The following is a 52,956-nucleotide window of genomic DNA, read 5'->3' as shown; positions in this document are numbered from 1 at the left end:
TCCGTGTTGACGTTCAGGGACTGTGTCTCAACATTCCACATGTCAGCAGCTTGCGTGATCTGCTCCATTGACCGCTTCTTGGTCTCCGCGTAGCGCAGTTCAGCTTGGGCCTGTGAAAGTGTGGCGCCGGCGGCTTCTTGCTTCTTGGAGATGTTGGCTTCCAGTGCCGCAGTTTCAGACTCAATGGCGGACTTTGAGCCCTTGGTCTCCCAATTGAGATTCTTCTGGCCTTCAACAGCCTCATTGGTCGCGCCTGAGAACTTGTCGATTCCGTCCAAGGCATCGAGCGCAGCCTTGCCCACGTCCGTGTAGTAGCCAGACCCTCCGTAGCCTGCCGTGCGGTTGGCCTCGGCAATGCCCTTGATCTTGGCCCGCATTACATCGAATGCTGCGCCGCCTTCCAAGATCGCCTTGGTCATCTCGCCTTGAGAAAGCCCAAGCTGCTTCGAGAGCGTGATCATATCGAGCTTCGTATGCTTACCCTTTTCATCAGCAAGCTGCTGAGCAAGGATTTTCTGCACACTGTCATCCATGGCACCGTTGGACGCTTTTAGGGCCTCCGTCAATGACTGCACGGCCGCCTTGTGGCCTTCCGTCTTCGAGGCTGCCTCTGACTGGTACATAGCCAGCCCTCCGAGAGCTAGGCCAATGCCAGCGATAACCATGCCGATTGGGTTGGACATGAATGCCACTTTCATGGCCGTACCAAGAGCTGCGATGCTTGTCCCGGCCATGGCTGAGGTGACAGACATGACCGAGATTGCCCCGCCAGTTTCGGCGGCAACAGCCCTGGATGTCGCCATGGTGGCATTGAGTCCACTGAATGCTGCCCCAGTTGTTGAGAGCATTGCTGAGAGCGGTCCGCGCAAGGCGACGACGGCAGCAAACGCAAGCGCCGCAGCCAGGACAGGGGTGGGCAGTTTTGACACGGCAGAGGCAACGTCAGCCACAACCTGCGCCACTGGAACAAGTGCCCGAATAACCGACACTGCGGCGGTACCGAGGCCCTGGCCAAATTGAACTATTACCGGCGCCACGGCCAGCAGTAGATCGCGCAAGGCTGGGGCCAGCGTGACCAAGATTGCCGTAGCGGTGCTGATGAGCGCTTGTCCCGTTTGCTGCGCGATGGGAAGTAGCGGTGCCAGTGCCGCCGCGAAATCGCCAAAGGCGCTGCGTAGCTCTGGCGACAAGGCAATTAAGGCGACCATTCCGGCCGCCAAGGGGTTCACTGCAAGGCCAAGCTTCTGCAGAATAGGAATCTGGGTACCCATGGCGATAATTGCTGCCGTGATTGCACCCAGCACAGGACCGTTCTGAGCTAGTGCATCCAGTTGCCCATCAACCTTGGACACATCAAAGGAGTTGATTCCGTCTTTCATCCGGTGGATGGCAGGAAGCACCTGATCAAAGGCGGGCTTGAGGCGGTCCATCATGACCGCAACGAGCGGACCAGTCTTCGCCTCAGCGGCGCGCAGAGCATCAGCAAGTGAGTTGGCCCAGTCGAGGGCAAGTCCACCGCCAGCCTTGTGCACGAACGGCTCAGCGATGATGCTGGAAATATCGCGCCAAGCACCCTTGATTCGGTCAGTCGAGCCGACCCAAGTATCTTTCACACCAGCCGCGGCGCCAGCAAATGACTTCGACATCTGAGCTACCAGAACATCAATGGCCTCGCCAGCGTCCAAAGTTCCCTTGGTGACGGAGCTGCGAATCTGGCTTGCAGTCTTACCCATGCCATCACCAATGAGCTTGGCCGCATCGATCCCGCGCAAGCCAAGCTCATTCAAGGTGACAGCCGTGATTTTGCCAGTTGAGGTTACCTTGGCAAGTACGGACACGATCTCATTGATGTCCTGGGACCCGCCGCCAGACGCCGCGACGGCATCCTGAATTGCCGACAGGGTTGGGATGACCTTCTCAGCCTGCATACCAAAGGAAAGAAGCTGCTGCGTTCCCTGAATGAAAGCCTGGCGCGGGAAGGGTGAGGTCTTCGCGAACGCGGCAACCTGCTCCATCATCTGGGCGGCTGCTTCTGCGGATCCAAGAATGGTCTTGTAGCTGATCCGGGCAGTCTGCTCTAGCTGGTTGTAGGCGACACCTGTTTGCATGGCGTTCTTGAGAAGCGCCGCCCCGCCGACAAGAGCAGCCGCAGTGACGGCACCAACAGCCTTAGTGGTTGCGCCCAGGGCTGCGGCAGCGCGTGACCCAGCCTTCTCCCCGGCGTCACCAATCTGAGTTGTAGCCTGCGCGGCCTGCCCGGCCTTGTTCTTGTAGTCGCCAATCAGCAGATCAAGCCGAACCGATAGAGTCCTCTCGCTGGCAGACATTGCACCTCCAAGGGCAGTAAAAAAGCGCCCATGACTGAGCGCTCGACTATCATTCGGTTATGCGTAAATCACTTGCACTTGGGGTAATTGGGGTTCTCTTTTTGGCCGGATGCAGCTCAGCGCCGGAACAGACTGCCGCGGAGAAGAAGGCCAACATTGACTGGGAGGTTGGCGCATCTACGTCGGCGGCACCAGCGCCAGCCGCAACTTCCGCTCCGATAGCAAAGAGTGAGTCCGCTGGATTGCCAGCCCTGGGCGCCAAGGCAGCCATGGAGCTCGGAATGAACGCCGATTGGGCATGGCCTACTGGGCCCGGGACCGAGAACATAACCGGATTCAGTGAGCGAGACCTGCCACGCGTCACCGTGATCACTAACCTGGCGGACAAGGAAGAAAATCAGGCAGACGCAAAGGCAATCTGCAACCTTGCCAAGCTCACGATCAAGAGCCACGACATCAAAGCAACCGGTGTTTACGTGACCGCTGGCGAGGGCGGGGCTTTCCTCGCTACCTGCGACGTTTAGGTATCTTTCAGGCGTGCGTCTATGACGGCCATGTGCACCCGTGTCTTTGGGTCATGGTCTGCGGTTCGCGAGGCCGAGTCTTTGGCCGCACAACCGAGGCAATCGAACTCTTGGGTCTCGAACCAGCCAGCGTTCTGAGCGCCAACAGTGCTGTCCGCAGGGTGCCCACAGCCTGGGCATGTGGACTGCTCCAAGACTTGTAGCGCCATGGTCAGCAGCCGGTCTGTCTCGGTCCACCCTTTCCGGGTGATGCCGAGCCAGACCAGCGGCGCTATACCGTAGGCGCGGGACGTTTTTAGTCCGAGGAGGAGTCGGCTCCATCTTCCTCGTCGGAGGACCCGAGCAAAAAACCCGGGTTCACCTCGGAGGGCATGAAGGATGCGTCCTGGTACGCCTCAATAATCTGGACATACTGGCCGTCACCGATTGCATCTCCGAACGCCTTGACCTGCTTCTCGTCCGAGAACTTCGGGAAGGTGATGGCTTCGAGCAGGATGGCGCGCATGCCCAGTGAAGACCGCGCTTCATCGGAGAGCTTGCGACGGTTCTTCTCAGCATCCACGACGGCGTTCTTTCGCAGACGTGAGGAGTGGTCCTCAGTGAGGCCCTTCACCCGCACGATCAGCGCGGAGGCTGCGAACGCTTCGGCCAGTGCCCGGATCTCCTGTTCGATCTTGGTGGGCGAACGGTCGGACACGCCACGTTGGCCGGCAGGGATACGGCGGGCCAGTGACAACTCCTCTTTGAGTGTGTCAATCTGACCGATCAGGCCGGACTTTTGGTAGATCGTCACGCGGCGTTCTTTGGTGGTTGCCCCACCAATCCATGCTTGAAGGTCAAAAGTTTCTTCGTTGATTTCAGTCATCACAGGCTCCTAGAGTCCAAAGTTTTCGGGGGTGGAAATCATGGGGACGATCTTGATCTGTTTCAGGTGGCCATGGCCACCGGGGATTCTCTGACCGTCGTCGCTCAGGATGAACTCGGCGTACCCCATAACTCGGCCGTCGTAGTTCACCAGAACTTCTTGCTCACCAACAACGGTGTGCGGGTCAATGTCATTCGCCTCGAACCAAGCGATGGCTCGGGGGTCGGGACCGTCTGGATAGTTGATATTCACAGCGCGTGTATTCATGGCTTCACAGGCTCCTAAGAATGGTTGTCACAGGCTCGGATAATGGGTGGTGCAGCGGCGCGGGAGAGCCTGTGAGCATCCCGCGCCGCCAGTCAATTGGGGTTGGCTTGGTTTAGCCGCCCGATGTGGCGACGACCGCCACCTTGCCGTCAGTGAATCGTGACTGCTGGGCGAGCGGCTGCGTGAACATCGCATAACCGGACGCATCGGCGCCGGAAGCGAACTGCGGGTAGTCAGTGACGAACCCGTAGCCCTCAACCTTGTCCGTCGCCGCGATCGGCACATCGGAGGCCTTGCCAATGCGGCGGAACAGGTCGAACTTGATTCCCCGCGTGGTGAAGAACTCTTCGGCCGCGACGTAGGCGGATGTCGCAGCGGTGGCCTCGTCCTCACCCTCAAGGAAGAACTGCAAGGAACCCTTGTAGTTCGCGTCCCCAAAGTTGACGACCTTGCCCTTGTCGCAAACGCCCTTGCCGGTGATTTCCTCGGAAGCATCCATGCCCAGGTCGTACCCGGCCACAACCGCACATGTGAGGTTCACGCCCGCGGTTAGTTCGGCCACGGTGGGCTTGCTAATGTCTGCGACACCGCCCAGCACTGCGATCAGCAGTGTGATGTCGGAGTCAACGAGCCGTGCACTCATTTCTTGCTCACTTTCTGCGACACCTGGCCGCTGTCACCCGTAGGCGGGTTGTGTTTTGCCCGAGATGACGGGACTTCTTTCAGATACGGGGCCAAGGTCAGGTGGGAGCGGAGGACTTTATCCGGGAGGATTCGACCCGTCCGCGAGTCCGAGACCCGCACCCATTCACGTGCAGCCATGCAGGCCACCCTTCGGGCATAGAAAAGGCCCCCACAGCGTGAGGGCCTTCATGGTGGTTAGGTGAGCGCCTGGAACTTGTCAGACGCGTAGAGGACGACGCGGGCCGGGATCTGCTCATCACGGCTCGGTGGTTCGGCGTGGATGTGCTGGATCTTCTGCCCACCAGCGGTTAGCCGGCGCGCAGTGAGGTAGTCACTTACGCGTTTCTGTGCCCACTGGACTTGCCACCGCAGTTCACCAGCGGCGGCAGCGTCGGGGGCGGCAGCTACATGCGTGATTGACCACTCGTAGTTCCTGCCGCTCGCCGTTACTCCAACATCGCCAGCTACGGCGAGTCCAGGCGGCGCGTACAGAACCGCATACCGAGCGGGAAGCGTGGCTTCCTTGTCGGTGATAATCCCGTCGTAAACCTTGATCCCGGGGATAGCCGCCTTGACCATTTCCAGCAGCGAGTCTTGGGCGCTCACATTCTCAACGCCTTAGCTACGGCCTCAGCCACGCCACGCTCGATCAGTTCCTGCTCCTCATCGGCAGCGGGGAACAAGTGAGGGTGTGGTGCGCTCGTGGAGGTACCGTGTTCGAGGATCTTCCCCAAGAACGCCTGAGACTTGCCAACTTGCGGGCCAATCTCGGCAGACATTCCATCGTTGAAGATGTCGAAAGTGATCGACTTCCCATAGTGCTTCGCGTGGCGCGCACCAACGGCGGCGATGATCGTAGACACGCTTTTTCGCTTCACGTTCGTAGCGCCGCGCTTGATTGCAGCCCTGCCGCCCTCAGCGACGGGCCCCTCGGATGTCAGCAACTCTTGAGCGAACTCCCTGATCTGCGAAAAGTCACTCATGCTGCCACCTCATCAACTTGGAGTCGTCGTGCTGTTGCCGCAGTCTTGTGCAGGAGCGCAGCGACGACGTATTCACGGCCAAGCAACGCCGGGTCGAGCGTGGCTTTGATGCACTCGGCAACGTCGCCAATCATGAATCGCTCAGGGCCAACAGGAACATGGATCTGGTATCGCTGGACCGTGAACAGCCTCCCAGCGGAGCCAATGCCAACCTCGTGCGCCTCATAGGTCTGCACCTTGCCCTTGCCCTCGTAAACGAGTACTGGCGGCAGGTAGATCAAATCCCCGGTCGCTTCGTCCCTGATTGGTGGACCAATGACTGCGCGAGTGAACCGGAACTTGTCGATCATGAGCCTTTCAGCGAGCCGCCGCCCTGCCCGGATCTCGCCTTCGATGTTCATCGCTCACCAGTGACAAACACGGCCTTGCCGTACCGCTGCACAAGCCGGTCTTCCTGCCGTTGCGGCAGTGCGTAACCGGCATTGGCACCAGCGTCGGCCCAAGCCCTGCGGAAGTCATCGACGCCCGTTGAGCTCAGCCCGCCAGTGCCAAGCGTCCCCAGTGTCTCCACTAGTTCAATCGCCTGGGAGGCAAGAACACACGTCCACAGCGGCAAAGCGCCTGGCGCCTTGGTATAGCCGTAGGTGAATGTCACCTCGGCAATACCTGTGCTGTGGACGTAGAACCCGCCATCGGCGTAGTCGACGGTCATCTCGGCACCGTCGATGGTCACCTTGTCAACGGTGGCTACCGGCTGTTGGGGCAGTTCAAGGAAGTCACCAGCACGCACCCGCGTACGAAACGTTGCCGTTTGCCGCGGGTAGACGTGCTGGCCAATGAGGTCCCGCAAGTAGTCACTCGCGTCTTCCAACGCTGCTTCTACTGACGGGACCTCATCATCCTCATATACTCGCTCGACCCTGCGTGAGAGGTCATCAATAGTCGTGAACGCTTCCATCTCAAACCCCTCTCAGGTCTAGCCCGCGGGAACGACGGGCGGGTTGAACAGTGCCGAGAGATCAGTGGACAGGCCGGTGATCTTGGCGTGCGCCTTCTCGTTGCCGTATTCAAGGCCGATCTCTCCGTACACCTGGACCTTGTCGGATGCGCCGGTCTTCGCCAGCGGCTCGGCAAAGAAGTGGCCCTTGCCGGGGATCGCCAGGAAGGATGCTTCCAGATGCTCCAAGGAAGCGACCGCGAGGCTGTCAGCGGGCATGTCGCGGCTGAGCATGATGTTCAGCTTGCCGAAGTCCGTTTCGATGGTCTGCAAGTTCACACCGAAGTAGTTCCGCGAATCGGGCTGGCTCTGCGTGCCGCCCTTGGAGAAGATCCACGACAGCGCACGCTTCTGGGTCGAGTTGACGATGACCGTTGCGGTATCACCCTCAGCGATGCCCCCATTGTCGTAGGCCATCTGGCAGATGTTGCCGAACATTTCCAGGGACAGCAGCTTGCCCGCGGCGGCAATCTTGTTCGTCGCAATGGCCTGCAACAGCCCGCGAGTCTTGCGCTCCTTAGTGTTGTCCGTGGGCAACTGGTAGGTGCCGTTGATGAACGAGTATTCGACATCCCCGGCGATCTGCTTGAGCTCCTGCGTGATCTGCCAGCCAAGCTCATCCTGCACCGGGTTCTGTGCATCAATGTTCAGGCCAGACTTCTGTCCGGTTGCCGCCTGCTTGGTGTACGAAACACCGACAGCTTCCTGGTGGATCTGCAGAACGTTGGTGACGTTGGAGCGCTTGCGCCCCTCGCCGGCCGGTGCGTCCTGTCCTTCCTTTTTCTGGCGATCAGACCGCTTGCGCAGGTCGAATTCCTGCCACTCGATCTGAGTGGAGTGGACTTCCTTGCCGCCAGTCAGCCCGCCGATAATCGACAGCAGCGGGGTTTCGTTCGGGGTGACCTGAAACAGTTCCCCCGTGTAGTTGGGCAGATCAAAAGTGGTGCCCGAACCTGTAATTCCACCAGCCAATTTATGGCCTCCTTGTTACTTGTTTGCGATGCCAGCGAGTTGCTGGCTTTTCAGTGCCATGCTCTTTCGGATGTCGCCCGCAGCTTCGGCAGATTTGATCTGCTCGGCCAGCGTCGGCAACTTCGTATCGGGCTTGGCGGGATCCGCGGGTACGTTGGGCACGCGCTTCTTCGAACCGCTTTGCGCGGCCAAATATGGATACTTCGTCAGGACCGCATCAATGGCGTCCTGAATGTCGTCAGGGTCGGCTTCACCGTCAGCCCCGACATGGATGGCCTCAAGGTCAACGAGGCTGAGGGCAAGCTCGGCGTCCTGGAATGCGCCGGCAGCCGTTGCCTTCACCTCGGCGCGCAGCAGCTTGCCACTGTTCTCCTTGGCGAGCTCGGCGCGGATCTCCGCCCGGATCACGTCCGGGTCAGTGGACGGCTCGGCAGGCTTGCGCAACGTGGATAGCTCCGTGTCACGTTCCTTGAGTGTTGCCCGTGCCTCGCGCAGCTTTTCCTTCATGGATTCCAAGGCGCGTTTGCCGGGATCGCCCAGCGCCTCAGCACCTTCCGGGTCCGGGTCCTCAGCGGGATCAACCACGAGCGCTTCCGGATCGGCGGCAGGGTTAACCGCGGGCGCGGGATCAGCTACCGGCGCTTCCAGGTCCGCCTCCATGACGGCATCACCGAACGTGAGCCGGTGAAACGCGAAAAGCTTCTCAACGCCACCGGGCGCGGTCAGGTCAATGCCGTGAATTGTCTTTGCCATGGGTCTATTTCCTTCTCGTTGCGAGTGCCCGTTGCGGGCGTAGGGGTTAATTGCTTGCGAAAATATGGCCGTTGGTGGCCAGCCAGCGGCGGTAGTCCTTTTCGACCAGTGCCGAAATCTGCGGGGTTAGCGGTCCAGTGAACGGGTTCTGGCCCTGCTGGAGCATGCGCCACCGCATATCGGAGTCAAGGAGTCGCTGCTCGGCTGCGGTGCGCTTGAAGTTCGCACCGCCTTGGTTTTGGCCCAGAATTGAACCACCAGGTACTTGCCCGGCCGGGAGGATGTAGCCGTACTTCTGTAGGTCGCGGATCGCGGCCGCCCGGTCGGCGCCGTTCAGCTTGTAGATGGCTTCCGGGGTGAGCCTGATTGGCTTTCCGAAGTTCCCGGCCTTAGTGGTGCCCTCAGTGGTCTTCATGCCGGCCACGTTCATTCCACGGTCTGCGTTGACGACTTGGTAGATGTCGCCACCGTCGCGAATAGCTTGGGCTCCGTCCGCTCCGAAACGTCGGTTCTGCTCGCCTTCCGAAAGTGAGTTGAAGAACTCGTAGGGGTCGGTGAGCATGTCGCCGGCAAGGTTTTCCGTGGACGGGATATGGCGGCAGTTGCACCCAGGGTGGCGCTTGAACCCGTCATTCCAGCGGTAATACTTGCCCGCCAGAACAACGCAACGACGGCACGCCCCCGGCTCTACCATTCGCACGTAACCGGTCTTGTTGCGCCTGGACGCGATACCCACGCCGGAAGATATCCGGTGAGAGTCCGCAACCTGCGTCTGGCCGATACGCATAAGTTGGTTCAGCCCGGCACCCATGGACCGGCTCAGCGACGAGCCGCCACGGATACCCTGCAAAGCGGTGAATGCCGGGAAGGACAGCAAGCTAAGCAGCGCCCGGCCATCAGAAGCCACACCAGCAAACGCGCCCGGCACGAGCATGGGGCCCTGAGGGTCCATGCCCTGCGCCAGTAGCGCGGCATTCACGTAGCCGCCAGCATCAGCGGCCAAGACAGACTGCCCGGCGCTTACCGCAGAGACCGCAGACGGCAACCGCTCAGCCCACGATCCCGAGATGTTCGACTGATCTACGCCAGTCCACAGGTTCGTGAGCCGGGCGGCCACCATGGCTGTGATCAGCTTCCCGAAGTCGTAGTGCAGAACCGCTAGCGCCTCAGCAGACATTAGGCCACCTCTTGCATCGTCCTCTGAGCCACAAGCAATGGATCGTTCTCAAGTTCCTTACGGTGCATAGCCATAATCCGGGCGATCTCAGTCGGGCTGTGTCCGCGCTTCTCCAAAAGGAATTCGAACGGGTACCCAACTTGCTTGTCCTTGACCATGGCGTCGGAGGTTTGCGCGTCGGAACGGTTCTCCGCGTCCTTCCACCTCACCTGGCCAAGACGGGCATCCTCGGCAACCTTGTCCTCACCGATCTGTGTTGCGATCAGCTCGAACACGTCCCGTAGCCGTGGCTCAAAGAACTCCTGCGCTTGGAATACCTTCTGAACAAGCCCTGTCTCAGCAGCCTTGAGAGCATCGCCAGAGAGGTTAGATAGGCCCTTGTTCGCCACCAGATAGTGCGGTGGCGTCCGGGTCTGTGCTGCGATGTGTCCAACGGCCTGTTCAATTACGGCCGTGAACACATCCAACTTGGCCGCATCCCACTGGCCAACGGACGAGTTTTGGCCGGTTAGCCAAAGCATGCGCCCCTCGGTCAGCGCCTTCGAATCAACCGGCTTATCGCCGATCTTCTCCCCGGCGTCGTTCAGAATCGGGATCCGCGGCGGCTCCTGCCCCATCACCACACGAGCTGGCATGGAAGCATGATCGGCGGCGTTGAACAGGTAAGCCCAAAGCAAGTTGATGGCGTTCTGCATGGACACCACTCCGGCAATGTCGGAGATCGGGCCAGTACCAAGAATCGGACGGTTCAAGAACTCCACAATGGGGACCATTCCCAAATGGTTTGCGCCGTAGGATTCTTCGCCAGGGATCAAATCCCAGCCACCCAACGCCAACAGAACGCGGGCCGGGAGAATTAGTGACGTTGATCCGCCGATCATGCTCTTGCGGAACTTCCACACCTCATCCACTGTGTAGAGGGTTGCGAACTCGAAACCTTCATTGCGGTCAACCCACGTGTTCAGGCCGTAGACGCGCTTCCGACCAGTAGCAGCGTCATACTCGACAATTGCTTCCGAGGCGGTGCGCCAGTTGATAATCGCATCGCCCTCACCATCCCCCCACACTTGGCAGTAGGCGCGGCGAGCAATCCCCGCATCAAGGAAACCCTGAGACGACAGCGAATCTTGCTCATTGAGCAACCACTGATCCCAGATCTTCTTTTCCATAACTGAGGACTCGGCACCATCGGCGCCCGGAAGCTTGAAGCCAATGACGCCAAGGCGCTCAGAGGATGAGCTGGCCACAACGCTGCACCAGTTATCCGAGAACCCCTTATAGCGGGCCCCGTGCGATTCGGCCCATTCCTTGGTGGCGTAGGCCAGGGGCTGTTCACCAAGGAAGAAATCCTTGAGCTCTTTCGCCTCTGGCTGTCGCTGACCAAGTTCCGTTGCCAGCCTGTTCGCAATCCTGACTGCTTGCTCCGGAGTCAACCCCACAATGCCTCCTTAGAACACGTACGCGTAAGCGTCTGCATTGTTGTTCGCACCGGACGCAACAGCGTCGCCAGTGGCTTCGTGGGCCAATGTGGATGACATGGCAAGGTCGATCTTTTGCAGCTCGGACGCTTTGCCCAGGATGTACTTCTGCCCCGGGCGGGCGCGCTCGACGGCGTTACGCATATGGATGGCCGTCGTCTCGCACGCGTCGTGGGAGAACTTCGAATCAGGTTCAACAATGGAAGTCTTGAATCCCTCCAATGAGGCGTGCATCTGAGACACACGGTTGGTTCGCCACTCGAAGAAGATCTTTTCCCCGTACAAGGCTTTCCACTCATCAAGCTCTGTTTCGAACTTGAAAGGGTCACAGTAGACACGCACGAACTCGTACTGGTTGTTCAAGTCCGCCCACGCCGCGTGCACCTCATTGCGAGGCACCCGGCCATTCCATTCGCGAGGATCCCAAATTGTTGAGCGTTCCCCGCGGTGGTAGGTCGGTGTGAATTGGTGGAAGTCCAAGGTTTCCAGTCGAATGCCGGAAAGGTCGTTCGTTTCCGAACCGTCAAAGCCGCCACACACTTTCGTGCGAGGTCGAACCGACGTCGTAGCGAACTTCTTCTCCCATTGGCCAACTTTCAGCCACGATTGAGAACCGGCAACGATGCGGTTGCCAAAGAAACGTTCCGCCTCGCCCGGGTTTTCCTCCATCAATGCGGTCGCCTCGGCCTCAATCGACCGAATATCAACCCATGGAGAATGCTTGTAGTTGAACGCGAAAATCTTCTTGCGGTCAGCCTTGAGTTTGAAGTCCAAAGTCGCCGGCGGCGGGAAGTAGTGCTTGTAAATGTCCTTCTGCCGCGACTCATGCAGCGACTGCGCCTGAGACTGCTCAGCCGGGTCATAACAGTTCGTAGAGCACGACATCCGCCCGCCCATACCCGCTAGGCCGCGGGACAAGGTCCGGTAGAACTTCTTCATCTTGTTGCTGTCCGTCCACAGCCCGATCTCATCCGGGAACGCAGCAGAAATACGGGCGCCCAGCCGGCCATCGGCCTTGGAAGTTACCGTTTCAATGCGCGAATCCCGGTTCTTGTTCGGGTGCTTGATGAACGCTTCACCAGTGCGAAGAATGTTGGCCAGCGGGCCGTTGTCGATCATCGGGACTAGAGCGCCCCAAGTGTTCTCCACCTGATCTTCGACAACAGCAGCAATCTGGATGCGAGGTGTTGGGCGTGGGCGTCCCATGGGCTCGCCGGGCGTGTACCAATAGACCCACCCGCACGGGCAGCCATGATCGATGCACTTGAACATGTCCCCGGCTTTAGCCCAGCCAGCAAAGAGCGACGGGCCAACGAACTCCACCAATGACTGCGTGGCGATACCCGGAGACTTGCCAACCTTCTGAGCCGCCATCCACAAGCCTGCACGGTGAGTGAACGCAACGTTTAGCTCACCAACCTTCGCATGCGGACGTACCTCGTAGAAGTTCGCCAAATACACGGCATGATCAACAGTTGGTACGAACGGTTCGCCGGCCTTATCGCCCTCCGGAATGACGCAATGACTCTGAATCCACCCCGTGACCAACCGGCCCAGGTGAAGCTTCGGGATGGAGTACTCATGCGCCACGAACCGTAACCCCAGCGAACAAATCAGTCACATTGTCAGGCGTCCCGGTTTGCGGCTTGCCTTCCTCGGCAGCCACCGTCATGCTGTCGTGTTCACGGAAGCGCCACTTGTTTTTGGCGAGCCCATCCGTGGACAGGCCAAGCATTTCCTGCTGGCGCCGCAATTCAGCAAGCAAAGGGGCCGACTTAACCCCCATGGACGACTCAACTACCGTCAGCAGCCGCACATACAAGGCCACGGCGAACTCTTGCGAGTCCAGCAACCATGCCGGCGCCTGACCCTGAGCCCAAAGAATCTCCCACAACTCAGCCTCGCGGTCATTATCGTAATCAGGCATCCCCGTTTCCGGATCGTCAGGATTATTCAACGGCCACTCAGGTGCCGGATGCGGCCAGTCCATGGGCAAAAGCACCCACTCGCCCTTATCGCGATCTCTAGCAAAGGCATCAAGATCAGACTTCGGGCCACTATGGGCACGAGCTCCACCCTTACCCATATTTCCCTCCAACCCCGCATTGCGCGGGCCATGAGAGCCGTTCAGCCTTGCGCTGAACGGCGAAATCGGGTCACCCCGAAAAGCCTTTGAACCCCCCCGGGATTTTTCCAACCTCTCCCGCGGTCCTCTACCCTTCGCCGACCTGGGGTGTCCCCCTTCTTTTCGGGGGTCGTCCGCAGGTTCGTCGCCCGCTGTCACCGCATCTGCTGCTGTGAGGCTCTGGCTTCGCGCGTGCTCGGCTGTGACTGTCGTTGTGTGTCGCAGTCGCTATGTGGTTGGGCTGTGGCCTTGTGGGCTGCTGTGTGACCGTGCGCTTGTCGGCTTGTGCTGCTGACGTTGCCGCTTGGTCCGTGGTGTGGTTGAGGTGGTGGTGTGCAGGGTGCGGTGGTGGCGTCGTTGCCAATGCCTCGCTGCTTGCTTCACCATGTCTATGTCGTGGCGTGCCAGGGGTGGGGTGGTGCGCACTGGTGGGTGCAGCGTTAGGGCTGAGGGTTAGCGTTGCGTGCCTAGCCATGCGCCAGTGACGTGCGGCCACACAAGTGCAGGCCAGTGCGCCTAGTCCCTGTTGTTCCACCCACCGGGTTGGTGCTGTGCTGTCTCGCGCTTATGACAGCCAGAGCACAACCCGCGTCCGTGTCGTGGATCGTTGGGATCAAACCCTAGGGCTACTAGGGTGGGGCGGTCCTTGGGGTAGTGGTCCGCCTCGGTGGCGGCCCGTATGCGGCAGATGACGCACACGGGGTCACGGTCTAGTACTGCACCCCTGAACCCTTGATGTCCCTTGGTCTTGTACGGGGCATTGGATACGCGGCGTCCACGGGATGATGCTTGCTTGCAGTCAGGGCAACGGCCAGTACCGTCGAAGATGTTGTGACAGCCAGGACGCGAACACACCTTGAACGCCATGACTAGTGGGTGGCGGGCGCTGCGTTCACTGACATCTCGGTGGTTCCGTCGATGATGAAGTTGGCGAACTGTTCAGCTTGCTTGGTGATGTGCACGCCACCGCCGATGTTCCGCGAGTACTCGATTGCCAACTCAACGGATCGCTGCCTAACCGCTGCGGTATTGATGACTTCAATACCAACGGTGACGGTCCCAGATGCTGCTGCCATGATGTTCTCCTTGATCGGTTGAGTGTTCCCGGCGTGCGCGCAAGCAACACCATCGCAGGGTGAGAACGGGCCCCGGTGTCACCTTGGCTGGTTCGTGGTCCTGGCTTTGACGCGCACGCCGAAGTGAGTGCCCCTGATCTGCCCGCTGCATTGCTGCGCAATAGTGTGTCGGGGTCAGGGGAAGTGTGTGCCCGCTGTTGAGTGGCTGCGGGCCGGGCCAGTTCGTCTTGGGGTGAGACGCACTCGTGGGATGCCGGGTATCGAACCCGGAGATGATTCGCCTCGCTGCATCTAAGCGGCGTTCGATCCATCCCGTTGTGCCACCGTTTCCCAACGATGGCCTTGTGCGCTAACCGTGCGCACCGGAGATAACACCTCCCGAGGAAGATCTATCCAGCCTGTCCACTGTGGATTTGGGCATGAAAAAAGCCGACCCGGTTGGGGATCAGCTTGGTTTGTCCGCCACTACCGGCGAGACATGACCTACTCTACTTGATTTAACTCGGCAGCGCTACCTTGGGTTCCGGCGTGTCGAATGCACGTAGGAGCCATGCCACTTCATTGCCAGACCATGCAGCCTCACACGCCTCGCATCGAATATTCCAGTCCCCAATCTTGGCGAGTTCGCCCTCGGTATCCCAGCATCCTAGCGTCAGGCACACAGCTCGATCTTCCCCATGAACTGCCTGGCTGCATGACGGGCAGGTTTTGCCGAACAGCTTCCGTCGCGGCTTCACTGGCCATAGGAACGTCGTGATCTTGTCCACCCAATCGAGAGTGACGTGATCAAGATACGCTTCCCATGCTGCGTCTGGGGCGCCACTTGGGAGTTGGAGAAGCAACTCTTCGAGGGACGCCGGCCAGACTATAGCCAGCATCTCCCAATACTCGCTCTTGAGTTCCCGCTCCACCCTTGCCAGCATCTCAACCGCGTCAGGATTGATAGGAATGGGCAAACCTCCCGCACCATCTCCGGCCCCGCTATTCCCTGGCGTTACCGCGTCGCGCAGTTCAGCGAGTAAGGCTGAGACCATATGTGGCTTCCCGGTTGGCCCTAGCTTTAGATGTTCATTGACCAAGCGGTGCACGTTGTCCCTGAGCGTCAAGCGTCCTCCTTGGCTGGTTCTTCTTTGGGTTCTGGTTTGCTGCTGGCGATGAAGTGGAGTGTGATGCCGAGTGCGTCTGCGAGTTTGACGGCGTCGTCGAGGGAGCATGTGGATTTGCTGACGACTTGAATGAGCGCGTCTGCTTTGGGCTTGTCTTCGGGGCGTAGTTCGATGCCTTGGATATAGACGGTCATGGCTTCTCCTTGTATCGGTTGGTTCGTCCGCGCATCCTGAGCGGTTCGGGCGCGGGTCCGGTGCCGCGGTGCTGTCTGGCGGTGAGTGCGTGGGCTCGCGGGTCGGTGGGCTCAAAGATGTACCGTCGCGGGGTGGTGTTCATCTGCTGGATAAATTCCGCCTGCCACGGTTCAATGGCTATGCCGTGAACTTCCATCCAGCCGGTCATGTTGCTGAGGTTGAGCGGTGTGCCAACTGGTGCGACCCATACGCCTCCCTTGGCTGACTTTGGCCGCACCGGCATCGGCACATCCTCGTCGAGGTAGTCGCGGAATAGCTGGTTGGTCACTTGGCGCCGTCCCAGTCGCAGGAGAGTCCGCCCGCGTATCCTGCTTTCCATGCAATGCAGGTGATGGTTCGACCGTCTGCAAGTTTCACGGCATGGGGTACGGGGCTGGACTCTGCTGCTTGCTGCTCACTGCTGCACCCGGTCAGTGCGAGCAGTCCGACGACGGCGAGTGTTGCGATGGTTTTCTTCATGGCGTCTCCTTGGCTTCTCGGTATTCGTAGTCGGCGGCAGGGTCTTCAATGGCCCAGTCGTCGGTGGCTCCGTCTGGCCAGCGGAGTTGGTAGCAGCCGCGGGTCTGGTTTTCGTGGGCGCAGATCTTGGCGGTTCCGGTGATGAGCGCCCACTGTCCGCTGCGGTAGGCGTACGGGTGTTGACTGCGGATCTCTTGGCCTGCTCTGGTGTCGCTCACTTGCCCTCCTTGGGCATAAAAGGAGCCACTGCCTGTTGACAGTGGGCTAGGTGCGTCTCAATCCCCGCGAACATCCCGGGGCTGGTTCTGGTGAGTTTGACGATGGATGAGCAGCAACCCAAATACGCCAGTGGCACGGGTGGTTCTGGTCTCGCGGCCAGGATGTCCACGCAGGGTGGGCAGGGGCAGCCTTCGTAGTGCTGGCCGTCAGCGGTCATGACTTGCGCCGGTCGAGTGGTGGCAGGAGTCCGAGTTTGCGGGATTCGGTGATGGTGATGCGTTCTCGGCATCGTCCACAGGTCCAGCGGGGTTGGTCATTCTCGACGATTCCAAGCCAGCGCCCGTGAATGTGTGGGACTAGGTAGTGGATCTTGACGGCGATCTTGCTGATAGTGCCGCTGAGTGTTGCCATGTCGCGGTTGACGGTGTGGTGGCCTTTGTTGCCGCTGCGCCAGAACCGCTGGTCGATGTTGACGTGGCGGGTGTCGAGAAACTTTGCGGCCTCTTCGATGAGCATTGCGTGGTTGTCGAACTGCGGTCCGTAGCCGCCTGTCCAGATGCAGAACTCGACATTGCTCGGCGTGATGGACACGGTTGAATCAATGTTGTTGTCTACTGCCTGGATAAGTTGTGAAGCTACAAGCAGTGCTGTTGGGTAGGTCATCAGATCCTCTTTCGTCGTTTATGTTTGGCAAAGTTCTCGGCCGGGTGGAGCGGGATGATGGTTGGGCGTTAGATGTTCAGTAGCCTTGGTCGATGGATGAATGGGCGAAGTACTTATTGAGTGGTGTTATTGGGTCGATCATTGCTGGTGGAGTCGCAGCCTATGTGGCAATGAAAGTCCTGAGAAAGACAATTGCTGAGCAAAGGAATGAGGCGCGTCGTTCGCGGCAGATCGAGGCAGCCGCGGACCTTGCCAGCAGTGTTCAGGCTGTTACAGCCGCCTTCGAATATGGAGAGGCAGGTGTCACTGCCGCGGCGCTACGAGCCCAATCAGCGGCAATTCGTTGGAAGATCGATGCCGACGACCTCGAATTGGCTAGAGGCATCTACGAGCTTGTCGTTTTCTATAACGCAGCGGTGACTTACTTAGGGAGGTCAGACAATTCCAGTCACATGTACTCACGGGAATTCAATGATCTCGTAAGAATTTCCATTGAACTCGGAGACTGCATGGTAACTCTCGTCCGCGAGCCCGGCAGTGAGAGCACTATTGCTGTGGCACGAGCAATTCAGCAGCATAGAGTGCAAGCGGAATCAATTATTGAGCCACTCAAGGCGGCCGCTGCCGGAATGTAGCATTCCTCTCGCGCTCCTTCAATGAATTTCGATACACTCTCTCATTCGCCTCCCCTTTCGATGATCGCCGCACGGCCACGGAGCCATGCGGTGGTTCCGCCGCGCCGGATTGCGAGCATGGTGTTGTAGTGGTCGCGTTCGGGCGTGTCGGGTCGTGCGTACTCCACCCGATCCAGCGCTTGGGCTGCTTCCCTGAGCGCTTCGGCTTTGGCTTGGGCGGCGATGATCGGATAAGCGACTCGCGCATGTCGCCGCCAGTGATCCTGCTCAGAGGTGCCGAGCTTGTCCCAGATTGGCGTGTTTGCGAACCGGCCTTTGTGGTCCAAGCGGAAGTCTTCGTACATCGCCCGTGCTGCGGCTTCGATTGCTTCGGGGGTTGGAATGGTCATGGTTTGTTCCTTGTCCTAGTGGTTTGGGGTGTTCTCGGTTTGATGTTCGCGTTACTGCTCAGTAAGGTTGTCGGGTGCATCGCGATTTGATGCTGAGACTAAAACCTTCATCCGAACGGAGAAAAGACATGGGTTTCATTGGTTGGATTGTTTTGGGTTTGATTGCTGGTGCGATTGCGAAAGCGATTAAGCCGGGTGAGCAGGGTGGCGGTTGGATCGCTACGTTGCTGCTGGGAATTGTTGGCGCCGTTTTGGGTGGCTGGATTGGTGGTGCCTTGTTCAATGTGGGTATCAACGAGTTCTGGTCGCTATCGACGTGGTTGCTCGCGATTGTTGGTTCGTTGATTGTCCTGGTGGTTTGGGGATTGTTGACGCGCAAGAAAGCCTGATAGCTGCACATAGGGGAGGTTCCGCCTTGAACGGGTCGGAGCCTCCCTTTGCTTTGCCCTCAGACTCTTGTTCTCATTTCTGTGATGGTGATAGTTGCGCCTGCTGGGCCCCAGACTTTGGCGGCGTCCCAGTGGACTATGCGTGAGTCGTCGGTGATGACGCCTGCTGTTTTGAGTGCGTCACCGACTGCCCGTTGGAGTTTGTCGGTGTCGGGTGGTCCTGCTGGGTAGTCGCTGAACTTGGTGGACTTTGGTTTGGGGATGCGGAAGGTTGCTTGGACGCTGACGGGGCAGTCGAGCGCCTCCTTGCCCCATGCCCGCATTGCAGCTGTGGCGACTTGTGCGCGCCAGGCTGGGAGGTTCTTGGACATCTCGACCATGTTGACCTTGCCGCCGCTGATGAATCCCTTCTTGGATCCTTGCGGGGCTGCTTTGCCTTCGACGTGGAAGGTGAAGTCCACAGGAGGCGATTTAAGCGCCCCGTTCACCTCCCGACCACCACCAACCCGCTCAGCCCCTCCTGTCGCGCTGGTGGTTAATTGGCGCGGCTCCTGCGGGGTCATGCGTCGTGGCCGATACTGAGGATTGCGGACAGGCGGCGTCGGAAGTTGGCGAGCTCAGTCCCGAACGGTACTTGGCCTTCAACCGTGTCCGCGATCATCCGCAGCTTGTCCTCAGCCGTCACGCCGGTACGTTCGATTGCGCCCTCAGACTTCTCGCCATCGTCGGCCTTCACTGCAACACTGGCCCACGGCATCTGATCTGTCGGCATCACGGGAGCCGCCGCACTCTCCGCGTCCATCTGATCCAGGATTGCGTGAACGTCAGGATCAGCGAGGATCAATCCTTCACCCTTGATCCAGTAGGTGTACCCGTCGATGATTACCCGGTAGAAGCCGCCCTGATCAGGTGAGCCAGTGATGCGGCCAACCTTGTCGAACACGGACGGTTCAGGATTCGTGACCCGCACGTGCTCCCAGAGTTTGAACTTACTTTCGTTGCTCATGCTGCTGGCCTCTTTCCGAAGTGTTCGTTAATCAGGTCGGGGCGCAGTGACGCCCAGTTGGTGCCGTCTTCAAGCACGACGACGGGTGCTGCTTGGTGCCCGAGTGACTGGACGTAAGCCAACGCGTCCGGGTCGGCTTCAAGGTCGATTTCCGTGTACGTGACGCCGCGCAGATCGAGCTCCTTCTTCGTCCGGATGCAACCAGGGCAATTCGATTTGGTGTAGACGGCGGTGGCAGGGTGGGTCATTCGGTTGTTCCTTCGTGGTATTCGGCGTTGTGCTGTTCGGCCCATTCGTCAGGGTTCGGATCGTCTTGCTCCCAGCCTCGGCCTTCGTTGCAGTCGGCGCAGTAGGCGATTGGCTCATAGCGGATCACCGCGCTCACTGCTTGCCGCCTTGCAGGTCAATCGCGGGGATCAGGCCTTCTGGTTTGATGACGACGCGGGTGTGATAGACGCTCACATCGATGGCTTCCATCTGCGTAGACACCCAGGCGACGTCGGTTGCTTGCCCGATGTAGTGCTTGCGGTATTCGTTCGGGCCTTGCTTGCACGTCACGATCAGGTCGCCGGCACGTTCGATGGAGCAGCGGCCTTCGACGTAGAACAGGTAGTCGCCGGTGCGGGTGTTGATGCCGACGATCTTGCGCTGAACCTCGAACTGATCCGCGGCCTTGGACAGGTTGTCTGATGCGGTCTTGGCATCAGAGCTACAACCGGCCATCAGGAGTATTGCTGTCAGTGCGGTGGCGATCATGGCGGACTTCTTGGGGTGCTTCATGGCGTTTCCTCCGAGGTGTTCGGTTATTTGGGCATGGAAAAGGCCACCCGTTTTGGGGTGGCCTCGTGATAGGGGCAGGTTTCGTTGTGTGGTGTGATGCCACGCGCCCGAAGACTTGCGCGGTGATCGTCCCGGCCTTTCAGCACGAGCGCATCCCACCGTTCAGGGTCGGAATCCTTGAATCCTGACGGGCTCTTGACTGTCGGCCCGGCCGTGAGTGCTGACTGTTTCGCCAGCGCCCGGTCCCGTTCCTCAATGGCGATCTTCCGAATGCCTTTGGGTGATGGTTTGTCTTTCTCGTTGAGCCGGTAGTGCTCAAGTGCGGCGTTCTTCACGTTCGCCGTAGGGATCACAGAAAGTGTGTGTTGCCAGATTTCCACTTCGGCGTCTGTGACCTGGATGCGGCCATCGTGCTGGGATAGCCATGTCAGGAAAACAACGGTGTCGGGCAGGTTCATGGTCCTCCTTCGATCTGTAGCTGGTTTTGTTCATCAATGGCCGAGTACTTCGCATGCAGCTTGGCCCCGTTGTCCATGCGCTTCTCGGCGCCGGTCTTGAACTGCACTGGCCGCTGAGAAGCTTTCTCTTGATCGCCGAGTAGCCATGATTGCCAGGCCGATTCCCAATCCGTTTTGAATTGGGCTGTACCTGCCACCGAATTGAAGTGCGCTTTGAATTTCTTGGTGGAAGATTGCCAATTGATATTCGGCGTATTTTCCATTGCCCAATTGATCATTTCCGGGGTGGCGGTGAATCCTTTGGGGATGCGTGTCCCGGAGTGGCCGGTTGGGCTCGATTTCGACGGCTCGCGCTTAACCCCTAATAGGGTCGGGTCGGGTCGGGATGGGTCGGGGTTACGAACATTTTCCGAACCGTTCGAAACCGTTCGCCCGAACGCCTCGCCCGCTTCCCTTTGTTCTGGCGGTTTTGGCTGTTTACGCTTGGCGCGCAAGTCGGACATTCGCGCTCTGCTCGCTGCTCGCTCGGCGTCTACGTCTTGCTTGCTCGGCTGGTACTCGTGCCAGTTTCGGAACGCGAACCCACCGGACTCGGCGCTCCAAAGCCCCGCATCAACCAAATTCCGGGGTGCTGACGGTGGCACTCCCCACTCCTTGAGCATGTAGTCGGGGACGTGTCCATCGGTCAGCTGGTCGGCGCACCACGAGCCCGCAATGCTCCACAAGCCCACCGCAGCGAACCTGCTACGTCGGGGTATTGACATGACCTTCCTTGACGAATGAAAGCCGTCATCGACCTTGAACCAAGCCACTTAGCGGCCTCCTTTACTTCGGTGACAGGGTTCGCAGAGGGTCTGCAAATTGTCCGCATCATTTGATCCGCCATCCACATACCTCATGATGTGATCGACTTCGAATGGCGCCCCTGCTCCGCACCAAACGCACGACTTATCCCGTTCAATAACTTCACTCCTGCGGGAGGACGTGAGCGGGTCTGTTCGGGATAGGTTCGACCCTGATGTGAGTTTGTATAGTGGGGTGCCATCAGGCCGCTTGTGGGTTAGCATCTTCGACTCCAAGGCTTTCCTCCGCTTTAGCTCACGGTCGCGAGTCCATCGATAAACGTCAAGGTTTTCAACGCCATCCCAAGGTGGGTAAATGTTCGTGTTGATGTTCGCTCTGTCGCGAGCCACTTCTCAGCCTCCTTCCTTGTTCATTTCACGGGGTCGCTAATCCAGCTGGTTTTGCGCATCTCGCGGTAGGTCGCCTTGCTATACACGGAGTCGCCCCCCCCTTGCGTCGTCATCCCACGCGAGCATCCACCACGCACCAGCTCCGGGCGCTCGGTCGAGGACTTGCCACAGTCCTGGCTTGTCGGTGAGCTTCACGACCATGCCGATGCGCGGCTTGATGTTCTCGCTGATCTTGGCTTGGGTGCTCATACTTTCCTCCTTGGTTCTTCTCTGTGCTGGCGATGGATGGCGTTACTTACTTTCTTGGTCGAGCATTGGTATGGCTCGGCAATGGCCTTCATGGTTGCCTCGTCGATGTAGGCGTCGTAGATTGCCTCTTGTTCGACTTTGCTGAATGGCAGTGTGGGTGGCTTGCGAGGCTTGCCGTACGCCTCGGCCACGCAGTCAGCGAGGCGATGATTGCCAATCAAGACCCCCGCCTCTCTAGCCCAGTGCGGAATGCGGCCGTGGGGTTGCTGTAGAGCCGTAGCGAACGGTCGTCTCGGTTCTCAGCCTTGATGTGCTCGATGTGGTGCAGGCACTTGCGATCCCGACAAATACCGAGCGGTCCCCGGCAGGCAACGCAGCACAAATCGCGGGTCACTGGGCTTCCATCGCATCGGCAGTGTCGTTGAGCAGCTTGATGACGGCGCGCTTGACGTTGCTGCCACCGGCCGGAAAGTCCGCCGCGATCTTCCTTGCCGCCCCACGCATGAATGTTGCATCCGTGTCATGCGGGCCGGGGTATGGGACATGTGGTGCTGGGACTGCGACTGTCGGCCCGGTCTCTACGGCTGCCACTTGATGGTCGAGGCAGGTTACGGGCTTCATGCGGAGGTCGTAGGCTACGAGCCAGACACGGCGGGCGGTTCCTTGGGTGGGCGTGAAGTAGGAGCCCCATTCGTCTTGACGTTCGGTGATGCCGTCTTGGATGGTGCGGGAGCCAATGATGACTCCCTCGGTGAAGGTTTTGCGGTTCGGGTAGTTCTCGCGGTATGGCAATGCGGATTCTTTGTAGAAGGTTCGCGGGTATTCCTTGACCTTCTCCACAGTCCCGCTGATCTCGACGCGCTGGCCTAGCTGATAGTCGCTCATGAAGTCTCCTAAGTTGTGGGCCCTGTGCAGCGGGGAGGCTGCACAGGGCCGTGGGTGGGTGGTGGGTTAGTGAACCTGGAAGCCGTCGCGGTCGATGGCGTTGCGGAGGTAGTCGATCCATTCGCCCCAGTACTCGGAGGCGATAGTTTCGGTCACGCCCGGCGAGTAAGTAGCATCCGGATCTCGTGTTTCCCATGCTTCGACAGCGGCCTTTGACTCGGCGGCAGTGACCCACCATCCGTCATTTGAGCAGAACTTGTGGAGAGGAATCGTTGGGTCATTGGTCTTGTGGTGATGGCCCTGCACGATGAGCGCCTTCGCCTCGTACGCCTTGTACTCGGGACTGTCCTCGTCCTCGTCGCTCTCCGGGTACTCGGGCCAGTCCGGAACGTCGCGGGAACTTGACTCGTGCGCCATTCGCAGTTCCTCCATAGCTTCACGGAACGGCCCCATGCCCCAGATGTTCAGGCGGAAGTAGTCGGTCGCAGCGTCTGCGCTTTCAGCGGTATTGCGGTGGCTCATGTCGTAGCCCATTTGGTTCTCCTTGGTGTTGGCTTTGGTCATAAAAAAGGCCGCTCTGTGGCGGCTTGAGGGTGTTGCTATTTGGTCAAAATGGAGGATCCGATGGGCCGTTGCCCCACGGATCAGTAGGCGGCAGGTTGTTGCCGGTCTGTGCGTTTTGGGCGGGTTGCGAGCCTCCCCAGCCGCTGTTCTGCGGTTGACCGGCAGGATTCTGCCTGTTCTGCTGGTCGCCGAAATTGCCGAACTGCGACGACTGCTGGCCTTGCTGGTTGCTGAACGTGCCCGACTCTTGGCTGCCATGGTTGTTACCGCCGCCCTGGCCGCCTCGCTGCGTCCGATTCACCTTCGCGTTCGCGTACCGGAGGCTGGGGCCGATCTCGTCAACTTCGAGATCCATGACGGTGCGCTTCTCGCCCTCCTTGGTGTCATACGTGCGGGACTTGAGTCGGCCGGAGACGATCACGCGAGTTCCCTTGGTCAGCGACTCGGCCACGTTCTCAGCCGGTTCATTCCAGATCGACGCACGGAGAAACAAGGTCTCGCCGTCCTTCCACTCATTCGACTGCCGGTCGAACGTGCGCGGGGTTGACGCGATTGTGAAGTTCGCAACCGCCTTGCCGGATGGCGCAAACCTGAGCTCTGGATCTCCCGTCAGATTGCCGATGACGGTGATCGTTGTTTCGCCCGCCATTTAGCTGCTCTCCTTGATCTTGTACGCGGGGATGTTGGATGACTCGACAGGCAAGAAGACGAACCAGCTTTCTTCCTCGTCAATGCCCTCCTGCCAGTCGTATTTGGAGGGGAAGCCGTGCTCGTCGCCGTTGGACTCGACATTGGTTTCGCCGTGCTTTCCGCCACCCACCCAGTAGGGGAAGCCGAACAGTTCGCCGTCTGCCTTGCGTCGGATCACACGCATGAGGGTTGAGCCTTGGTAGAGGTCGCCGTCAGTGTGGAACCATTCGGCATTGCCGTTTTTGACGATCTCGTAGCTGGCCTCAAACTCGGCCCTCTGCTCGTCGGAAGCGTCGCCATAGTCGAGATTGCCCCACGCAATGTCGTTGCCGATGTCGTTCCGGAAAGCGACCTTGTCCGGCTGGTCGATAATTTCGCCGCTCATGCCTCGACTCCTTCCGTTGGTGTTTTGAGTTGTTCGGCCCGCGCCATCATTGCGGCTTGGTATTCTGCGGGCGCTTCGGTCCAGAGCTGGTTGAGCGTCGCCGTGTCCGTGGCGGTCAAGATCTCCTGCTGCCAGTTGCGCTGTACAGGGTCCAGTAGTGGCTTGACCGGATAGGGCCGCCGTTGCCCCCTGCTCACTGTGATGCTGGGCGATGCGCCCTTAGGTCCAATGTCGGACATGTGAGAGATTCGGATGCCGCCAGGAACGTCTTTGCCGACCCTGACCGATGGATCCTTGAACAGGGTTACGCGACGGCCAATCCATTCGGAAGCTTCGTCTCCCCAGAGCTGGATAAGAACGGATAGCATCCCGTTCGGCGGCCGCCAGACGCGCCCTTCACCCTCTGCCAACTCGATGTCGTAGAGCGCTTCGGCGGTTCCATGCTTTGCCCCGGCGATGGTGAACGTTCGTGGGCCGCCAGTGAAATCATCTGCGTTCCACTGATCAGAACGTGGCTTTACTGCAACCTTCATAGCTTCAACTCCAATTCAAGGTAGTGGTCGATGCGTTCCGTGGGCTCGTTTCCATCGGTCGCTTTCAGGTATTTGTCGAGCATGTCCGCAGCGGTTATTTCCAGTGCGGCAGCGGCTTGGTGGATGACGTCGAACCATGCGTTCGACGGGTAGACGCGCTTGATGTACGGCGGCATGCCTCCCGCGTAGGACATGTAGTCGATCCAGTCACGTCCAGACACAAGCAAGCCCGTCTGTAGCTGCGCCATGTTCTCGGCAGGAACTTCATCGTCCAGGAATGTGCCAAGCTGGATCTTCTGCTTGCGCGACTTAATCTCAAGCAAGCCATCGTCACCAACCATCCCGTCCGGTGAATAGCCAATGGAGTAGCCGCCGAAGTCGCGAACCATGAAGCCCAGCACAGTGGCTGGTGCGTAACGCTCGCTGTACACATCGCGGGCGTAGGGTTCATCAAGAGTGCCGCGCTCCATGTCCCGTGAAGTCGCCATCGGTTCGACATGGCCAGTGATGCGCTCGGCAGCCAGTGTCGCGGTGAGGCCTTGTGAGCCGAGATTGTCAGCCACGCGATACACGGGCGGCAGGGCAGAGGCAGCGGCGGAACGTTCGCCGTGCACCGTCTTGATCGGCGCCGGGATCTTGCGCGCCAGACTCATGCACGGATCACCAGCAGTTGATCCGCAGTTGGGACAATCAATCGTCAGCGCATCAGGTGAGCCAGTAGTGATCAAGTGGTGCATGACTGAGGCTGTCGGGATACCAGCACGAGCCGCGAACCACTCCGGCGTACCCTGGTCGAGGTCTTCATAGATGTGAAGGGTCACGGTGTCTCCTTGGTAAATGGGTTGGTGATGATGCCTTCATTGGCGATGTCGGCTAGTTGTTCATGGCTGACCCATTGGCCGTGCGCGAGTCCGTCTGTGCGTTTCCATCCGGTCTCTGTGACTTTGGTGAATCGCCACGGGAGACGCTGACCTGGCATTTGCAGATACAACGTCGCGCCATACTTCCGGGCGGCAAGATCAGCGGGCGTGTAGGCGGTCATGGCTTCTTCTTCGGGCCGGGGCATTCATGGTCGTGACGCTCGGACCAATCGATCATCTCGGTGATGGTGCCGCTGACTCCGGCGCCGCAAAAGTTGCAGGTCATGTCGTGCATCACTTACCCCTTAGCCGGTCGATCCAGTCACGGGCGCAGTCTGTGCAGGCCCGGTCGCGGTGGTTGCAGGTCATGCGATCCCCAGCGCCCGCTTGATCGTGTCCGCGCCCTCTTGCCGGTCAACGAGGGCAGAGTCAGTAGCAAGGGCCACACGTTCACGCCGGTAACGGTCCTGCGCTTTCGGGTCAGTGTGCGGGGTCGGGAGTTCGATCAGGTCAGACATTGGATTCCTCTTTGCTGTCTCGTTCTTTGCGGGCGTAGTACGGAATCCACGGGCCCGCGAGAGACGCAGCCACGAGAAGGTAGAAGATCGCGTTCACTGGGTCGCCTCCATCAACTGGTGCGGCTTGTCCTGGGGCACGACGCCGGCAGCTAGGCAGGTCGGGCAAATGTCGCCCCATGTCCAGCCAATGAACCAACCGGCCGCAACGAACTGCTCCAAAGGCGGCTGCTCAGCGGACGGTTCAGACTTCGTCGTGCAGCCTGGCGCCTCGCAACACATCACCCAACGCTTGTCCTTCGGGAACGGCGTATGGTCATCAACCCACCTGCGTGTCATTGTCTTACTCCTTCGTTGACGCCGCGCCACACCCGGATGACCGAGTGCTTGCGGGACGGGGTGTTGGATTCGGTAAAGCCGATGGGCCGGATGATGCCGAGCTTCCGGGCCGCCTGGAAAACGCCGCCGACCATGTTGCCGTGCGGGGCCGGGCGGACAGACTTGCGGAGATCATCGGCGGTGAAGTCCAAGCCGGACCACGCGTAGGCCTCAAGCCAGTTGAGAGCGTCCGTGGGCCAGTCCAGATCCTCAAGGGCTGCGGGGCTAGCCACGGTTTGGCATCCTGACGGGCTGGATCAAAAAGTTCAGCGCCTCGTCATCGCCAGCGGCAACACCCTCCGGCGTGATTGAGAAAGGCCTAATCTCGGACACGTACGAGATCCGGACATTCTTCGTTGGGATGCGCTGCAAAGCTTCCACGAAGTAGCGGGGATTGAGCCCAAAGGAAATGTCCTCCGTGCCATCCACTACCGCAGCCCCTGGCGCGATGGGCGCTTTGGAGATTCCAAACAGGCTGTCGTTGAAAGTGACCTCCGCGCCTCCTGCAAACATCCGGATAAAGCAGGGAGTGTTGAGTTCGGCCATTGCCATGGCGACCTTCGCCGACTCCAGCATCACGGCCCGGTCAACCTCGAACGCCCCCGCCGCGTCCCTGTAGAAGAGGCTCGTAATCTTCGGGTAGTCACCGTCCACGCCCATCGAGGTAAACGTGACCATCTCGGTCTTGACGATCAGGGCGCCCTTGGAAATGCCAATTTCAAGGGCGTCGCCTACAAGATGCTTATCCCATGCCTTGGCGGCACGAGCCCGGAGTAGGAACGTGCCGCTGCCGCTGCCTTCGCCACTCACGCTGTCCATTGCGAGCCGATAGCGGTCAGTAGCGACCATGCTCAGCTTTCCGCTGATCATGTTCAACTGGACGGCCGTCAGAATGGGCAGGCTGTCGTCAATTGTCGCGGCCGATGAGACGCGGGACAGTGACGCCCGAAACTCAGAAGCGGCCACTCGCACAACAGCATCCGATGCGACAAGCGGAATGTCGGGATAGTCGGCCAGCTTCATCGACTCGATATGCAATTCGTAGCCGCATGCAGTGACTGTCACCCGCTCATCCGTGGCAGATACCGAAACCTGCGCCGACTTGTCCAAGCCTGTCGTGATCTTGATCGAATCCAACAGCCGACGCCAGTTGGCAAGGAACGGTTCACCGTCGCCCTCGGCGTCAATCGTCGTGACCGCTGACGTCTCGTAGTTGAAGCCGGACAGGGTGCGTGATGCGGGGTCGATGAGGACCGCATGCAGGATCGGAACGGCCTTCTTACCTACCATCGCCGGGGCCAATCGGTTCAGCGCCGCGATCCATTCCTTCGCCGGCGCCGTGATTACTTGTAGACTGCTCATTAGTTACTCCTAGATTTGGGTACGAAAAAGGCGCTCACCGTGCATGGTGGGCGCCTTGTTTTTTGGGGTGGCGTCATCATGGGCGCCTCTACTTGCCCTATCGGTAGGCTCTGGGTGTCACACCATGCGCGATTGCGCACCTACAGAAAGAGAGATCTTCGATGACAGAAGACACTGCCAGCGAGAATGTATTTGACTACTTGGAGGCGGCGTACCGCGGCTGTCGCGAAATGGCACAACCAGTTGGCGATGACAAAGTCACCGATCTTGGCATGACCATCGCTGCAATCGCGGAACTTACCGTGGCCAACACGATCGCGTTGCAGTCCCTGGCGAAATCACTTCAAGAAGCGGGCATCGACACAACAATGCACCAGCAGATTGAGCGACAGGTGGATGGACTTAGCAGAGGGTTTGACGCGACAGCAACCGCCTAGCGCCGACGCGTCATGGCCTTAGCGGCGAAACCGTCCATCATCTTCTTAGCCCTACGGCACTGATGTATCGAGTACCCGCTAAGGCACAGCGACACTGCAATCAAAATCCATGAAATTATCTGGATAGCTGACATTGTTTCTCCTATAGATAAGCCGCCCGGATAGGCGGCGGGGTTAGTTAAGCTGTGCGTAGTGCTCGCGGGCGGCGTCACGGACCAATAGGCGCGCAACCTCAACACGTTCAGCCCGAGCCTCCTCAAGCCGGATAGACGCCCGTGCCACGGGTTCAGCCTGATTGCGCGTGACGTTCTGCTCCCGCATGACGCGTTGGATGTTCGACTCAAGTTCAGCCTCAACACTGTTCATCGCTGCCCCCACACATGCACGACCTCGGCGCGGTCAGGGTTGATGACTACCGGGCCCGTGCTGCGGTGGTGGTAGCGGCAAGGTTTGCGGCGGAAGAGGCGGGCTAGGCGGGTCATGGAGTGGCCTTTCGTGGAAGGTTGCGGAGAAGCTTCTTGAAACGCTTTCGAGTCAGCTTGTCCAGGTCGAAGGTCTGAGCAGGCCACCCATGGGATAGCACTGCGCTCTGGTAGTAGGCAGCCTGATGTTCCACTTCCAGCCGCGCCTGCAACATCGCAGTGTCATGGATTAGCTGGATGAGACCCGGCGACGGAAAGAACCATTCGCCGCGGTCAAGGTCCTCATAGAACTGGTAGTGATACTCAGCCTCAAGGGCGAACCCACCCGGCCCGTACGCCAACAACTTCGGGCGGGCAGCGAGACCCGCAGAGGGATGCTTTGCTTTCCCGCCACGGCTGATCTGATCCGCCCGCATCTCCGGAGTCGCAGAGCAACCTATCTTGATGGTGTTGCCTGACTTGAGGAAGTAGACGAAAGGACCCAGTGTTGAACGGTAGGACAGCGCGGCCGGGCCGTTGTCCCAAGTCAGTGCAGCAAGGAAGCTAGGGTCCTTGAAGTCATCGTCATCCACTACGCCGCCACCACTTCAAGGTTGTGCTTGAAATGGAACCAGCGACGAGCTACGCCTTCACCGACAGGGTCGCCGTGGGTAATGCGCTTGTAGTCGTCCATGTCCGCAGCGTTGACGACGGCGCCAGCAATGCTCTTGGCGTCGCGAACACTCAGCCGCTCACCGGCCTCCATCGCCCATTCAATGAGTCGATTCTTCGCACCAACGAATCCCATGGGGCGAAGCTCTGCAAGGAAATCGTGTTCAGGATCGTTTTCGGGCATGACAATTGGACCTTTCTCAGCGGGAGGCTTGCCGTCAGACAACGGTCTTGGTGATACGGGCCCAGAGTGGGCGGCCGGCGCTTTGCGCTGCGGCAGTGGTTCGGTGTTACTTAGAGGGGGAATCTTCGGGGAGAGCTTCGAACCAGTCGTTAAGTTCTTCGGCTCCGACAATCGGCCGAGACGTTGGGTATCGCGCCACGAGGCTCCCAGCCTTGATGTGGGCCCTTATGACGTCCGGGCTAACTCCGTAGGCCACAGCGGCCTCCTGGACCGTATACGCCTTCTTGGCTGTCTCCGTGGCGCTCATGCTCTGGCCTCGACTAGCTCGCTGGGGAAGAACTCGGCAAACGGAACTCGAAGAAAGTCAGCCAGGCGGGCTACTTCGGTCGCCGACCAATCCTTCCCTCCTACGCGCTTCCGGTTGAAGTTCGTTAGCGACATGCCTGCGTTCTCGGCCAATGTGCCCCACGGGACGTTGAGGCGGGCTTTTTCATATTCGATCTTCTTGGTGATCGTTGCGTTGATGTTTTCCATGTCTCAACTCTAACCATACGGTTAGCTGTTAAGCAAACGGTTATCCATATTCGCAGAGTGGTTATTTCTAACCGGATGGTTTAGAGTGGAGGCATGACAGAGAAAGTTAGCCCAGTGACAGTCAAGATCGCAACGGAATTGAGGGTTGCTATCGCAAGAATGCCGGAGCCGCCCACCAATGCGGAGATCGCAACTAAGGCTAAGATCTCCGCAATGGCGGTGGGTCGCTACCTAAAAGGGGAGAGGGCCATCCCAATGCCGACCTATGTGGCCATATGCGAGGCCCTAGGCGTCAACCCGGCCAAGATCATGGCGGATGCAATGAAGTAGCGCATCTGGGGCAACCTGGAGCGCGGAGCAAATGAGCGCCACATCGGTTGCCGTCAGCTTGGAGAGCGTCATCGCAATAGCGGTGGCGTTCTCTTCGTTCCTGGCCTCTACTGCGTCGGGGCTGGTTCCCCATATAGCGCGCAGATCAAGGCTGGTAGTCTCGCGTTCCAGCGCGTTGAGACGGTTGTCGGTCAAAAGGCAGTCCCCCATGTTCTAGTAAGTATGTTCGAACAATAGTTTACCCCGAGGGGCGGACAAGTCGGGCGCGGATCGGTGGCCAATATTCGATAGCTTCGGTTATCGTTGGCTGTGTTACGTTGGCACGTAATTTAGTATCGGGGGCACCTTCGGGGGCACCTGATAAGATTTCGGGCAAAAGAAAAGGCCCCAGAATCGTTGAGATTCTGGGGCCAGATCAGGTAGCGGCACCGAGACTCGATCTCGGGACCTCACGATTATGAGTCGTGCGCTCTAACCAACTGAGCTATGCCGCCACGAATGGGAAAAGGCCCGTACCCAGCCGGTCAAAACCGTCTTGACACGAGCCTTCCCATTCAGAGCCCCCCACCGGAATCGATCCGGTGACCTCGTTCTTACCAAGAACGCGCTCTACCACTGAGCTAGGGGGGCAACGAGAAAATACTTTACCAGCGGATTTGCTGGATGTGAAATCGAGGATTCCCCCGACGTCCTTTCACACCGTTTTGGCGCACAAACCACCGCGAATATGAGCAAAAAAGTGCCCCAAATGGCCCGAATTTCCCACCTAAACTCCCAAAAAGGCACCCATGCCATGAAATGTGTCACATCATGGTGAGCTGACAAAAAAGAGGCACGATACCGAATCCCGGTATCGTGCCTCTTTAGCGCACTAGCGCGTGGTGTTTACCACTTGCCCTTGCTGTTGAAGCTTTGTCCGCCTTCGTGACGGGGACGGCGGTCGCCGCCACCGTGGCCCGTGTGGCCCTGGCCGCGGTCGCTGCTGAAGCCGCCACGCTCGCCGCCACGGTCACGGTCGCCGCCGCGGAAGCCGCCGCCACTGCGGTCGCCGTCGAACTTCTTCTTGAAGCCGCCCTGGCCGCGGTCGTTACGCTCGCCGCCACCCTGGTAGGGGGCGCTGCCGCCGGTGGGGCGACGGCCCTTGTCCAGCTCGAGGTTGATGAGCTCGCCGCTGATGCGGGTCTTGCTCAGGGCACGCCACTGGTCCTTGCTCAGCTCCGCCGGCAATTCCACCAGAGTGTGGTCGGCGCGGATGTCAATGCCGCCGATCTGCGAGGAGGACAGGCCACCTTCGTTGGCAATAGCGCCAACAATGGAGCCGGGCATGACGCGCTGGCGACGGCCTACCGAGATGCGGTAGGTGGCGTTGCCCTCAGTCAGGGTGCGGGTCGGGCCGCGGGAGCCGAAGCCGTCCTTGGAGCGTTCCTTCTTCTGGTATTCCGGTGCTGCCGGCAGGTCGTTGACCAGCAACGGCTGTCCGCCCTGGGCCATAACAGCCAAGGCAGCGGCGATCTCCGAGGCGGGGACGTCGTGCTCTTCCTCGTAGCTGGCAATGAGGTCGCGGAACTTCGCAACATCCTTGGTAGCCAAAGTTTCGGTGATCTTCTCGGCGAACTTGCCAAGGCGCAGGGAGTTGATGGTCTCCGCGGAAGGCAGGTGCATCTGGTCAACCGGCTGGCGGGTGGCCTTTTCGATGGCACGCAGCAAGTACTTCTCACGCGGGGTCATGAACAGGATCGCGTCACCTGAACGGCCGGCACGGCCCGTACGGCCAATGCGGTGCACATAGGACTCGGTGTCGTGCGGGATGTCGTAGTTGATGACGTGGGTGATGCGCTCAACGTCAAGGCCACGGGCTGCAACGTCCGTTGCGACGAGGATGTCGAAGCGGCCGTCACGCAGGCCCTCGATGGTGCGCTCACGCTGCTGCTGCGGGATGTCACCGTTGATGGCGGCAGCCTGGAAGCCGCGAGCCTTGAGCTTGTCAGCCAGGTCCTCGGTAGCCATCTTGGTGCGCACGAAGGCGATAACGCCGTCGAACTCTTCAACCTCGAGTACACGGGTCAGGGCATCGAGCTTGTGCGGGCCCATGACCTGCAGGTACCGCTGGCGGGTGTTGGCGCCGGTGGTGGTCTTGGACTTGACCGTCACCTCGGCCGGGTTGTTCAGGTACTGCTTGGAGATGCGACGGATCTGGCCGGGCATCGTGGCGGAGAACAGTGCAACCTGCTTCTCGGCCGGCGTCTGGGCCAGGATCTGCTCAACATCTTCGGCGAAGCCCATGCGCAGCATCTCATCGGCTTCATCCAACACCAGGTACTGCAGGTTGGACAGGTCCAAGGAGCCCTTGGAGAGGTGGTCGATGACGCGACCCGGGGTACCGACAACAACCTGCGCGCCGCGGCGCAAGCCTGCAAGCTGCGGGCCGTAAGCGGAGCCACCGTAGACGGGAAGGACCGAGAAGTTGTCCATGTACTTGGCGTAGGAGGTGAACGCCTCGGCAACCTGCAACGCCAGCTCGCGGGTCGGTGCAAGAACCAGGATCTGGGTGTTCTTGGTGGGACCGTTGAGGTCCATCAGCTCGGCCATGCGGGAGAGGGCGGGAACAGCGAATGCTGCTGTCTTACCGGTTCCGGTCTGGGCCAAGCCGACGACGTCGCGGCCTTCAAGCAGCAGCGGGATGGTGGCAGCCTGGATGGGTGAGGGCTTCTCGTAGCCAACATCGCTCAGGGCGGAGAGTACGCGGCCATCAATGCCGAGCTCGGCAAAAGTAAGTTCTGATTCTTCGTCCGTGTTGACGGCCGTGTTTTCAGTAGATTCGGTAGTGTTTTCGGGCATGGTCAAAATGTCCTCATTCATAGGGCCAGGCGGCGAATTTGCCGCATTGCAGAGATCCAGCCTCGACTAGGCATCCCGGGCAGAATCTCGCGCCATTTGCGCACCGTGGGTACGGCCGCCAACGTAGACCGAGGTCAACGTTGCATGACGTTTCTTTGCCGGCAATCCCCTATGAACGCTACTTGCCCGCCTAAAAAACTTTGCGGGCCCCATACACTTCAGGCTCCTGCCTCAAAAATTGGGCAGAAAATAAAAGGAGATACCGGAGTGGGGGATATTTAAATTGTAGGGCATACCTTACAGCTACGACAGAGCTAAAGTCGATGCCGGCCCGTGAGGTTCGGCACAGTGAAGCGGGCCACTCCCGAAGGCGATCATTGTTGGCGGGCCAGGATCCGCTCAAAGTAGGGCTGGTAGCTCTCGGCCACATGGAGTTCGCCGGCATCATGGAGCCCCTGCAGCGTGCGTACATCCTCCACGGTGGGATTGGCGAAGAACTTGCCCACGGTGATGCCATGGTCGGGGGTGAACTCGATCTCGATCGGGTCGCCGGCGGCCAGCTTTCCCTTGTGCAGCACGCGCAGATAGGTGCCGATCCGGCCGGCCTCGGTGAACCGCTTGACCCAGCGTGGCTCACCCATGCGGCGGGCGAACGTGGCGCATGGGACGCGCGGCGACGTCACTTCCAACACCACGTGGTCGCCGATCCGCCAACGCTGCCCGATTACAGCCCCGGACGCGTCGATCCCCCTGGTGCGCAGATTCTCGCCGAAGAGGCCCGGCGGAATGTCCCGCCCTAGCTCCGCGCCCCAGTAATCGATGTCCTCCTGGGCGTAGGCGTAGATGGCCTGGTCCAGGCCGCCGTGGTTTTTCCTGTCCGCCTGGAGATCCCCATACAGGCCCAACGGGCGCACATGGACGGGGCCGTCGACGGGACGCTTGTCGATGGCCGTCACGCCCACGGTTCCCTCATCGGGGTGCAGTTCGTGGACGCGGCAGACGGCCAGGACGGAGCCGGCGGGGGTTTCGGTCATGCACTAACGCTACTGCGCTTTCGCCAAAAAGCGGCCGTCTCAGTAGGCCACGCCCACCCCGTGCCCGAAGGTTGCAGGGTCCCCAACCAGGGCGAGCATGGCATGCGCAACGTCGCCTCGGCTGATTTTTCGCCCACCGCGCAGGTTGGCGTCGACGGCGGTCCGGTAGACGCCCGTCGTCGGCGTGTTCAGCAACTGCGGCGGCCGCACCGCCGTCCAGTCCAGGTCGCTGCTGGCCAGATCTGCCTCCATGATCCGCAGGTCGACGTAGTTTTCCTTGAAGATCTGGTTGATGATCGGCGTGATGACGGTTCTCAGCAGGAAGGGCTGCCCCTCCGGCACCGGTCCCAGCGGTGACGCACTCACGACCACTAGCCTGCGCACGCCGGTCAGTTCCATGGCCTGGCGTATGGTGCGCGTAACGGGCGCCGTCATCCCGGCTTGTTTACGCGTCCGCGGGCCGACGGCGGAGAGCACCGCGTCCCGGCCTGCCACGGCACTCCTGAGCTGTTCCGGTTTCTGGATCATGGGGATCTCAATGACCTCCAGCCTTTCCCCTGTCACGGGCAGCCGCGCTTTGTCGCGGACCACGGCCGTCACCTCATGTCCGCCCGCAAGCGCCTGCCGCACAATTTCCTGCCCGACTCCGCCGCTTGCACCAAAAACTGCCAGTCTCATGGACTCACTCCCTCGTTACGTCACAGGCTACAACCATCGGGGGATACAACGGCGGCTGGTGACCTGGGAAAACCCGGGTCACCAGCCGCCGTCGTACGCCAAGGAAATTAGGCGGTGATGGAGACCGACTTTTCCGAGACATCGGAGTCGGCGGCCCAGCGGGGCAGGAAGCTGGCGGCGATTGCGGCCAGCACCATCCCGCCTGCCATCAGCCACATGGTGGAGGTGAAGCCGTCGATGAACACCGCCGACTGGCTGGTGGCCGTGCTGGATTCGATCCCGTTGAAGAACAGGGTGCCCACAATCGCCACGCCCAGCGCACCGGAGAGCTGGCTGGTGGTGTTGAACAGCCCCGACGCGCTGCCGGCAAATTTGGTAGGCACCTCGGAGAGGACAAAGATGCCTACGGGCGCCACCACCATACCGAAGCCGGCACCGCTCAATGCCAGGCCTGCGATCAGGTGCCACGGGGTGACGCCGCCACCGTTGGCCTGGACGGTGAAGATCAGCACCATGAAGCCGACGGCGATGACCAGCGGGCCCAGCTGCAGCACCACCCGGCCAATCTTCTTGGCCAAGATGGCAGCGGAGATGCCCGCAAGGATCGGCACCATGATGGAGAACGGGATCATGGTCAGGCCGGCCTTCAAGATGGGATATTCCAGGCCCAGCTGCAAGAACAATGTCTGGATCAAGAAGAATCCGTTCATCGGGATGAAGAACAAGAACATCATGGCAATACCTGCGGCAAACGGGCGGCTCTTGAACAAGGACACCGCCACCAGCGGCTCGCCCCCGTTTTTTTCCTCACGCCACTGCATCAGCACGAAGCCCACCAGGACCAGAATGCCGGCGCCCATCATCAGGAACGTCCACAGCGGCCAGCCTTCTTCGCGCCCCATGGTCAGCGGGTACAAGATGGCGAGCATGCCCACGGCGAGAACAACGACGCCGGAGAGGTCGAGCTTGTGCCGCACCGGCGCTTTCGATTCGGGCACGAACTTCACAGCACAGATCACGGCGAAGATTCCCACAGGGATGTTCACGAAGAAGATGGTGCGCCAGCCCCAGCCAAAGAGGTCCGCGTTCGTCAAGATGGCACCCAGGATGGGGCCGGAAACTGCGGCAACGCCTGCCAGGGCCGAGAACCCGGCCATGGCACCGGCACGTTCGGACGGCTTGTACATGACCTGCAGGCTGGAGAGCACCTGCGGGATCATGGCCGCGGAGGCAAAGCCCTGCAGGGCTCGCGAGGCGATCAGCATTTCCGGGTTCATGGCCATGCCGCACAGCACGGAGGCCACGGTGAACGCCACCAGTCCGATGATGAAGATCTTCTTGCGTCCGTAGATGTCGCCCAGCCGGGATCCTGTAATCAGGCCAATCGCCAGCGCCAGCGTGTAAGAGGCCACCATCCACTGCAGTTCAGCGTTCTGGGCACCCAAGGCCCGCTCAATGTCAGGAAGGGCGACGTTGACGATCGTGGCGTCAAGGAGCTCCATGAACGAGGCTAGGAAAAGCGAAACAAGAGCAAAAGTGCGTGCCTTGCCAATCGGTACGGCGGGGGTTTTCATACGTGTTTCCTCGTCAAGTGATGATGTGCAAAATTATGGGGACGGGCGTCGCTGTCGTTACGGCTTGGGCTCGTTGGCCAGAGACAAGGCGGCCAGGGATTCCTTGGTCCAAGCCATGGTGCCGGAGATTAGTTGCGCCAGGACGTCGTCAATGAAGTCGAGCTCTGTGGCCCGGGTCCTACACATGAGTTCTGCATCCAGCCAGACAATGGTGGGCAAAAATGCGCAGACACTGGAGATTTCATCCCGCAGGGCGGCTACTTCAGCAGCCACCAGCTCCCGGCGGTCTACCAGCAGCTTCTGCAATACCTCAGGTGTCAAGATGGGCGCGTGGGCCAGTGCGGCATAGAAATCAGGGAAACCGCGCTTGGGGACGGAGAGCATCTCGGTCAGCCAGTTCTGCGCTGTGGCGCGTCCGGCGTCGGTAATTTCATACACCGATCGTTCCGGCCGCTGCCCGTCACGCTCAACCTCCGACACGCGGATCATTTCGTCACGCGCCAGCCGCTCAATGGTGCTGTAGAGGCTGGCCCGCTGGCTAACGTTGATGACCTTGTCCTTGCCCCGCAAGGTAATCAGTTGCGCCATGCGGTACGGGTGCATGGGAGCTTCTTCGAGCAGCGCAAGCACAGCTAGCGCCAGGGGCGAACGTTTCGTCATAGTCATAATCTTACTAATAAGTTCATGACTACATAAGCGGAACGTGCGTGCGATCCGTCACGGGGCGAAGCGGTAACCCATTCCCGCCTCGGTGAGCAGATGCACCGGGTTGGCGGGGTCCCGCTCCAACTTTCGCCGCAACTGCGCCATGTACACGCGCAAATAGTGGGTTTCCTTCGCATAGGCTGGCCCCCACACTTCGGAGAGGATCTGCTGCTGGCTGACAAGCCGGCCGGGGTTGCGCACCAATAGCTCCAACACACTCCACTCGGTGGGCGTCATCCGCACGGCCTCACCAGCCCGGGTGACCTTCTTGTTGGCCAAATCCACGGTAAATTCGGCCGTTTCCACGAGCGGTTCGGCCGTGGTGGTTCCGGCCCGGCGTGAGGCGGCGCGGAGGCGTGCCAACAGTTCATCGAGCCCAAACGGTTTGGTCACGTAGTCGTCAGCACCGGCGTCCAGCGCCTCCACCTTGTCGTGGGAGCCGTGCCGGGCCGAGAGCACAATGATGGGCACATCGCTCCAGCCGCGCAGCCCGGCAATGACCTCAAGCCCGTCCATGTCCGGCAGTCCCAGATCCAGGACGACGACGTCGATCGGGTGGGTTTGCGCCGCCAGCAGTGCCGCTGTCCCGTTCGCGGCAGGCACCACCGTGTAGCCGTGTGCGTGCAAGTTGATTTGGAGGGCACGCAGGATCTGGGGTTCGTCGTCGACTATCAATACTGTTGTCACGGTGTTTCCCTTTTCGTGCGGCCGGGATGGCTGGCATCAGTAGTTCTTGTGCCGGTGGACAGTGGAAGGCGAATAATCATGGTGAGCCCGCCGCCGGGTGTTTCCTCAGCTTCCAAGGCTCCTCCCATGATCTCCGTGAAGCCCTTCGCTACGGCCAACCCTAGCCCCACACCGGTACCACCTTCCGCACCGTAGGAGACGTCGTCGAGCCGCTGGAAAGGGCGGAACATGGCCACCACATTGGCCGCGGGGACGCCTTTGCCGTGGTCGACGATGCGCAGCTCACTGGCGGGGTGGCCATTGACGGTGGCGCTTCCACTGCCGCCCACGGAGCCAACCACGGTGATGTCCGAGCCCGGCGCGTACTTCACCGCGTTCTCCACAATATTGGCCACAACCCGTTCCAATAGCCCAGGATCCGCCTCGACGGGTGGCATGTTGGCGGGCAGTTCGCTGCGCACCCGCCCCACCGGGACACCGTGTAGGGCTGCAGGTAGGACTTCGGGCCAGGTGACAGGCCCCATGACGGGAGAGACCATCTCTGCACTCAGCCGGGACATGTCCAGAAGATTGCCAACCAGGGCGTCCATCCTGTCTGAATAGTGTTCGATGGTGGCCAGCAGCTCGGCCTCGTCCTCGGGGTCAAAGTGCACTTCGGTTTGCCGCAGGCTGCTCACAGCAAGCTTGATGCCAGCTAAGGGTGTGCGCAGATCGTGCGAAACAGCCCGCAACACCGAGGTGCGAATGGTGTTGTCCTGACTCAGCTGCTGGTTCTGACGTTGACTGATGGTCAGCGCCTCACGCTGTTCCAGGGCGATCAGGTGTGCTCCGAATGCACCAAGGAGGCGCCGGTCGCTGGCAGGCAGGATTCGCCCGCTCAGCCCCAATACCAGGTGCTCTGAGATTTCCTCCACGTTCTCGGCCTGCCCGGGGGTCTGCGGGGGCTCCTCCCCCACTGACGCATCAATACGCCAGGTGCTCAGATCGCTTCCCTGCCCGCTAAAAAGTGCCACGGTGCGCATACCAAAATGTTCGCGAACCTGTTCCAGGAACACCTGCACCGTGTCCTGCGAGGCCAGGATGCCGCGGGCCAATTCGCTCAGGGTGGCCGCCTCGGCACCGGCCTTGATGGCTTCGCGGGATCGCCGGGCCGACTGGTCCACTGCGAGCGCCACGGCCACTGCGGCCAGCAGGAACACGGCCAGGGCCAACAGGTTCTCCGGATCACTGATGTTCAGCGTTCCCACCGGAGGTGCCGAGTAATAGTTCAGCAGCAGACTGCTCCACACGGCGGCAACCACGGCAGGCCAGAGCCCGCCGACGAGTGCCACCGCGATGGTTGCCGCGAATTGGATGAGCATGGTCAGTTGCAAGCTGAGCTCGCCGGTGGCAACTTGCACCAGCAGGGGCAGTATTACCGCAAGAGCAAAACCGGCGATGACTCGCTTACGGTTCAGGTCTCCGCGGCTGAGCTTGGGCCTGCTTTTCCCGCCCAAAGGGTGCGGGACCATGTGCACGTCCATGTCGCCGGCGTCGCGCACCACTCTGGCACCGACGCCGGGGCTAGCAAAGACGCCCAGGAGTGGTTTCCTGCGTGAGGAACCAATAACGATCTGGGTGGCACCCACGCTGCGGGCAAAGTCCAGCAACGCCCGGGCGGGGTCTTCACCGCCCACCGAATGGTAGGTGCCGCCCAGGTCGGTGACTAGCTGGCGCTGACCCTCCAACGCCACCGGCACATCCCCTGCCACCCCGTCCGAGCGGGGAATATGGACGGCCATGAGCTCACCGCCGCTGACCCGGCTCAGTATCCTTGCGGCCCGCCGGAGCAGGACCTCCCCCTCTGCCCCGCCGGTCAGGCCCACCACGATGCGCTCGCGGGTGGGCCAACTTGCCGCTATCCCGTGGGATTGCCGGTAGGCGGTGACGCCTTCTTCCACCCTGTCGGCCAGCCACAGCAGCGCCAGTTCACGCAGCGCGGTCAGGTTTCCCAACCTGAAGTAGTTGGCCAGCGCCGCATCCACCTTGTCTTGGGCGTAGACGTTGCCGGCGCTCAGGCGTTGGCGCAGCAGCTCCGGCGGAATGTCGACCAGTTCAATCTGATCCGCCCGGCGAACCACCTCATCGGGGATGGTTTCTTGCTGCCGGACGCCGGTGATGGACTCCACCACGTCACCCAGCGATGCCAGGTGCTGGACGTTGACAGTGGAATACACGTCAATCCCGGCGGCCAGCAACTCCTCCACGTCTTGCCAGCGCTTGGCATTGCCAGCCCCTGGAATGTTGGAGTGGGCGTACTCATCGACCAGGGCCAGCGTGGGGCGCCGCGCCAGCAGCCCCGCCACATCCAACTCCTCAAAGTCTGTGTCGCGGTAGCTGATTTTTCTGGTGGGCAGCTGTTCCAAGCCCTCCAGCTGGTTGCGGGTTTGTGCGCGCCCGTGGTCAAGAACTATCCCTGCCACCACGTCAACCCCGGCGGCCGCCTGGGCGTGGCCCTCCTCCAACATGGAGTAGGTTTTGCCCACGCCAGGGGCCGCCCCCAGGAAAACCCTCAATATGCCGCGCGTCATAGTGCCTATTCTCGCAGTACCTGGCGACGGCCGCCCTACTGCTTTCCCTGTACCTGCAGCAGGGCCGCATTGAGGGTGGTGGTGTTCACGGACGCCTGTCCCAAGAAGGCGTTGATACCGCTACTGGTGTTCTCCGCAACCAATTTGGTCACCACCGCGTCGGACAGGCCGTTGGCCGAGGCCACCCTCGCCACCTGCAAGGCGGCGTAGGCCGGGGAAATATCGGGGTCCAGTCCGGAGCCGCTGGCCGTTACGGCGTCAATGGGCACTTGCGACGGCGCAACCTTCTCGCGTGCGGCCACCTCGGCCCGGTTCTTGGCGATGGCCTCGATCAGGGCCGGCTGGTTGGGTCCCAGGTTGGAAGCCGACGACGTGGCCGGGTCCCAGGCGACGGCCGACGGGCGCGGGTAGAAGAACTTCTCCCCCGTGACCGGCTGGGCCAGAAGTGAGGACCCGGCGGGCGCGCCCGCCACGGTGATGATGGATCCATTGGCTTGTGCCGGGGCCACAGCCGCACCTATCCCGAAGATCAGCACCGGATAGGCCAAGCCAAGCAGCAGAGTCACAAAGAACAGGAATCGCAAGGAGGTGAGGATTTGTCGTCCATAGGCGTTCATAGTGCTAACCAATCGTGGGGATGAGGGCGACCAACAGGTCGATGAGCTTGATACCGATGAACGGGGCAATGACGCCGCCCAGCCCGTAGATGAGCAGGTTCCGTGACAGTGCCCGCGCGGCGGACACCGCCCGGTACTTGACCCCGCGCAATGCCAGCGGCACCAGCGCAACAATGACAAGGGCGTTGAAGATGACTGCCGAGAGGATGGCGCTCTCCGGTGACGACAGGCCCATGATGTTCAGCAGGCCCAGCCCCGGGAAAGTCGCGGCGAACAGGGCCGGCACAATGGCAAAGTACTTCGCCACATCGTTGGCCACCGAAAACGTAGTCAACGAACCACGGGTGATCAGCAACTGCTTGCCAATGCCCACAATGTCAATCAACTTGGTGGGGTCCGAGTCCAGGTCCACCATGTTGGCCGCTTCCTTGGCCGCACTGGTGCCCGAGTTCATGGCCACACCCACATCCGCAGCCGCCAGTGCAGGGGCGTCGTTAGTACCATCGCCCGTCATCGCCACGAGCCGCCCGGCGTCCTGCTCGGCCTTGATAACGGCCAGCTTGTCCTCCGGCGTAGCCTCGGCCACGAAGTCATCCACGCCGGCCTCGGCAGCAATGGCCGCCGCCGTGATCTTGTTATCGCCGGTGATCATGATGGTCTTGATGCCCATGGCGCGAAGCTCGGCGAAGCGTTCCTTCATGCCGGGCTTGACCACATCGGCCAGGTGAATGACACCGAGCACCTGGGCGCGCTCGCCGTCGTAGGTCGCCACCAGGAGCGGGGTGCCTCCGGTGCCGGAAATCTTCAGTACAGCTTCCTCCAGTTCCTGGGGTAGGAACCCGCCGCGCTCTTTGGCATAGAGTTCGACGGCGGACGCGGCTCCCTTGCGAACCTCAAGGACTGTTTGGCCGGGGTTTGCGGGGTGTCCTACGGGAAAGTTCAGCCCGCTCATACGGGTGACGGCGCTGAACTCGATGACTTCGACATCACCCCTGAGATCGGTTGAGGCATCAGCCAGCACCGCCTCGGGGGATCGTCCTTCCTGCGTTCCGGCCAATGCCAGGTCGACAATGGAACGTCCCTCGGGTGTTTCGTCTGCCAGTGAGGACAGCCGGGCGGTGCCGACAAGGACGTCCTGGGAGACGCCGTCGGCAGCCACGAAGGCGACGGCGCGGCGGTTGCCGTAGGTGATGGTGCCGGTCTTATCCAGCAACAAGGTGGTGATGTCGCCGGCGGTTTCCACGGCCCGGCCGGAGGTGGCCAGCACGTTGCGTTGGATCAGCCTGTCCATGCCGGCGATTCCGATGGCCGGCACCAAGGCGCCAATGGTGGTGGGAATCAGGCAGACCAGAAGGGCCACCAGAACCACGGGTGTGGGCAGTGCGTTGGCGAAGTTGGCCATGGGTGCCAGTGTCATGACGCAGACCACGAAGACAATGGTCAACGAGGCGAGCAGCACGTTCAGCGCAATCTCGTTCGGCGTCTTTTGCCGCGTGGCACCTTCCACCAGGGAGATCATCCGGTCAAGGAAGGTCTTGCCGCTGGCGGCCGTGATGCGGATGACGATCCGGTCCGAGAGGACCCTGGTACCGCCGGTGACGGAGCTCCTGTCGCCGCCGGACTCCCTAATAACGGGGGCCGATTCGCCGGTGATGGCCGATTCGTCCACACTGGCCAGGCCCTCGATGACGTCGCCGTCGCTGGGGATCAGGTCCCCAGCCTCACAAATCACGATGTCGCCAACTGCCAGGTCGGTGCCGGGCACCAACTCCTCGGAGTACCCACCACCCGACTGTCCGGCGGGCACCAAGGCGCCAATCCGGCGTCGTGCCATGACGGAGGTCCGGGCGGCGCGCAGGCTGTCCGCCTGAGCCTTGCCCCGGCCTTCAGCGATGGCTTCGGAGAGGTTGCCGAAGATGACCGTCAGCCACAGCCACACCGTGACAATGATCGAAAAGACCGCTGTAGGGGAACCCATGAATAGTTGCTGGATGCTCACCAGCGTGCAGACGATTGAACCGATCAGCACCGTGAACATGACGGGTGAATGGATCATGGAACGCGGATTGAGTTTGCGGAAAGCCAAGGGTAGCGCCGCAAGGGTATTAGTCAGATTCATTTCAGCAGTCCTTCAGCGGCCGGGCCCAGGGCGAGCGCGGGGAAGTAGGTAAGTGCGGTCAAGATCAAGCACACGCCGCCCAACAACGCGGCGAACAGTGGGCCGTGGGTGGCCAGGGTGCCTGCGGTTTCCGGAATTTTCCGTTGCTTGGCAAGTGAGCCTGCGAGCGCCAGAACCAGTGCGATGGGCAGGAACCTGCCCACGAACATGGCCACGGCTAGCATGCTGGCCAGTGCCGGACCCGAACTGGTGATGCCACCAAAGGCGGATCCATTGTTGTTGGCAGCGGAGGTGAAGGCGTACAGGATTTCGCTGAAGCCGTGGGGGCCCTCTGCGGGAGCAGCTGCCGAGATCGCCGGGATGGCCACGGTGATAGCGGTGCCCAGCAGCACCAGAGCGGGTGTGACCAGAATGTACAGGGCCACCAGTTTCATCTGGGGTGCGCCAATCTTCTTGCCCAGGTACTCGGGGGTGCGTCCCACCATGAGGCCACCAATGAAGACGGCCACCACGGAGAGGACCAGCAAGCCGTACAGGCCAGAGCCCACACCGCCCGGGGCGATTTCTCCGAGCATCATGTTCAGCATGGCCAGTCCGCCAGCCAGTGGTGGCAGCGAATCGTGGGCTACGTTGACGGCGCCGGTTGAGGTCAGCGTGGTGGCTGTGGCGAACAAGGCGCTGGGTGCAACACCGAAGCGTTGTTCAAAGCCTTCACCGATGCTGGTTCCGGTGCCACTGAAAGCGGCTATTGCCCAGGCCATCAATGCCGTGGATGCGAGCCAGAACGCCACCATGACGGTGAGCAGTGTGTATCCCTGGCGCTTGTCCCCCACCATGCGGCCGTACATGGCCGGGAGGGCGAACGGGATCACCAGGATCAGCAAGATCTCAAACAGGTTGCTGAACGCCGTCGGATTTTCAAAAGGATGCGCCGAGTTGGCGTTGAAGTAGCCACCGCCGTTGGTACCCAGGAGTTTGATGGCTTCCTGTGAGGCAACGGGACCGCCGGGAACTGTTTGCTGCGCGCCGGTGACCAGGGTGTGAATGTCCGTGCCGCCCCAGTTTTGGATGACACCGGTGATGAGTAGCACCACGGCCCCAATCACGGCCAGGGGCAGCAGGACGCGGAAGGTGCCACGGGTCAGGTCAACCCAAAAGTTGCCCAGATTGCGGGTTTCAGCGCGAACCAGGCCACGGATCAGGGCCACAACCACGGCCAGTCCGACGGCGGCGCTGAGGAAATTCTGTACGGCGAGCAGGAGCATCTGGGCTCCAAAGCCCAGCGTGGTTTCCGGTACGTAGGTCTGCCAGTTGGTGTTGGTGACAAAGGAGACGGCCGTGTTCATGGCGACCCACGGGTCGACTGCCCCCATGCCCTGGTTGAAGGGGAGTACGCCCTGGAGGAGGAGTCCAGCAAAGATCACCAGGATCGAGACCACGCTGAAGGCGATCAGCGAGCGCAGGTAGACCTTCCAATGCTGGTCGGCCTGCGGGTCCACACCGGAGAGCTTATACAGTCCACGTTCCACCGCGAGGTGTTTGTGGCTGGTGAAGGTTGCCGCCAGGTATTTGCCCATGGGCTGATGCAGGACAGCCAGCACCACAATGAGCACCACCACCTGGGTGATGAGGGAAAAGACGTTAAGAACCATGGTGGCCGGTCACCACTTCTCGGGGCGGATGAGGGCGGCTAGTAGGTAAACCAGCAGCGCCAGCCCCACCAACCCCAAAATTAGCCACGTAAGAATTTCCACGACGAACCTGCTTCCAAAAGATGTGCGTTGATGTCTTTCTCCATCGCACACCCGTGGTTTAGCCGTGGCGGGTGTTTTTACGGGTTCTTAACGTCCGCTCACCCGTTCTTGACACGTTCCTGACAGTTGCCTGACAGCCGACTTCGCGCGGGGTGCACTTTCGCCCCGTGCAGGACTGCTTGCCAGTTCCGGGTAGAAGAGACGCGGCTAGGCGGAGAAGCCGCCGTCGGCCTTGATCAGCTGCCCGCTCACCCAGCGCCCGCCCGGCGAAAGCAGAAACACCACGGTGGGGGCGACGTCGGCCGGAGTCCCTAGCCGCCCACCCGGTTGCAGTGCCGTTAGTTCGTCACGTGTGGCTGCCTCCATCCAGCCCGTGTCAACGGGGCCCGGGTTCAAGACGTTGGCGCTGATGCCCTGCCCGCCCAGCTCTCGCGCGGCGGCAATGACGATGCGGTCCAGCGCACCCTTCGATGCGCCGTACGGCAGATTGAACGCCGTGTGGTCGCTGGTCAGCGCCACAATGGCACCGCCGTTGTCCGTAGTTTGCCGGGCAAAAGCGGCGATCAACTGCCAGCTAGCGCGGGTGTTTACGGCAAAGTGCCGCTCAAAGCTCTCCAAGGGGGTGTCCAGGATGCCCGAGTCAACCGATTCGCAATGCGAGAGCACCATGCCCGTCAGTGGCCCGGCGTCCTTGGCAATCGTCGCCATCAGATGCTCGACGGCGGACGGGTCAGCCAGGTCCGCCGGCACCGCCCACACCCGGGCGCCAGCGGCTTCGAGCTCGGCGGTGAGAGTGGCGACGTCGTCGGGCTGTACGCCCCAGGGCATACGGGCGTCGTAGGCCTGCCAGTAGTTCAGGACCAGGTCCCAGCCGTCGGCGGCGAGTGCGCGGGCAATGGCGGCGCCAATGCCCGCGGTGCGGCCGACGCCGGTAATCAAGGCTGTTTTGTGTGTCATCCGCCCAGCCTAATCTTGCCAGCCTAATCTTGGGACAGGGCCCAAGGGGAGGATTGGCGGGGTAAGTTGGAATTGGTCCACCGGGCCGCAACGTTTCCCGCACAGCCGTGCACGCATCGAAAGGCCGTCATGACTCCCACACTGCCCACACCCAAGCCAGCTTTTGTTCCGGGACGCGTGAGCAAGGCGGCCAGCGTGGCGACGTCCGGCGGCACCACGGGCAAGGGGCCGGGCAAGCCTTCCGGCAAAGGCAAGGCTCCGGCGGCCAAGCCGGCAGCCAACACGGCCTCGATCAGCGCGGCCATCCGTGAGGCCGCCGACGCCGCGAAGAGGCGCGTGCTGGCCATCATCAACGCCCACGTGGTGCCGATCGACGGGGAACCATTTGATGGCACGGTCCTGGTGGAGGGTGGGAAGATCCTGGCGTTGGGGGCCTCCGTGCAGGTGCCCGCCGGGGCAGACGTGCTTGATGCCAAGGGCCAGTGGCTGCTGCCGGGCTTCATTGACGCGCACGTGCACCTTGGCATGAACCCCGAAGGAGAGCTTGCCTCCACCAGCGACGTCAATGAGATGACGGACCCCGTGATGGCGGGTGTCCGGGCCATTGACGCCGTGGACCCCTTTGACCCCGGCTTTGATGACGCCCTGGCTGGCGGTATCACCGCGGTGAATGTGAACCCCGGCTCAGGAAACCCGATTGGCGGCCTGGCCGTTGCCCTGCACACGCACGGGCGCTACATCGAGGAAATGGTGCTGCGCTCCCCCAGCGGCCTGAAATCAGCCCTCGGCGAGAATCCCAAGAAAACTTATGGCGACAAGAAGCAGACTCCCTCCACCCGGCTGGGTACCGCACTGGTGATTCGGCAGGCTTTCATGGCCGCCCAAAACTGGATGGCGCAGCCTGAACCGCGGCCGCGCGACGCCCACATGGAGGCGCTGGCCATGGTGTTGCGCAAGGAAATTCCATGGCGCCAGCACTGCCACCGGGCAGACGATGTTGCCACGGCCATCCGGTTGGCCGACGAATTTGGCTACGATCTTGTCATCGACCACGGCACCGAGGCCCATGTCCTGGGCGATGTCCTCGCTAAGCGCGGCACGCCGGTGCTGATCGGCCCGCTGTTCACCACCAAGTCAAAGCCCGAACTGCGTGCACGTTCCATCGCCAATCCGGGCAAGCTGGCGGCGGCGGGCGTGGAAATCTCCATCATCACCGACCACCCCGTGGTGCCCATCAACTTCCTGGTCCACCAGGCCGCTTTTGCCATTAGAGAGGGCCTGGACCGGGACACTGCCCTACGGTCCATCACGATCAACCCGGCCAAGGTGCTGGGCCTGGCCGACAGCATCGGTTCCCTTGCCGTGGGCAAGAATGCGGACCTGGTGCTGTGGAGCGGGGATCCCCTTGACGTCATGCAACGGGCCCTGCAGGTGTTCATTGGCGGCAAGCCCGTGTACACGTACGACGCCGTTTCCCGGGTAGGTGCCGTAGCCTCGCGCGTGTAGCGTCCCCCACCCCGCCCCAACGCGGTATCACTTTTGGTGGTCTTTTCGGGAACGCGTGTGCAATTGATTGCACACGCGTTCCCGAAAAATGGGCCAAAGTTGATACCGCGTCGGTAGGGGCAGGATTACTGGGCCGGGAGTTGCAGGACGGCCCCGGTGAAGATCAGGTCAGGATGGATGACCGTGTCCATATTGGCGCTGTACAGTGCTGGCCAGCCACCCTGGATGCCAAGTTTCTCGGCGATGGTGCTCAGGGTGTCGCCGGAGGCAATGGTGTAAGTCTCGCCGCTGAGGGCAACGGGTGCCTGCACCACGGCTTGTACGGGAGCCAGTGCCTGAACCTGGGCGACAGGTGCCTGCTGTGTTGCCTGGACTGGCGCGGGTGCCTGCGCCTGAACGGGCGCCTGCGCTGGCACAGCAGCGGGTGCGTAGGCCGCACCGCCACCGCCGGAAAGCCCCAGCTGTGCCGAGCAGGCCGGCCAGGCACCCCAGCCCTGACCCGCCTGAATGCGCTCGGCCACGGCGATCTGCTGCTCGCGAGAAGCGCTTGCCGGCGACCCTGCCCCGCCGTAGGCCGCCCAGGTGCTGGCGCTGAACTGCAACCCGCCCGAGTAGCCGTTGCCGGTGTTGATGGCCCAGTTCCCGCCACTTTCACACTGTGCCAGGGCGTCCCAGGTGCCGCCGTCGGCCGCATTGGCTCCGGTTCCTGCCACGGCCATGCCCGCTCCGGCGATGGCCGCAACGGCGAGGCAACGGGCGATGTTGCGTGTAATTTTGGTGTTCTTCATGGATGCGTACTCCCAAAGGCCACCTTCGCTCCATCCGTCCCCGGACATCGTCGCGCCACCGTCCAACCTATTGATGTGGAGGTTGTTTCCGCAGCCCGCCGCATGACGGCGTTCGGTGTGTGCAGGCTACGGGCATTCGTGGCCCACCTAGGGGTGCGGCCGGCCCCGCAGGGCATCCTCCACGGTAAATCCGAAGCAAATTGATACGCAAATCAGCTTACTGTTACCTTATTGGCACTGTTTTTAACGGACGATTGATGTATTTTAAGCCTCAGCGCGAAACGCTCGCTCAGTCGCTGAGCGAGCGTTTCATGGTGCGGGCGGCTAGAGGGCGTTTAGCGCCTGCTCCAGATCCGCGATCAGGTCCGCAACGTCCTCGATACCCACCGATAGCCGGATCAGGTTCACCGGTACGGCCAGCTCGGTGCCCTTGACGGAGGCGTGCGTCATCTCCGACGGGTAGTTCATCAAAGACTCGATACCGCCCAGCGATTCCGCAAGCGTGAACAGGTGAGTGGATTCGGCCACCTTGCGGGCCGCCTCCTCCCCGCCCTTGAACTGCACGGAGATCATGCCGCCAAAGCCGCGCATCTGCTTCGCTGCCAGCTCATGTCCGGGGTGGCTGGGCAGGCCGGGGTACAGCACGCGCTCCACCTCGGGCCGGGTCAGCAGCCATTCGGCAATTTCCTGGGCATTGGAGGAGTGCCGGTCCATCCGCACACCGAGCGTCTTGAGGCCGCGCGTTGTCAGCCAGGCCTCCATCGGTGCGGACACTGCGCCCACGGCAAACTGCACGAACCCGATCTTCTCGGCCGCCTCCGGGTCGGAAAGCACAATGGCCCCTCCCGACGCGTCGGAGTGCCCGCCAATGTACTTGGTAGTGGAGTGGACCACCACGTCGGCCCCCAGAGCGAGCGGGTTCTGCAGGTACGGGGACGCGAAGGTGTTGTCCACCACCAGCAGCGCCCCGGCCTCATGGGCCACGGCGGCAATCGCGGCAATATCGGTAATCTTCATCATCGGGTTCGACGGCGTCTCCACCCACACCATTTTTGTCTTGCCCTCCGGCCCTCCCGCGGCAACAGCGGCGGCCAAGGCGCCGGCGTCGGACATGTCCACCGCCGCGTTACTGATACCCCAGACGGACAGGACCCGGTTGATGAGCCGGTAGGTGCCACCGTAGACGTCATTGCCCATGACGATGTGGTCCCCGGGCACCAGCAGCGCGCGGATCAGTGCGTCCTCGGCGGCGAGCCCGGAGGCGAAACTGAACGCGAAGTCCCCGCCCTCGAGTGCGGCGAGCTGGGCCTGAAGTGAATCGCGGGTCGGGTTGGTGCCGCGGCCATATTCGTAGCCGTTGCGGAGTTTGCCGATCCCGTCCTGGGCGAACGTGGTGGTTTGGTACAGCGGCGGGATCACCGAACCCGTGGTGGGGTCCGGTGTCTGTCCGGCGTGCACGGCTCGGGTGTTGAAGCCTTCAGTCATGGTCTCTCCTTGGGGTGGAATCTCAGTCGTTGAGGTAGGTCAGCAGGTCGTGGCGGGTCAGCACACCTACGGGCGCGCCGACAAACGTCACCATGAGCGCGTCCACGTCCTGCAGTTTGGTGCGGGCAGCGGAGATGGGTTCAAGTGAGCCGATGATCGGCAGGGATGCCTGCATGTGCTCGGTAATTTTATCCGTCAGCTTTGCCTCATGCCGGAACAGCTTCCCTGTCAGGGTGCGCTCGTCAACCGATCCGATCACCTCTCCCATCACCACCGGCGGTTCGGCCGTGAGTACGGGAATCTGCGAAACCCCGTACTCGGTCATCAGATTAATGACATCGCGCACCGTCTCGTTGGGGTGGATGTGCACCAGCGCCGGCAGTTGCCCGGTCTTGGCCTTGAGGACTTCGCCAATGGCGGGTTCGTCGGTGACCTTCAGGAAGCCGTAGGACTGCATCCATTTGTCGTCAAAGATCTTGGCCAGGTAGCCGCGCCCGCTGTCCGGTAATAGGACGACGACGACGGCCTCAGGTCCCAGCCCCTTGGCAGCTTCCAGTGCGGCCACCACGGCCATGCCTGAGGAGCCACCCACCAGGAGGCCCTCTTCTCGGGCGAGACGGCGGGTCATGGCGAAGCTGTCGTTGTCGCTCACCGCGATGATCCGGTGCGGCACGGAGGGGTCGTACGACGGCGGCCAGATGTCTTCACCCACGCCCTCCACCAGGTAGGGCCGGCCGGTGCCGCCCGAGTAAACAGAACCTTCCGGGTCAGCACCGATGATCTGCACTTCACCTTCGGGGCGGTTTGCGGAGATTTCCCGCAGGAATCGGCCAGTCCCGGAGATGGTCCCTCCAGTCCCCACCCCCGCCACAAAGTGGGTGACTAAACCGTTGGTGTCGCGCCAGATTTCTGGTCCGGTGGTTTCGTAGTGGCTGAGCGGACCGTTGAGGTTGGAAAATTGGTCTGGCTTGTAGGCGCCGGGGATTTCCGCCGCCAGACGGTCGGAAACACCATAGTAGGACTGCGGGCTGTCGGCAGGGACCGCCGTCGGGGTTACCACCACCTCGGCACCGTAGGCCTGCAACACCGCGCGTTTGTCCTCGCCCACCTTGTCCGGGACCACAAAAACGCACTTGTACCCGCGTTGCTGGGCCACCATGGCCATGGCCACACCCGTGTTGCCGCTGGTGGGTTCCACAATGGTGCCACCAGGATGTATCTTGCCTTCTTTGGCGGCCTCGTCAAGCATTTTCACGGCGATGCGATCCTTGGCCGATCCGCCCGGGTTCAGGTACTCCAGTTTCACCAGCACTGTGGCCTGGATTCCGGCGCTCACCTTGTTAAGTTTCACCAACGGGGTGTTGCCGATCAGGTCCAGGACGGAGTTCGCATACTTCATAGCTTCCAAGGTAGTCCTCTTGGCTTGCCCCAAGCCACCGCAGGTTACCTTCGGGGTCGAAAGCTTGCGGTGGTAGCCTCAAGCCATGACGCCCGAGGAACTCTCCAATCTTGTGTATTTGCGCCGTGCCCGGGACATGATTGACAGGGATTATGCGCTGCCCTTGGACGTGCCCACCATGGCGCAAAAGGCCTTGATGTCCCCCGCCCACTTTTCCCGCAAATTCCGGGCCGCCTATGGGGAAACCCCCTACGGATACCTCATGACCCGGCGCATCGAGCGTGCGGCAGCGCTGCTGCGTGACGGGACGTCGGTGACGGACGCCTGCATGGCGGTGGGGGCCACCTCACTTGGCTCTTTCAGTTCCCGGTTTACCGAGATTATGGGGGAAACGCCCAGTGCTTACCGGAGCCGTGGCCATGACGCCATCGAGGCCATGCCGGCCTGCTTCGCACGCTTCGCCACCCGCCCCCAACGAAATCCGCTCACCCGTAGCACGCCCTAGGGCCAGCCGAGCAGGATTCAAGAAGCGCCACGGCCATGCGCGCATTAGCGTTGGTGGCATGACTATTTCATTGAAGTACACACATGTAACCGTCAGCGACACCGACGAATCCCTCGCGTTCTACCGGGATGCCATGGGTCTGAGCGTGGTCCAGGATGTCTCCTCCGGACCGTTCCGCTGGGTCACCATGGGCACGGACGACGCCGATGGCCCCGGCATTGTCCTCTCCGTCCCTCATGCCGGCCGCTCCCAGTCCGACGGCGACATCCTGGCAGAACTCCTCGCCAAGGGAGTGCTTCCCATGCTCGTCTTCAGCACGGACAACCTTGACGCCGCCTACGAGAAGGCGGTGGCCGCCGGGGCCGAGGTTCTGCAGGAACCAATCGAGCAGCCGTGGGGCCCTCGCGACTGCGCATTCCGGGACCCTTCGGGCAATATGGTCCGCATGAACCAGGGGTAAATCCCGGATCCGGCCCCAGGTCCAGTCCCGGCCCCTAGCCGGGCGCAAACAACGAAGGGAGGTGTCGACCCATGGGGCCGGCACCTCCCTTCGAAGTTCCTTACTTGTAACTAGCGGTTAGTGACTTGCAAGTTCGGCCTGCTTCTTCCGGCGCTTGTAGCCGGCGAAGACCAGCAACCCACCCAACAGGGCCAGGGCGCCACCTACTCCCATCAGACCACCGGAGTTCATACCGGTATGGGGGAGCTTCGGAAGCGGCGTCGTGACAGGCACCAGGTCGGTGGAGCAATCGTTGTCTGCACGATCGTCTGGCTTGTTGTGCGAGACGCAGGCGGTGTTTGCAATATCCGGGTAGGTATTGCCCGCACCTGTCCGGGGTAGGTCTCCGACGGTGGTTGCCAAGGTGATGGTGGATTCCATCCCTGCGGTAAACACGCCCTCGGTGCCAATGTATTTTGCATGCAACACCGTGGCAGTGGTGCCTGTGAAGTCCCAGTCATTGGTGGGCTGCAAGGAATCAA

Annotated in this window: 70 protein-coding genes and 2 tRNA genes (2 of these 72 only partly in view); 8 read left to right on the top strand and 64 right to left on the bottom strand. The window is 60.9% G+C overall.

All coding sequences use genetic code 11. The features are described from left to right. A protein-coding gene (locus tag CXQ94_RS02150; RefSeq protein ID WP_104086569.1) for a tape measure protein crosses the window boundary here: on the bottom strand, positions 1-2,327 show its 5' portion. It extends 994 nt beyond the left edge of the window; 2,327 of the gene's 3,321 nt are visible here — the first part of the coding sequence; its start codon is at positions 2,325-2,327; its stop codon lies off the left edge, out of view. Between the two features lie 59 nt (positions 2,328-2,386). On the opposite strand from CXQ94_RS02150, the gene CXQ94_RS02145 reads away from it, so the two are divergent. Further along, the gene (locus CXQ94_RS02145) at positions 2,387-2,851 is read left to right on the top strand and encodes a hypothetical protein (protein WP_104086568.1); all 465 of its coding nucleotides are present in this window, start codon (positions 2,387-2,389) and stop codon (positions 2,849-2,851) included. A 295-nt stretch (positions 2,852-3,146) separates the two neighbouring features. Here the strand turns inward: CXQ94_RS02145 and CXQ94_RS02140 are convergent, their stop codons facing one another. The 19 genes from CXQ94_RS02140 to CXQ94_RS02040 all read right to left on the bottom strand — a co-directional run bounded on the left by CXQ94_RS02140 (position 3,147) and on the right by CXQ94_RS02040 (position 16,930). After that, on the bottom strand, positions 3,147-3,716 hold the full coding sequence (locus tag CXQ94_RS02140; RefSeq protein ID WP_104086567.1) for a hypothetical protein: 570 nt from the start codon (positions 3,714-3,716) through the stop codon (positions 3,147-3,149). 9 nt (positions 3,717-3,725) lie between these two features. After that, a complete protein-coding gene (locus CXQ94_RS02135; RefSeq protein ID WP_104086566.1) occupies positions 3,726-3,983 on the bottom strand; it encodes a hypothetical protein in 258 nt (85 codons plus the stop codon). Between the two features lie 112 nt (positions 3,984-4,095). Continuing rightward, positions 4,096-4,626 carry a hypothetical protein gene (locus tag CXQ94_RS02130; protein WP_104086565.1) on the bottom strand — a complete coding sequence of 177 codons (531 nt, stop codon included), beginning with the start codon at positions 4,624-4,626 and terminating at the stop codon, positions 4,096-4,098. A 236-nt stretch (positions 4,627-4,862) separates the two neighbouring features. Continuing rightward, positions 4,863-5,273: a hypothetical protein gene (locus CXQ94_RS02125; protein ID WP_104086564.1), complete on the bottom strand. Its 411-nt coding sequence runs from the start codon at positions 5,271-5,273 to the stop codon at positions 4,863-4,865. Continuing rightward, positions 5,270-5,650: a hypothetical protein gene (locus CXQ94_RS02120; protein WP_104086563.1), complete on the bottom strand. Its 381-nt coding sequence runs from the start codon at positions 5,648-5,650 to the stop codon at positions 5,270-5,272. The genes CXQ94_RS02125 and CXQ94_RS02120 overlap by 4 nt, the downstream gene beginning before the upstream one ends. Next, positions 5,647-6,051 carry a DUF6093 family protein gene (locus CXQ94_RS02115; RefSeq protein WP_104086562.1) on the bottom strand — a complete coding sequence of 135 codons (405 nt, stop codon included), beginning with the start codon at positions 6,049-6,051 and terminating at the stop codon, positions 5,647-5,649. Before CXQ94_RS02115 ends, CXQ94_RS02120 begins: the two co-directional genes overlap by 4 nt. Continuing rightward, positions 6,048-6,608 carry a hypothetical protein gene (locus tag CXQ94_RS02110; RefSeq protein ID WP_104086561.1) on the bottom strand — a complete coding sequence of 187 codons (561 nt, stop codon included), beginning with the start codon at positions 6,606-6,608 and terminating at the stop codon, positions 6,048-6,050. Before CXQ94_RS02110 ends, CXQ94_RS02115 begins: the two co-directional genes overlap by 4 nt. A gap of 18 nt (positions 6,609-6,626) precedes the next feature. Beyond that, a complete protein-coding gene (locus CXQ94_RS02105) occupies positions 6,627-7,619 on the bottom strand; it encodes a DUF5309 family protein (RefSeq protein WP_104086560.1) in 993 nt (330 codons plus the stop codon). Between the two features lie 15 nt (positions 7,620-7,634). Next, positions 7,635-8,372 (bottom strand): hypothetical protein, encoded by a 738-nt coding sequence (locus CXQ94_RS02100; RefSeq protein WP_104086559.1) that lies wholly within the window; start codon positions 8,370-8,372, stop codon positions 7,635-7,637. A 46-nt stretch (positions 8,373-8,418) separates the two neighbouring features. After that, a complete protein-coding gene (locus CXQ94_RS02095) occupies positions 8,419-9,549 on the bottom strand; it encodes a hypothetical protein (protein ID WP_104086558.1) in 1,131 nt (376 codons plus the stop codon). After that, complete coding sequence (locus CXQ94_RS02090) at positions 9,549-10,988, bottom strand: phage portal protein (RefSeq protein ID WP_181034041.1); 1,440 nt, start codon at positions 10,986-10,988, stop codon at positions 9,549-9,551. The genes CXQ94_RS02095 and CXQ94_RS02090 overlap by 1 nt, the downstream gene beginning before the upstream one ends. Before the next feature lie 9 nt (positions 10,989-10,997). Then, a complete protein-coding gene (locus CXQ94_RS02085) occupies positions 10,998-12,617 on the bottom strand; it encodes a hypothetical protein (protein WP_104086556.1) in 1,620 nt (539 codons plus the stop codon). After that, on the bottom strand, positions 12,607-12,954 hold the full coding sequence (locus CXQ94_RS02080) for a hypothetical protein (RefSeq protein WP_146070213.1): 348 nt from the start codon (positions 12,952-12,954) through the stop codon (positions 12,607-12,609). The genes CXQ94_RS02085 and CXQ94_RS02080 overlap by 11 nt, the downstream gene beginning before the upstream one ends. Positions 12,955-14,021: 1,067 nt before the next feature. Then, positions 14,022-14,228 carry a hypothetical protein gene (locus CXQ94_RS02070; protein ID WP_104086553.1) on the bottom strand — a complete coding sequence of 69 codons (207 nt, stop codon included), beginning with the start codon at positions 14,226-14,228 and terminating at the stop codon, positions 14,022-14,024. A gap of 1,102 nt (positions 14,229-15,330) precedes the next feature. Beyond that, entirely contained in the window at positions 15,331-15,528 is a 198-nt protein-coding gene (locus tag CXQ94_RS02060) for a hypothetical protein (RefSeq protein ID WP_104086551.1), read from the bottom strand. Further along, a complete protein-coding gene (locus tag CXQ94_RS02055; protein WP_104086550.1) occupies positions 15,525-15,857 on the bottom strand; it encodes a hypothetical protein in 333 nt (110 codons plus the stop codon). The genes CXQ94_RS02060 and CXQ94_RS02055 overlap by 4 nt, the downstream gene beginning before the upstream one ends. After that, positions 15,854-16,048, bottom strand: coding sequence for a hypothetical protein (locus tag CXQ94_RS02050; RefSeq protein WP_104086549.1), 195 nt, complete (start codon positions 16,046-16,048; stop codon positions 15,854-15,856). The genes CXQ94_RS02055 and CXQ94_RS02050 overlap by 4 nt, the downstream gene beginning before the upstream one ends. Next, entirely contained in the window at positions 16,045-16,266 is a 222-nt protein-coding gene (locus CXQ94_RS02045; protein WP_104086548.1) for a hypothetical protein, read from the bottom strand. Before CXQ94_RS02045 ends, CXQ94_RS02050 begins: the two co-directional genes overlap by 4 nt. Before the next feature lie 214 nt (positions 16,267-16,480). Further along, on the bottom strand, positions 16,481-16,930 hold the full coding sequence (locus CXQ94_RS02040) for a hypothetical protein (protein WP_104086547.1): 450 nt from the start codon (positions 16,928-16,930) through the stop codon (positions 16,481-16,483). 92 nt (positions 16,931-17,022) lie between these two features. Between CXQ94_RS02040 and CXQ94_RS02035 the strand changes: the two genes are divergently transcribed. Beyond that, positions 17,023-17,565 carry a hypothetical protein gene (locus CXQ94_RS02035; RefSeq protein WP_104086546.1) on the top strand — a complete coding sequence of 181 codons (543 nt, stop codon included), beginning with the start codon at positions 17,023-17,025 and terminating at the stop codon, positions 17,563-17,565. A 41-nt stretch (positions 17,566-17,606) separates the two neighbouring features. Here the strand turns inward: CXQ94_RS02035 and CXQ94_RS02030 are convergent, their stop codons facing one another. Then, positions 17,607-17,954 (bottom strand): hypothetical protein, encoded by a 348-nt coding sequence (locus tag CXQ94_RS02030; RefSeq protein ID WP_104086545.1) that lies wholly within the window; start codon positions 17,952-17,954, stop codon positions 17,607-17,609. A gap of 128 nt (positions 17,955-18,082) precedes the next feature. Here CXQ94_RS02030 and CXQ94_RS02025 point away from each other — a divergent pair, with 128 nt between their 5' ends. Continuing rightward, positions 18,083-18,343 carry a GlsB/YeaQ/YmgE family stress response membrane protein gene (locus CXQ94_RS02025; RefSeq protein WP_104086544.1) on the top strand — a complete coding sequence of 87 codons (261 nt, stop codon included), beginning with the start codon at positions 18,083-18,085 and terminating at the stop codon, positions 18,341-18,343. 59 nt (positions 18,344-18,402) lie between these two features. Here CXQ94_RS02025 and CXQ94_RS02020 read toward each other — a convergent pair whose 3' ends face one another. The 20 genes from CXQ94_RS02020 to CXQ94_RS01935 all read right to left on the bottom strand — a co-directional run bounded on the left by CXQ94_RS02020 (position 18,403) and on the right by CXQ94_RS01935 (position 28,201). Further along, complete coding sequence (locus CXQ94_RS02020) at positions 18,403-18,906, bottom strand: RusA family crossover junction endodeoxyribonuclease (protein ID WP_104086543.1); 504 nt, start codon at positions 18,904-18,906, stop codon at positions 18,403-18,405. Next, complete coding sequence (locus CXQ94_RS02015; RefSeq protein WP_104086542.1) at positions 18,903-19,349, bottom strand: hypothetical protein; 447 nt, start codon at positions 19,347-19,349, stop codon at positions 18,903-18,905. The genes CXQ94_RS02020 and CXQ94_RS02015 overlap by 4 nt, the downstream gene beginning before the upstream one ends. Continuing rightward, on the bottom strand, positions 19,346-19,597 hold the full coding sequence (locus tag CXQ94_RS02010; protein ID WP_104086541.1) for a glutaredoxin domain-containing protein: 252 nt from the start codon (positions 19,595-19,597) through the stop codon (positions 19,346-19,348). The genes CXQ94_RS02015 and CXQ94_RS02010 overlap by 4 nt, the downstream gene beginning before the upstream one ends. Further along, positions 19,594-19,734, bottom strand: coding sequence for a hypothetical protein (locus tag CXQ94_RS22415; RefSeq protein WP_181034040.1), 141 nt, complete (start codon positions 19,732-19,734; stop codon positions 19,594-19,596). Before CXQ94_RS22415 ends, CXQ94_RS02010 begins: the two co-directional genes overlap by 4 nt. Next, positions 19,731-20,129, bottom strand: coding sequence for a hypothetical protein (locus CXQ94_RS02005; protein WP_104086540.1), 399 nt, complete (start codon positions 20,127-20,129; stop codon positions 19,731-19,733). Before CXQ94_RS02005 ends, CXQ94_RS22415 begins: the two co-directional genes overlap by 4 nt. A gap of 23 nt (positions 20,130-20,152) precedes the next feature. Next, the gene (locus CXQ94_RS02000) at positions 20,153-20,587 is read right to left on the bottom strand and encodes a hypothetical protein (RefSeq protein ID WP_104086539.1); all 435 of its coding nucleotides are present in this window, start codon (positions 20,585-20,587) and stop codon (positions 20,153-20,155) included. Next, the gene (locus CXQ94_RS22410) at positions 20,584-21,399 is read right to left on the bottom strand and encodes a hypothetical protein (RefSeq protein WP_104086538.1); all 816 of its coding nucleotides are present in this window, start codon (positions 21,397-21,399) and stop codon (positions 20,584-20,586) included. The genes CXQ94_RS02000 and CXQ94_RS22410 overlap by 4 nt, the downstream gene beginning before the upstream one ends. Continuing rightward, positions 21,400-21,654, bottom strand: a complete 255-nt coding sequence (locus tag CXQ94_RS23290; protein WP_368665577.1) for an HNH endonuclease — start codon at positions 21,652-21,654, stop codon at positions 21,400-21,402. Positions 21,655-21,858: 204 nt separating this feature from the next. After that, positions 21,859-22,029 carry a hypothetical protein gene (locus CXQ94_RS22405; RefSeq protein WP_181034039.1) on the bottom strand — a complete coding sequence of 57 codons (171 nt, stop codon included), beginning with the start codon at positions 22,027-22,029 and terminating at the stop codon, positions 21,859-21,861. A 390-nt stretch (positions 22,030-22,419) separates the two neighbouring features. Continuing rightward, entirely contained in the window at positions 22,420-22,914 is a 495-nt protein-coding gene (locus CXQ94_RS01980; RefSeq protein WP_104086535.1) for a hypothetical protein, read from the bottom strand. Between the two features lie 66 nt (positions 22,915-22,980). Further along, positions 22,981-23,478 (bottom strand): hypothetical protein, encoded by a 498-nt coding sequence (locus CXQ94_RS01975; RefSeq protein ID WP_146070211.1) that lies wholly within the window; start codon positions 23,476-23,478, stop codon positions 22,981-22,983. Between the two features lie 43 nt (positions 23,479-23,521). After that, a complete protein-coding gene (locus CXQ94_RS01970) occupies positions 23,522-24,127 on the bottom strand; it encodes a single-stranded DNA-binding protein (protein ID WP_104086533.1) in 606 nt (201 codons plus the stop codon). Continuing rightward, entirely contained in the window at positions 24,128-24,553 is a 426-nt protein-coding gene (locus CXQ94_RS01965) for a hypothetical protein (protein ID WP_104086532.1), read from the bottom strand. Further along, positions 24,550-25,086: a hypothetical protein gene (locus CXQ94_RS01960; protein WP_104086531.1), complete on the bottom strand. Its 537-nt coding sequence runs from the start codon at positions 25,084-25,086 to the stop codon at positions 24,550-24,552. The genes CXQ94_RS01965 and CXQ94_RS01960 overlap by 4 nt, the downstream gene beginning before the upstream one ends. Continuing rightward, on the bottom strand, positions 25,083-25,907 hold the full coding sequence (locus tag CXQ94_RS01955; RefSeq protein ID WP_219816967.1) for a YqaJ viral recombinase family protein: 825 nt from the start codon (positions 25,905-25,907) through the stop codon (positions 25,083-25,085). Before CXQ94_RS01955 ends, CXQ94_RS01960 begins: the two co-directional genes overlap by 4 nt. Continuing rightward, positions 25,904-26,128 carry a hypothetical protein gene (locus tag CXQ94_RS01950; RefSeq protein ID WP_104086530.1) on the bottom strand — a complete coding sequence of 75 codons (225 nt, stop codon included), beginning with the start codon at positions 26,126-26,128 and terminating at the stop codon, positions 25,904-25,906. Before CXQ94_RS01950 ends, CXQ94_RS01955 begins: the two co-directional genes overlap by 4 nt. Before the next feature lie 183 nt (positions 26,129-26,311). After that, a complete protein-coding gene (locus CXQ94_RS22400) occupies positions 26,312-26,464 on the bottom strand; it encodes a hypothetical protein (RefSeq protein WP_181034038.1) in 153 nt (50 codons plus the stop codon). Between the two features lie 93 nt (positions 26,465-26,557). Further along, positions 26,558-26,800, bottom strand: a complete 243-nt coding sequence (locus tag CXQ94_RS01945; RefSeq protein ID WP_104086529.1) for a hypothetical protein — start codon at positions 26,798-26,800, stop codon at positions 26,558-26,560. Then, a complete protein-coding gene (locus CXQ94_RS01940) occupies positions 26,797-27,072 on the bottom strand; it encodes a hypothetical protein (protein WP_104086528.1) in 276 nt (91 codons plus the stop codon). The genes CXQ94_RS01945 and CXQ94_RS01940 overlap by 4 nt, the downstream gene beginning before the upstream one ends. Next, complete coding sequence (locus CXQ94_RS01935) at positions 27,065-28,201, bottom strand: DNA polymerase III subunit beta (RefSeq protein ID WP_104086527.1); 1,137 nt, start codon at positions 28,199-28,201, stop codon at positions 27,065-27,067. The genes CXQ94_RS01940 and CXQ94_RS01935 overlap by 8 nt, the downstream gene beginning before the upstream one ends. A gap of 161 nt (positions 28,202-28,362) precedes the next feature. Here CXQ94_RS01935 and CXQ94_RS01930 point away from each other — a divergent pair, with 161 nt between their 5' ends. Next, positions 28,363-28,638 carry a hypothetical protein gene (locus CXQ94_RS01930; protein WP_104086526.1) on the top strand — a complete coding sequence of 92 codons (276 nt, stop codon included), beginning with the start codon at positions 28,363-28,365 and terminating at the stop codon, positions 28,636-28,638. 174 nt (positions 28,639-28,812) lie between these two features. Here the strand turns inward: CXQ94_RS01930 and CXQ94_RS01925 are convergent, their stop codons facing one another. The 4 genes from CXQ94_RS01925 to CXQ94_RS01905 all read right to left on the bottom strand — a co-directional run bounded on the left by CXQ94_RS01925 (position 28,813) and on the right by CXQ94_RS01905 (position 30,429). Beyond that, entirely contained in the window at positions 28,813-29,004 is a 192-nt protein-coding gene (locus tag CXQ94_RS01925) for a hypothetical protein (protein ID WP_104086525.1), read from the bottom strand. A gap of 112 nt (positions 29,005-29,116) precedes the next feature. After that, positions 29,117-29,632 (bottom strand): GIY-YIG nuclease family protein, encoded by a 516-nt coding sequence (locus CXQ94_RS01920; protein ID WP_104086524.1) that lies wholly within the window; start codon positions 29,630-29,632, stop codon positions 29,117-29,119. Continuing rightward, entirely contained in the window at positions 29,632-29,895 is a 264-nt protein-coding gene (locus tag CXQ94_RS01915) for a hypothetical protein (RefSeq protein WP_104086523.1), read from the bottom strand. The genes CXQ94_RS01920 and CXQ94_RS01915 overlap by 1 nt, the downstream gene beginning before the upstream one ends. 303 nt (positions 29,896-30,198) lie before the next feature. Next, positions 30,199-30,429, bottom strand: coding sequence for a hypothetical protein (locus CXQ94_RS01905; protein WP_104086521.1), 231 nt, complete (start codon positions 30,427-30,429; stop codon positions 30,199-30,201). Positions 30,430-30,522: 93 nt separating this feature from the next. On the opposite strand from CXQ94_RS01905, the gene CXQ94_RS01900 reads away from it, so the two are divergent. Continuing rightward, positions 30,523-30,759 carry a helix-turn-helix transcriptional regulator gene (locus tag CXQ94_RS01900; protein WP_104086520.1) on the top strand — a complete coding sequence of 79 codons (237 nt, stop codon included), beginning with the start codon at positions 30,523-30,525 and terminating at the stop codon, positions 30,757-30,759. Here CXQ94_RS01900 and CXQ94_RS22395 read toward each other — a convergent pair. The 15 genes from CXQ94_RS22395 to CXQ94_RS01830 all read right to left on the bottom strand — a co-directional run bounded on the left by CXQ94_RS22395 (position 30,715) and on the right by CXQ94_RS01830 (position 46,292). Then, positions 30,715-30,954, bottom strand: coding sequence for a hypothetical protein (locus tag CXQ94_RS22395; protein ID WP_181034037.1), 240 nt, complete (start codon positions 30,952-30,954; stop codon positions 30,715-30,717). The genes CXQ94_RS01900 and CXQ94_RS22395 overlap by 45 nt on opposite strands. A 225-nt stretch (positions 30,955-31,179) precedes the next feature. Further along, positions 31,180-31,253 (bottom strand) — tRNA-Met (locus tag CXQ94_RS01895). Positions 31,254-31,317: 64 nt separating this feature from the next. Beyond that, positions 31,318-31,389 (bottom strand) — tRNA-Thr (locus CXQ94_RS01890). 255 nt (positions 31,390-31,644) lie between these two features. Further along, positions 31,645-33,597, bottom strand: coding sequence for a DEAD/DEAH box helicase (locus CXQ94_RS01885; RefSeq protein ID WP_258066554.1), 1,953 nt, complete (start codon positions 33,595-33,597; stop codon positions 31,645-31,647). A gap of 374 nt (positions 33,598-33,971) precedes the next feature. Beyond that, the gene (locus CXQ94_RS01880) at positions 33,972-34,631 is read right to left on the bottom strand and encodes an MOSC domain-containing protein (RefSeq protein ID WP_104086518.1); all 660 of its coding nucleotides are present in this window, start codon (positions 34,629-34,631) and stop codon (positions 33,972-33,974) included. A 39-nt stretch (positions 34,632-34,670) separates the two neighbouring features. Next, the gene (locus tag CXQ94_RS01875) at positions 34,671-35,309 is read right to left on the bottom strand and encodes an NAD(P)-dependent oxidoreductase (protein WP_104086517.1); all 639 of its coding nucleotides are present in this window, start codon (positions 35,307-35,309) and stop codon (positions 34,671-34,673) included. A 107-nt stretch (positions 35,310-35,416) separates the two neighbouring features. Continuing rightward, a complete protein-coding gene (locus tag CXQ94_RS01870) occupies positions 35,417-36,883 on the bottom strand; it encodes an MFS transporter (protein ID WP_104086516.1) in 1,467 nt (488 codons plus the stop codon). Between the two features lie 57 nt (positions 36,884-36,940). Continuing rightward, on the bottom strand, positions 36,941-37,543 hold the full coding sequence (locus tag CXQ94_RS01865; protein ID WP_181034036.1) for a PadR family transcriptional regulator: 603 nt from the start codon (positions 37,541-37,543) through the stop codon (positions 36,941-36,943). A gap of 57 nt (positions 37,544-37,600) precedes the next feature. Beyond that, the gene (locus CXQ94_RS01860) at positions 37,601-38,275 is read right to left on the bottom strand and encodes a response regulator (protein WP_104086514.1); all 675 of its coding nucleotides are present in this window, start codon (positions 38,273-38,275) and stop codon (positions 37,601-37,603) included. Then, a complete protein-coding gene (locus CXQ94_RS01855) occupies positions 38,272-40,845 on the bottom strand; it encodes a DUF4118 domain-containing protein (protein WP_104086513.1) in 2,574 nt (857 codons plus the stop codon). Before CXQ94_RS01855 ends, CXQ94_RS01860 begins: the two co-directional genes overlap by 4 nt. 35 nt (positions 40,846-40,880) lie before the next feature. Next, positions 40,881-41,462, bottom strand: coding sequence for a potassium-transporting ATPase subunit KdpC (gene kdpC, locus CXQ94_RS01850; RefSeq protein WP_104086512.1), 582 nt, complete (start codon positions 41,460-41,462; stop codon positions 40,881-40,883). A gap of 4 nt (positions 41,463-41,466) precedes the next feature. Further along, positions 41,467-43,581 carry a potassium-transporting ATPase subunit KdpB gene (kdpB, locus tag CXQ94_RS01845; RefSeq protein WP_104086511.1) on the bottom strand — a complete coding sequence of 705 codons (2,115 nt, stop codon included), beginning with the start codon at positions 43,579-43,581 and terminating at the stop codon, positions 41,467-41,469. Then, positions 43,578-45,233 (bottom strand): potassium-transporting ATPase subunit KdpA, encoded by a 1,656-nt coding sequence (gene kdpA, locus CXQ94_RS01840; RefSeq protein WP_104086510.1) that lies wholly within the window; start codon positions 45,231-45,233, stop codon positions 43,578-43,580. The genes kdpB and kdpA overlap by 4 nt, the downstream gene beginning before the upstream one ends. A 9-nt stretch (positions 45,234-45,242) precedes the next feature. Then, the gene (gene kdpF / locus CXQ94_RS01835; RefSeq protein WP_104086509.1) at positions 45,243-45,335 is read right to left on the bottom strand and encodes a K(+)-transporting ATPase subunit F; all 93 of its coding nucleotides are present in this window, start codon (positions 45,333-45,335) and stop codon (positions 45,243-45,245) included. Positions 45,336-45,542: 207 nt separating this feature from the next. Continuing rightward, a complete protein-coding gene (locus CXQ94_RS01830; RefSeq protein WP_104086508.1) occupies positions 45,543-46,292 on the bottom strand; it encodes an SDR family oxidoreductase in 750 nt (249 codons plus the stop codon). Between the two features lie 129 nt (positions 46,293-46,421). Here CXQ94_RS01830 and CXQ94_RS01825 point away from each other — a divergent pair, with 129 nt between their 5' ends. Further along, on the top strand, positions 46,422-47,798 hold the full coding sequence (locus tag CXQ94_RS01825; protein WP_104086789.1) for an amidohydrolase: 1,377 nt from the start codon (positions 46,422-46,424) through the stop codon (positions 47,796-47,798). A gap of 125 nt (positions 47,799-47,923) precedes the next feature. On the opposite strand, the gene CXQ94_RS01820 is transcribed toward CXQ94_RS01825, so the two are convergent. The 3 genes from CXQ94_RS01820 to CXQ94_RS01810 form a co-directional block, all read right to left on the bottom strand. Beyond that, positions 47,924-48,586, bottom strand: a complete 663-nt coding sequence (locus tag CXQ94_RS01820; protein ID WP_104086507.1) for a transglycosylase family protein — start codon at positions 48,584-48,586, stop codon at positions 47,924-47,926. A gap of 324 nt (positions 48,587-48,910) precedes the next feature. Next, on the bottom strand, positions 48,911-50,071 hold the full coding sequence (locus CXQ94_RS01815) for a cystathionine gamma-synthase (protein ID WP_104086506.1): 1,161 nt from the start codon (positions 50,069-50,071) through the stop codon (positions 48,911-48,913). Positions 50,072-50,093: 22 nt separating this feature from the next. Continuing rightward, on the bottom strand, positions 50,094-51,470 hold the full coding sequence (locus CXQ94_RS01810; protein WP_104086505.1) for a cystathionine beta-synthase: 1,377 nt from the start codon (positions 51,468-51,470) through the stop codon (positions 50,094-50,096). 85 nt (positions 51,471-51,555) lie between these two features. Between CXQ94_RS01810 and CXQ94_RS01805 the strand changes: the two genes are divergently transcribed. Next, the gene (locus CXQ94_RS01805; protein WP_104086504.1) at positions 51,556-51,975 is read left to right on the top strand and encodes a helix-turn-helix transcriptional regulator; all 420 of its coding nucleotides are present in this window, start codon (positions 51,556-51,558) and stop codon (positions 51,973-51,975) included. A gap of 58 nt (positions 51,976-52,033) precedes the next feature. Next, entirely contained in the window at positions 52,034-52,435 is a 402-nt protein-coding gene (locus CXQ94_RS01800; protein ID WP_104086503.1) for a VOC family protein, read from the top strand. Between the two features lie 117 nt (positions 52,436-52,552). Here CXQ94_RS01800 and CXQ94_RS01795 read toward each other — a convergent pair whose 3' ends face one another. Then, positions 52,553-52,956, bottom strand: partial view of a VWA domain-containing protein gene (locus CXQ94_RS01795; RefSeq protein WP_181034035.1) — the 3' portion only. 8,383 nt of this gene lie beyond the right edge of the window; 404 of the gene's 8,787 nt are visible here — the last part of the coding sequence; its start codon lies beyond the right edge, outside the window — the gene reads right to left on this strand; the stop codon is at positions 52,553-52,555.

Source organism: Arthrobacter sp. GMC3, assembly GCF_002929305.1.
Taxonomy (GTDB): domain Bacteria; phylum Actinomycetota; class Actinomycetes; order Actinomycetales; family Micrococcaceae; genus Specibacter.
The sequence above is the reverse complement of the archived record's forward strand: the minus strand, read 5'-3'. Positions and strand labels throughout refer to the sequence as shown.

Bases quoted from the DNA above. Each gene is read 5' to 3' on its own strand.
- CXQ94_RS02145 (WP_104086568.1), top strand. From the start codon at position 2,387: ATGCGTAAATCACTTGCACTTGGGGTAATTGGGGTTCTCTTTTTGGCC.
- CXQ94_RS01935 (WP_104086527.1), bottom strand. From the start codon at position 28,201: ATGAGCAGTCTACAAGTAATCACGGCGCCGGCGAAGGAATGGATCGCG.
- kdpC (WP_104086512.1), bottom strand. From the start codon at position 41,462: ATGAACGCCTATGGACGACAAATCCTCACCTCCTTGCGATTCCTGTTC.
- CXQ94_RS02050 (WP_104086549.1), bottom strand. From the start codon at position 16,048: ATGAAGAAAACCATCGCAACACTCGCCGTCGTCGGACTGCTCGCACTG.
- CXQ94_RS22405 (WP_181034039.1), bottom strand. From the start codon at position 22,029: ATGAGCACCCAAGCCAAGATCAGCGAGAACATCAAGCCGCGCATCGGC.
- CXQ94_RS01875 (WP_104086517.1), bottom strand. From the start codon at position 35,309: ATGAGACTGGCAGTTTTTGGTGCAAGCGGCGGAGTCGGGCAGGAAATT.
- CXQ94_RS01965 (WP_104086532.1), bottom strand. From the start codon at position 24,553: ATGAGCGGCGAAATTATCGACCAGCCGGACAAGGTCGCTTTCCGGAAC.
- CXQ94_RS02005 (WP_104086540.1), bottom strand. From the start codon at position 20,129: ATGAAGCACCCCAAGAAGTCCGCCATGATCGCCACCGCACTGACAGCA.
- CXQ94_RS02080 (WP_146070213.1), bottom strand. From the start codon at position 12,954: ATGCCTGATTACGATAATGACCGCGAGGCTGAGTTGTGGGAGATTCTT.
- CXQ94_RS01885 (WP_258066554.1), bottom strand. From the start codon at position 33,597: ATGCCCGAAAACACTACCGAATCTACTGAAAACACGGCCGTCAACACG.
- CXQ94_RS01880 (WP_104086518.1), bottom strand. From the start codon at position 34,631: ATGACCGAAACCCCCGCCGGCTCCGTCCTGGCCGTCTGCCGCGTCCAC.
- CXQ94_RS02110 (WP_104086561.1), bottom strand. From the start codon at position 6,608: ATGGAAGCGTTCACGACTATTGATGACCTCTCACGCAGGGTCGAGCGA.
- CXQ94_RS01970 (WP_104086533.1), bottom strand. From the start codon at position 24,127: ATGGCGGGCGAAACAACGATCACCGTCATCGGCAATCTGACGGGAGAT.
- CXQ94_RS02015 (WP_104086542.1), bottom strand. From the start codon at position 19,349: ATGAGCAACGAAAGTAAGTTCAAACTCTGGGAGCACGTGCGGGTCACG.
- CXQ94_RS22400 (WP_181034038.1), bottom strand. From the start codon at position 26,464: ATGTCTGACCTGATCGAACTCCCGACCCCGCACACTGACCCGAAAGCG.
- CXQ94_RS01865 (WP_181034036.1), bottom strand. From the start codon at position 37,543: ATGACGAAACGTTCGCCCCTGGCGCTAGCTGTGCTTGCGCTGCTCGAA.
- CXQ94_RS01975 (WP_146070211.1), bottom strand. From the start codon at position 23,478: ATGACCAAAGCCAACACCAAGGAGAACCAAATGGGCTACGACATGAGC.
- CXQ94_RS01905 (WP_104086521.1), bottom strand. From the start codon at position 30,429: ATGGAAAACATCAACGCAACGATCACCAAGAAGATCGAATATGAAAAA.
- CXQ94_RS01810 (WP_104086505.1), bottom strand. From the start codon at position 51,470: ATGAAGTATGCGAACTCCGTCCTGGACCTGATCGGCAACACCCCGTTG.
- CXQ94_RS23290 (WP_368665577.1), bottom strand. From the start codon at position 21,654: ATGCTAACCCACAAGCGGCCTGATGGCACCCCACTATACAAACTCACA.
- CXQ94_RS02115 (WP_104086562.1), bottom strand. From the start codon at position 6,051: ATGAACATCGAAGGCGAGATCCGGGCAGGGCGGCGGCTCGCTGAAAGG.
- CXQ94_RS01925 (WP_104086525.1), bottom strand. From the start codon at position 29,004: ATGAACAGTGTTGAGGCTGAACTTGAGTCGAACATCCAACGCGTCATG.
- CXQ94_RS02010 (WP_104086541.1), bottom strand. From the start codon at position 19,597: ATGACCCACCCTGCCACCGCCGTCTACACCAAATCGAATTGCCCTGGT.
- CXQ94_RS01900 (WP_104086520.1), top strand. From the start codon at position 30,523: ATGACAGAGAAAGTTAGCCCAGTGACAGTCAAGATCGCAACGGAATTG.
- CXQ94_RS02040 (WP_104086547.1), bottom strand. From the start codon at position 16,930: ATGACCTACCCAACAGCACTGCTTGTAGCTTCACAACTTATCCAGGCA.
- CXQ94_RS01830 (WP_104086508.1), bottom strand. From the start codon at position 46,292: ATGACACACAAAACAGCCTTGATTACCGGCGTCGGCCGCACCGCGGGC.
- CXQ94_RS01825 (WP_104086789.1), top strand. From the start codon at position 46,422: ATGACTCCCACACTGCCCACACCCAAGCCAGCTTTTGTTCCGGGACGC.
- CXQ94_RS02135 (WP_104086566.1), bottom strand. From the start codon at position 3,983: ATGAATACACGCGCTGTGAATATCAACTATCCAGACGGTCCCGACCCC.
- CXQ94_RS01960 (WP_104086531.1), bottom strand. From the start codon at position 25,086: ATGAAGGTTGCAGTAAAGCCACGTTCTGATCAGTGGAACGCAGATGAT.
- kdpB (WP_104086511.1), bottom strand. From the start codon at position 43,581: ATGAATCTGACTAATACCCTTGCGGCGCTACCCTTGGCTTTCCGCAAA.
- CXQ94_RS02030 (WP_104086545.1), bottom strand. From the start codon at position 17,954: ATGACCATTCCAACCCCCGAAGCAATCGAAGCCGCAGCACGGGCGATG.
- CXQ94_RS01915 (WP_104086523.1), bottom strand. From the start codon at position 29,895: ATGCCCGAAAACGATCCTGAACACGATTTCCTTGCAGAGCTTCGCCCC.
- CXQ94_RS02130 (WP_104086565.1), bottom strand. From the start codon at position 4,626: ATGAGTGCACGGCTCGTTGACTCCGACATCACACTGCTGATCGCAGTG.
- CXQ94_RS01945 (WP_104086529.1), bottom strand. From the start codon at position 26,800: ATGACACGCAGGTGGGTTGATGACCATACGCCGTTCCCGAAGGACAAG.
- CXQ94_RS02025 (WP_104086544.1), top strand. From the start codon at position 18,083: ATGGGTTTCATTGGTTGGATTGTTTTGGGTTTGATTGCTGGTGCGATT.
- CXQ94_RS01800 (WP_104086503.1), top strand. From the start codon at position 52,034: ATGACTATTTCATTGAAGTACACACATGTAACCGTCAGCGACACCGAC.
- CXQ94_RS01930 (WP_104086526.1), top strand. From the start codon at position 28,363: ATGACAGAAGACACTGCCAGCGAGAATGTATTTGACTACTTGGAGGCG.
- CXQ94_RS02120 (WP_104086563.1), bottom strand. From the start codon at position 5,650: ATGAGTGACTTTTCGCAGATCAGGGAGTTCGCTCAAGAGTTGCTGACA.
- kdpA (WP_104086510.1), bottom strand. From the start codon at position 45,233: ATGGTTCTTAACGTCTTTTCCCTCATCACCCAGGTGGTGGTGCTCATT.
- CXQ94_RS01980 (WP_104086535.1), bottom strand. From the start codon at position 22,914: ATGAGCGACTATCAGCTAGGCCAGCGCGTCGAGATCAGCGGGACTGTG.
- CXQ94_RS02095 (WP_104086558.1), bottom strand. From the start codon at position 9,549: ATGTCTGCTGAGGCGCTAGCGGTTCTGCACTACGACTTCGGGAAGCTG.
- CXQ94_RS02100 (WP_104086559.1), bottom strand. From the start codon at position 8,372: ATGGCAAAGACAATTCACGGCATTGACCTGACCGCGCCCGGTGGCGTT.
- CXQ94_RS01870 (WP_104086516.1), bottom strand. From the start codon at position 36,883: ATGAAAACCCCCGCCGTACCGATTGGCAAGGCACGCACTTTTGCTCTT.
- CXQ94_RS02035 (WP_104086546.1), top strand. From the start codon at position 17,023: ATGGATGAATGGGCGAAGTACTTATTGAGTGGTGTTATTGGGTCGATC.
- CXQ94_RS02000 (WP_104086539.1), bottom strand. From the start codon at position 20,587: ATGAACCTGCCCGACACCGTTGTTTTCCTGACATGGCTATCCCAGCAC.
- CXQ94_RS02140 (WP_104086567.1), bottom strand. From the start codon at position 3,716: ATGACTGAAATCAACGAAGAAACTTTTGACCTTCAAGCATGGATTGGT.
- CXQ94_RS01805 (WP_104086504.1), top strand. From the start codon at position 51,556: ATGACGCCCGAGGAACTCTCCAATCTTGTGTATTTGCGCCGTGCCCGG.
- CXQ94_RS01855 (WP_104086513.1), bottom strand. From the start codon at position 40,845: ATGACGCGCGGCATATTGAGGGTTTTCCTGGGGGCGGCCCCTGGCGTG.
- CXQ94_RS02060 (WP_104086551.1), bottom strand. From the start codon at position 15,528: ATGACCGTCTATATCCAAGGCATCGAACTACGCCCCGAAGACAAGCCC.
- CXQ94_RS01815 (WP_104086506.1), bottom strand. From the start codon at position 50,071: ATGACTGAAGGCTTCAACACCCGAGCCGTGCACGCCGGACAGACACCG.
- CXQ94_RS02020 (WP_104086543.1), bottom strand. From the start codon at position 18,906: ATGACCCCGCAGGAGCCGCGCCAATTAACCACCAGCGCGACAGGAGGG.
- CXQ94_RS01820 (WP_104086507.1), bottom strand. From the start codon at position 48,586: ATGAAGAACACCAAAATTACACGCAACATCGCCCGTTGCCTCGCCGTT.
- CXQ94_RS01950 (WP_104086530.1), bottom strand. From the start codon at position 26,128: ATGACCGCCTACACGCCCGCTGATCTTGCCGCCCGGAAGTATGGCGCG.
- CXQ94_RS02070 (WP_104086553.1), bottom strand. From the start codon at position 14,228: ATGGCAGCAGCATCTGGGACCGTCACCGTTGGTATTGAAGTCATCAAT.